The organism is Nocardia sp. CA-084685 (assembly GCF_050955785.1).
Taxonomy (GTDB): domain Bacteria; phylum Actinomycetota; class Actinomycetes; order Mycobacteriales; family Mycobacteriaceae; genus Nocardia.
The window spans coordinates 2,522,988-2,580,658 of the sequence record NZ_CP192094.1 but is presented as its reverse complement, the minus strand read 5'-3'; the positions used below and the strand labels follow the sequence as shown (position 1 = coordinate 2,580,658).

The following is a 57,671-nucleotide window of genomic DNA, read 5'->3' as shown; positions in this document are numbered from 1 at the left end:
TTGGTAATTCAGCATGCTGGGTTGGGACCGACGGCCAGGACGCCTCGGGCGGCCACATCGCGGTGACGTCTGCGCGGGTTGCCGCACAGATCGAGCAAACGAGCAAATGTGGCGAATATTTAGTTAACAAACGTTCGGTTTAACGGTTCGCTGAACGAGGTCGGCGAAGACAGCTGGGCACCACGTCGCTGGCGCCCAGACCGGCAGCGATGCGCAGACCTTCGCCGTGGAAATCACCTTGGTGGTACAACTCTGCGTCAGGCTCCAGCAGTCGCACACCGGCACTGCTCGGGCCCCCAGCTGTACACACCACCTGAACCCCACATGCACACGCCCCGACGCCCACCTGAACACACCGGATCTTCCGATCCGGGCACGCGACGCGACCGCTGGTGGGAAGCTCGAAGGAGCGCAGGTGTCGACCCCGAAAGCGAGACACATGGTCGAGAAAGCGAGTGCGTCCGCAGGGACCAACGGTAAGGCTGTGACGGCGCAGCGGCCGGAGGACATCCGGAATGTGGTGCTGGTCGGGCACAGTGGGTCGGGTAAGACCACGTTGGTGGAGGCGTTGGCGCTCACGGCAGGCGCGGTGAATCGCGCTGGCCGGGTGGAGGACGGGACGTCGCTATCGGATTACGACGAGATCGAACACCGCCAGCACCGATCGGTGCAGTTGTCGGTGGTGCCGATGGTGTGGCACGGGATCAAGATCAATCTGCTCGACACCCCCGGATACGCCGATTTCGTCGGTGAGCTGCGCGCGGGTCTGCGTGCGGCGGATGCGGCCCTGTTCGTCATTTCCGCGGCGGAAGGGGCCGAGGCCGTGAGCGGCGCGACCCGTGCGCTGTGGGAGGAGTGCGCGGCGGTCGGGATGCCGCGGGCCATCGTGATCACGCACCTCGATACCGCGCGCGCCGAATTCGACGAGCTGACCGAGACCTGCCGGCTGGTACTCGGCGGCGGTTCCTCGGAAAACATTCTGCCGCTGCATCTTCCGGTGTACGGGCCGAAAAGTCCGGACGGTCATCGCCCGGTGACCGGATTGGTCGAACTGCTGCCGCACTGCATCGCGGACTACTCCTCCGGGGAGGAGGTCCAATGCGAGCCGGCCGACGATCAGCTGCCGCTGCTCGAGGAGGCGCGCAACCGGCTGATCGAGGGCATCATCGCCGAGAGCGAAGACGAGACACTGATGGAGCGCTATCTCGGCGGCGAGGAGATCGAGCTGGCGGCACTGGTCGAGGACCTCGAACGCGCGGTCGCTCGAGGCAGCTTCCATCCCGTGCTGTTCGGCGCGCCCGCTCCCGAGGGGGCCAAACAGGGCCTGGGCACCATAGAGCTGTTGGAGCTGATCACCGGCGGATTTCCAACACCGTCGGAACATGCGGTCTCGGCGGTCACCACCTCCGACGGCGCGGCGCCGACTCCGCTGCACTGCGATCCGGATGGCGCGTTGGCGGCCGAGGTGATCCGCACGGCCTCGGATCCGTATGTCGGGCGCGTCTCGCTGGTCCGCGTTTTCTCCGGCACCCTGCGACCCGACGACACCGTGCATGTCTGCGGCCACGGCTTGGAGGACCGCGGCCACGAAAGCCACGATGTGGACGAGCGCATCGGCGCCGTCACGGCACCGTTCGGCAAACAGCAGCGTCCGCTCGGCCAGGCCATCGCCGGGGACATCGCCTATGTCACGAAGCTGAGCCACGCGGAAACCGGCGACACTCTCTCCGGTACCGCCACCCCGCTGCTGATCGAACCATGGCAGATGCCCGATCCCCTACTGCCCATTGCCATTCAGGCGCGCAGCAAGCCGGATGAGGATAAGCTGTCGAGCGGTCTGGCCCGGCTGGCGGCCGAGGACCCCGCGATCCGGCTGGAACAGAATCCCGATACCCATCAGATCGTGCTGTGGTGTCTGGGTGAGGCACACCGCGATGTCGCGCTGGAGCGATTGCGCACCAGGTTCGGCGTGCAGGTCGACGTGATCGACCACAAGGTCGCCTTGCGAGAAACGTTCGCGGGCAAGGCGACCGGTAAGGGTAGGCACGTCAAACAGTCGGGTGGGCACGGGCAGTACGCGGTCTGCGAGATCGAGGTGGAACCGCTGCCGGGCGGATCCGGTATCGAATTCGTCGACCGGGTCGTCGGCGGGGTCGTACCGCGGCAATTCATTCCCTCGGTGGAGAAGGGTGTGCGCGCCCAGGCCGCGCGCGGTGTGGCGGCCGGGTATCCGCTGGTCGACATGCGTGTGACGCTCTTCGACGGCAAGGCACATTCCGTCGACTCCTCCGATGCCGCATTCCAGACCGCGGGCGCGCTCGCATTGCGCGAGGCCGCGGCGGCGGCGGGTATCGACCTGCTCGAACCGGTCGCCGACGTATGGGTGGTGGTCACCGACGATTACGTCGGTCCGGTGCTCAGCGACCTGTCCGGACGTCGCGGACGCGTCCTCGGTACCGAACCACACGGCACCGGCCGCACCCGCATCCACGCCGAGGTCCCCGAACTCGAACTCACCCGTTACGCAATAGATCTGCGCTCGCTCTCCCATGGCGCGGGCGATTTCACACGCTCGTATATCCGGCACGAGCCGATGCCGAAGGCATTGGCTGGCTCGGTCCGCGAGCAGGCCAAGAAGTCGGGCTGATACCCAGCGCCACAGGATGTTTCGCTAGCGTCGAAGGAGCCGGGTGAGCAGTCCAGAGCGTTTTGTCGTCGACACCGAGCATTTCGGCAAGATAGTGATCACGCGTACCGATGAAAGAGTGGTCACCGCACCGGTATTCGATGATGCCACCGTGGTGACGATCGAGCGCATCGGTCCGCGCACCCGTCAGCGTGTTCCGATCGGTACGCGCAATGCGAAGCGGTTGCGGGCAAAGATCAATGACCGCCCCATCAGGTTGACTGTCGGGCGCGGACACTTCTACCACCGGTGGACCTATCGCGCGGCCGCCGAGGTAGACGGCAAGTTTTTGCGGTTGATGCCGAAGAATCTGCATTCGAGCACCTTGATGCTGGGGCAGAAGGGGCAGGGCGATCATGTGCTCGGCGAATTCATGCTCACCGGAACGCACCAGATCGACGTCGTCTGGACACTGCCTGTCACATCGCGCGACCACAAGGTAGCCGTTCGGCAGCCGACTCTGGAGGACGCACTTATCGCATATGCCTTGGTTACGGCATTCGGCACCGGAGGGGTCTCACTATTGGACCTGGCCGAGATGGTGCTGCCGATCTAGTTCTGCTGTCGCACATGGTATGCCGTGTTCGCACCGGCTATAGAGCCGGTTGCCGAAGGGGCGGATTTTGGCCCGTGCCACCGATCAACTGTCTGGACGGACTACTGCCAGGTGATCATGCTCGCCGGTAGGTAATTTGGGCCCCGCTGTGACGTCACGATCGCGTGCTGGGCGTATTCGGCCACAGACTCCATATAGTGAGTGCGATCGCGAAAGCGCGTGCGGCAACTAGTGGATTCGGCCGCGGACGCCAAGCTGAGCTGAATGCGCTCGGGCCCACTCCGCCGGAAAGGAGTGGGCCCGAAACGTTCTCGCTAGCTCACCAGGTTCTTCCGAAGTTGTACGAGGGTGCTGCCGTCGAGACCCAAGCCCTGTGTCAGGAACTTCCCGAAATCGCCATAGGTCTGCTCCATCGCGGCGATCGCGGTGTCCAAGTACTCGTCACGAACCTCCTGCAGCGGAATGAGCAGATCGGGATTCTGCATCAGCCCCGCCTGCGCGACCTGCTCACGCAACTTGGCATCCGCCGCGGCCCGGTACTGATTGGACAGCAGATAATCTTGCCGCGCAGTAGATTCCGGCACGCCGACCGCCCGCAACACCACATACGTCAGCCAGCCGGTGCGATCCTTGCCGGACGTGCAGTGATACAGCGTCGCCCGATCGGTCGCCGCCAAATCCCGAATCGTCTGCCCGAACTTGGCTCGCGAATCATCGGTGAAGAAGCTGCGATACACGTTGGCCATGATCTCCTCGGCCTTCCCGTTCCCGAGCAGTTCCTCCTGCTTCACCGGATCCCGGGACTGAATGGCCGCCAGCATCTGCTGGAACAACCCGGTGTCATCGATGGGTCGCGCCACCTTCTGCACCCCCGCAGGCACCTTGTCGGCCCCGGCAAACTGCACCTCCGCAGGTGTCCGCAAATCAATAACGGCTTTGAGGTTCATGGTCCCGAGCCTCTGCACATCGGAATCCGTCAACTTCTCCAACGAATCCGCCCGAATAGCCTTACCCGACTTGACCGTTGCCCCGTCATAAGTCCGATACCCCCCGATATCTCTAACATTGACCGCCCCCTGCAAATCGATTTTCCCGCCGACCGCCGCAACACTCGGCTCAGCGATCGCCGAAGGCTGCACCCCCGTCGCAGTCAACGCCAAAGCCGCCGCCGCAGCACCTATAAGTGAAAGAAGTGAAATCCTCATGGCGCGGGACAGTAGAACCACTCGACACTCGGGTGCGCCAATTCGTCCCGAACCAGCCGCCGTAACCCCACTCACCGGTATCCCCGTGCCGCTCAACGGGATTCAGACTATCAATTCGGCGCTGAAGTGCGTATTAACCCGAGAACGGTTGCGCCAGTATCGAAGCAGTATATGCCTACTCGAAATTACCTGCGCGGCAAGCAGGTTGCAACAACCGACTACGTCGCGATGCGACACTGCACCGGTGCGCCGCTTTAAGCAGGGCTTCGAGCCGAAAGTTCCCGAGAAACGACGGAGCCCCATCCTTCGAAACGGATGGGGCTCCGTGCGTTACAGCGCAGGAGCGAAGCCTGCGGAGCGACCGAAGGGCCTACACGTCGAAGTAGAGCTCGAATTCATACGGGTGCGGACGCAGGTTCACCGGCGCGATTTCGTTTTCGCGCTTGAGGGTGATCCAGGTCTCGATGAGGTCGGGGGTGAAGACGTTGCCTTCGGTCAGGTAGTCGTGGTCCTGCTCGAGGCGGTCGATGACCGAGGCGAGGCTGGTGGGGGCCTGCGGGATGCCCTTGGCCTCCTCCGGGGGGAGCTCGTAGAGGTCCTTGTCGACCGGGGCCTTCGGCTCGATCTTCTTCTTGATGCCGTCCAGGCCGGCCATCATCATGGCGGCGAAGGCTAGGTACGGGTTACCCGAGGAGTCGGGCGCGCGGAACTCGATGCGCTTGGCCTTCGGGTTGTTGCCGGTGACCGGGATGCGGACCGCGGCGGAGCGGTTGCGCTGCGAGTACACCAGGTTGATCGGGGCCTCGTAGCCCGGGACCAGGCGGTGGTAGGAGTTCACTGTCGGGTTGGTGAACGCCAGCAGCGACGGGGCGTGGTGCAGGATGCCGCCGATGTAGTGGCGCGCCAGGTCGGACAGGCCCGCGTAGCCGGCCTCGTCGTGGAACAGCGGCTTGCCGTCCTTCCACAGCGACTGGTGCACGTGCATACCCGAGCCATTGTCACCGAACAGCGGCTTCGGCATGAAGGTGACGGTCTTGCCCTCGGCCCACGCGGTGTTCTTCACGATGTACTTGAACAGCTGCAGGTCGTCGGCCGCGCCGAGCAGGGTGCCGAACTTGTAGTTGATCTCGGCCTGACCGGCGGTGCCGACCTCGTGGTGGCCGCGCTCGAGCTCGAAGCCCGCGTTCTGCAGGTTGGTCGAGATCTTGTCGCGCAGGTCGACGTAGTGGTCGTACGGCGCGACCGGGAAGTAACCACCCTTGTTGCGGACCTTGTAGCCGCGGTTGGGGGTGCCGTCCGGGTTGAACTCCGCACCGGTGTTCCAGGAGCCCGAGATCGACTCGATCTCGTAGAAGGCGCCGTTCATGCCCGAGTCGTAGCGGATGGAGTCGAAGATGTAGAACTCGGCCTCGGCACCGAAGTAGGCGGTGTCGGCGATACCGGTCGAGCGCAGGTACTCCTCCGCCTTGCGCGCGACGTTACGCGGGTCGCGGCTGTAGGCCTCCCGGGTGAACGGGTCGTGCACGAAGAAGTTGAGGTTCAGCGTCTTGGCCTGACGGAACGGATCCAGCCGGGCCGTGCTGAAGTCAGGGAGCAGCAGCATGTCCGACTCGTCGATGGACTGGAAGCCACGGACGGAGGAGCCGTCGAACGCTAGCCCTTCTTCAGCGAGGTCAGCGGTGAAAGCCTTCGCGGGGATCGAAAAGTGCTGCTGCACACCCGGAAGATCGCTGAAGCGGATGTCGACGTATTCGACTTCCTCTTCCTTGATGTGCTGAATGACCTCGTCGGCCGTGCTGAACGTCACTTGTTCTCCTTACGGATCGGTTCCCAGCCAGTGTCGATTGCATGGGTTCGTCGCGTCCAGACGGTATGGACGCGGTGTTTCCCAGTAATCAAGGCTGTGTTTCGCCAGTGTTACACGTGCGGCTGGTCGGATGTTTAATGCCACCCTGGCTCGAACAGCATGGTAATCCTGCTGTCTTTACCAACGGCCGCCGAGGTCACCTTGGGTTAATGCGGTGTCCTACGACCGGTCGTAGAGGCCTATTCTGAGGGTTATGGCACGCATCAGCGGATCCTGGCTCTCCGGACCTTCGGCGGACCCGGGCGATCCGGCAACCCCGGAGTTCCCCGGTCAGCACCTGGGTCTGCCTCGCTCTGGCGCCGGGTCGCTGGTCGGCATGGCGCGGCGCATCGTCGCGCTCGTGGTGGACTGGTTCATCTCCCTCGGTGTGACCGCGATCATCGTGCGGCCGAACCCGGACAAGATCATCGCCGGGATGGATATCCCGGCCGGGAAGCCGCGTCCGTCGAATTTCGAGGCGATTGTGAGTGCTCTCACGACGCCCAACTTGCTGGTGTGGTTCGTGATCGGCGTCGTGGCGGTGTCGCTGTTCGGGTACACGCCGGGGCAGTACTTCCTGCGCCTGCGCGTCATCCGCGTCGATGCGCCGGTGGGCGTCGGTTTCGTGCGTGCGCTGGCCCGCCAGGTCCTGCTGGTCTTCGTGGTTCCAGCGCTGTTCACCGACGCCGACGGGCGCGGCATGCACGACAGAGCCACCGGCACCGCGGTCGTCCGCTCGCGCTAGTGCCTCGAGGCGGGCGTCGCAACAGTACGCTCCGGCGGTGTCTCTGAATCCGGTCATGCTCGCGGTCCGCCTGTTCCTCGAAATCGCCGCCATCTCCTCGTTCGCGGTCTGCGGTTGGCGCGCGTTCGATTCGCCATGGCGCTATGTACTGGTCGTCCTGCTGCCGCTCGCCGCCGCCGCGGCTTGGGGGACATTCGCGGTGCCCGACGATCCGAGCCGCAGCGGAAAGGCACCGGTCGCGGTGGACGGCTGGGTTCGTCTGCTCGTCGAGCTCGTGGTGCTGTTCGGTGGCGCGGCGGCATTCTGGATCGCGGGCCTGCCGCGCTGGGCGCTGGTCTTCACCGCTGTGCTCGTCGTCTACCACGCCATCGGCTACGACCGGATAATCTGGTTGCTTGATACCGGGCGAACCGGAACGACCCCTTAGAAATGCGAAGGCCCGCATCCCATGGGATGCGGGCCTCGAAACAGGATCAGCGTCGGCGGATGGTGCGCTGCACTCCGCGCATCTTGGCGCCCGCGGGCATCGGCCCCTTGGGCAGTGCGGGACCGCTGCGCGAACTCAGCGCGGCGAGGCGACCCTCGATGAGGTCGATGCGCTTGGTATCGATATTGCGGGGCAGCTTGGTGAGGTGCTTCTGGAGCTCCTTCAACGGGATCTGGCCCTCGTCGTTGCCGATGATGACGTCGTAGATCGGGGTGTCGCCGATGAGCCGCGCGGTGCGCTTCTTCTCCTGGGCAAGTAGCGATTTCAACCGCTGCGGGGAACCCTCACCGATCAGGATGACGCCCGGCAGACCGATCACCCGGTGCACCGCATCCAGTTGGGTGGTCGCGGCGATGCCATTGCTGACCCGCCATTTGCCCTGCAGGTTGTCCAGCACCCAGGCCGCCGCACCCGCCTGGCCCTCGGCCTTGGCGTAGACATTCCGCTGTACCCGGCGACCGAAGATGATGAACGCGACGAGCACGCCGAGCAGCAGGCCGAGCGGCAGCAGGAACCATTGCAGGCCGAAGATCAGGCCGACCACCAGGAATACGACCGTGATGCCGACGACCGCGCCGATCATCAAAGGAAGCAGCAGCTTGTCTTCCTTGCGCTGCATCTGGAACGCCTGCCAGAGCTGTTGGCGGCGTTCTTTCGACTGCTGCTTGCGGGCCGCCTTCGCCGCGGCCTTCGCTTCCTTGGACGGCGTGCCGCCCTTGCCTACTGCCATATTCACAGAATAGTGCCACGTCGGGCCGGTCTCCCCACCGACTCAGTTCACGCCGCGACGCGCGATCTCGCCCAATGCGGTGAGATCCAGATCACCCGAGGTCTCCGTCCACCCCATGGCGCGCAGGTCCGCGGGCGTGCCGACGCCGAGCGCGTCGTGCAGGCCGACGGCGACCGAGCGGGCGAGTCCGCGCAGCGTATCCAGAGACAGTGGCCAGAGCAGCGTGCGGGTCCAGTTGTCGATTTCGCGACGTGCGACGGGTTCGCGCCAGCCGAGATCGCGCAGCATACGTTCACCGATCGGCGAGATGGGCTGCGCGAGATAGGAATTGCCCGCCAGTTCGACGGTCAGTTTGATGTCGTATTGCACGAATTGGACATATCGATTGCCGGGGGCGGCGATGATCAGCGTTGCGCGGGAAGGTAGTTCGAAAAGGCACTGCGCCAGCGCCCGCCCGAATAGGTCCCAATCCGTGGTCACCGATTCGGTCATGCCTGCGCCTCGCTAATACTCAGCTCCGGCATGACCGCGCAATTCGACTGTATTTACTGTTCACTCGCTGCGCTCGCTCACAATTCCCCCGGGGACCCGCACTGGGCCGATCATACGCCGCGCTGCCTGGGACACCAGCCGAATCGTGTTGGCCGAGCACCACCTTCACCAAGCGATAGCGAAAGCGAATAGCCCGCGGTAGGGCAGGCCCATCGAATCGCCGAGTACCGCTTCCTGCTCCAGGCCCTCGACATCAGTTACCGGTTCGAATTCGTCGAGCGGTTCCTCGCGCCGCGTCTCGCGGAACTGCAGCATATTCCGACAGACCCGGCCGACGACAGTGGTGAGCCAGCCGCCCAGACTCTCGATCTCATCGCTATCGGAACGGCTGAGTCGTAGCCAGGCCTCCTGGACAGCGTCATCGGCCTCGCTGCCGGAGCAGAGCATGCGACCCACCGCCGACACCCCGGACTACGTCGGCTACCGGGTGGCGGGCCAGGACATCGAGAAGCAGCTGGCCATCTGGTCGAGGCCGGTGCCGAGGTGACCCAGTAGCCGACGAATGTCGGCGGTGGGAAGCTGATCGCGACGGTCGAGGATATCGACGGGAATGCCTTCGGCCACAGACAGCCATGAGCGAAGATCGACCCATGCCCTCCGAGACCTATGCCGTGCGCCCCATCGGCCGGGTGCGCTCGCCACTGACCGATCCCGCGGCTGCGCCGAAACAAGGCGACGAAGGCGCACCGCACGCCGAGATCGTGCTCGATCCCGAGGTCACCGCGGGCACGGCGGGCTTGCGGCCCGGCGATGAGGTGTTGGTGTTCACCTGGTTGCACCGGGCGGATCGGCAGGTGCTCACGGTGCATCCGCGCGGCGATCGCACCCGCCCGGTGGCGGGGGTGTTCGCGACGCGCGCTCCACATCGACCGAATCCGATCGGGCTGCATCGGGTCACGATCGCCGATATCGCTGGGTCGGTGCTCACGGTGCACGGTTTGGAAGCGATCGACGGTACCCCGGTGCTGGATCTGAAGCCGGTTCTCGGTCCGACCGCCGAGCGCTGAGTGGCACCCCCGGTTCCCGGGGCTGGACTATCGACCAGCAGCAGTCGATAGTTCTCGAGTGACTGTGCTGTTGCGTGCTGTGGCCGGGGTTTTGCTGATGCTCGCAGTGCTGGCGCCCGTGACGGCGGCGGACCCGATCGGGGTGCCGTTCCAGTGGTCACAGAGCTTCATCACCGCGCCGGACGGCACCCGGCTGCACGCCGATATTCTGCGCCCGCAGGGCATTTCCGCGGATACGCGCACGCCGGTGGTAATGACCGTCAGCCCGTATCGCTCACATACCGCATACCTGAGCGTGCCGCGGCTCGAGGGTGGGCCGTCCACCGACGACCTGCATGTCGCGATGTTCCTGAAGGCGGGCTATAGCTACGTCATCGTGGATCTGCGCGGCTACGGCGGCTCGTCGGGATGTCCGGACTTCGGTGGGCCCGGCGAACGTTCGGATGTGACCACCGCGGTGGAATGGGCCGCGGGCCAGCCGTGGTCGACCGGTCGGGTGGGCATGATCGGCACCTCGTACGAGGCCTGGACCGGGATGATGGGCTTGGCCGCCAAGCCCGCGGGTCTGGCCGCCGTCGCGGCGTTCGGACCGGATGTCGATCCCTACGCGTATATGTACATGCAGGGTGTCGCCTGGAAGTTCTCCGGAAAGCCGGTCACCGAGAGCGGCATCCGCCCGGCCGAAATGACAGGTTTCGAACACCTGCTCATCGCATCCACACCGGGCCGCCCCGACGACTCCCCCGAATACCAGGCCAATGCCGTCCAGATACCGGCCGGATGCTATCAACAATTCGCGGCGAATACCACCAACCATGACGCCACGACTCCGTTCTGGCGTGCGCGCGATCTCGTGGACGATTTACGCGGCAATACCATTCCGTTGTTCGTCGGCCAGGGCTTTCTCGATTACAACACCCGGGCGTATCGCATCTTCGATGTCTGGAATGCGCTCGGACCCGGCGATCATCGTGCCTGGTTCGGCCAATGGGGCCACAGTGATTGCGACAGCAAATGCGGTGCACCGGATTTCGCTACCCAACTGCTCGCCTTCTTCGATAAGCATGTCGCCGCTCGCGATATCGAAGTGCCCGGCCCGCGCATCACGGTCGGCCAATTCGACGGCGGCTGGCGCTCCGAAACCGCATGGCCGCCCGCTGACTCGCGCCGCATTCCGATCGATCTGCGCACCGGCACCTACACCGATCGCGGCCCACTGCCCGGACCCGACCGTGAGATCTGGTCCATTTCCGAACCGCTGAGCACCACCCAGCACATCTCCGGAATTCCGACGGCAACGCTGCGCCTATCCGGTCCACCGACCGCTACGGTCGCGGTCGAACTGTTCGATATCGCCCCCGACGGACGAGGCACCATCATCACCCGCGGCATCGCGCCGGTCGCCGACACCGCCGATGTCAGACTGTTGGCGCAGGACTGGCCGATCATCGCCGGGCACCGTCTCGGCGTCCGGATCACCGATGTCGTCGACGATGTGTGGTCACATGCCGCCGCCAATGCCCAGGTCACCGTCCTCGCGGCCCGCCTGGACCTGCCCCTGCTGAGCACCCCGCGCACCCCCGACCGCACCGGCGGCACCAGCGAGGCCTGGGCGAAGTGGCGCGACCAGAAGGTCCGCGCACTCGGGCCCGAGGTGTTGAACAATGCAGTGATGCCCATGAATTTGCCCAATGAGACCCGATGACAGGTAAAGCCGCACAGACCCACACCACCCCGGTTGTCGTCGATACGCACGTCGCCGAACGCCTCGCGCAGGCCTTGCGCTGCGCGACGGTCTCCTATGAGCAATCGGATATGACGGAGCCCACAGAACCCAGCGACGCGGAATTCCTCCGGCTGGGCACGCACCTGGAACAGGCGTTTCCACTGGTCCACGCCGAACTGGAAGTGGAGCGGTTCGGGCACAGCAGGCTGTATCGCTGGCGGGGCGTCGAACCGGATCGAGTGTCGGCGATTCTGCTCGCCCACCAGGATGTGGTGCCGGTCGATGATCTGCAGCGGTGGACCCATCCGCCGTTCGCGGGCGTCATCGATGACGAATTCGTCTGGGGCCGTGGGGCAATCGATGACAAGAGTCGATTGATCGCGATTCTGGAGGCGGTCGAATCCGCACTCGCCGCCGGAATTCGCCCGCGGCACACCATCTATCTTGCCTTCGGGCACGACGAGGAGGTGTTCGGGGATAACGGTGCCGTGCGAATGGCGCAACGGCTGCGCGAATCCGGTGTGCACGCCGATCTGCTGCTCGATGAGGGCGGGGTCATTCTGAACGATCTCGCCGACGGTATCGACCGGCCGGTGGCCTCGATCATGGTAGGCGAGAAAGGCTATGCAACCGTTCGCCTTTCGGTGTCGGCGGTGGGCGGACATTCGTCCATGCCCGGCAAACAGACCGCGGTCGGACAGATCGCCCGCGCGGTCGGTCGAATCCAAGATCATCCGATGCCGCTGCGGTTGACGCCGGTGGTATCGGACATGGTCACCAGGCTGCGCCACGTCATGCCCGACTATCGTCGCCGCCTGCTCCGATTCGCCGCACTGGCCACACCCCTGATCACCCGGATACTGGCGGCGCGTCCGCAAACCGAGTCGCTGGTGCGCACCACGACCGCGCCGACGGTCATCCGCGGCGGAGTCAAACCCAATGTGCTGCCACAGCAGGCCGAGGCCCTGGTGAATTTCCGCATTCTGCCCGGCGATTCGGTCGCATCGGTGCTCGAACACTGCCGCAAGGTGGTGCGTGACGCGGACGTGCGGATCGAACTCGTCGGCATGACGTCGGAGCCCTCTCCCGGCAAGCCGCCCGGCCCGGCATTCGACATGATCGCGCGCCTGGCCGCGTCCGTCGTCCCGGGCATCGCGGTGACCACCGGCATCGTCCCCGGCGCGACCGATTCCCGGCACTACGACGACCTCGCCGTCACCCGCTGCAACTTCGCCCCCATCCTGCTGAGCAAGGCCGATGTGGAAACGATCCATGGAACCGACGAGCGCATCTCGCTGGTGAACTACGCTCGGCTCATCGAGTTCAATCGGCGGCTGATCGATCAGCTCGCGGCGCCGCCACATACCCAAGGAGCCGATGCATGACAACCGATCCGCAGGCCGGCGAATCCGCCGAGCCGACCCCGCGCACCGAGGGCGAATTCGACGGCATCGGCAGCCGAATCGCGTGGCGCGCATGGCTTCCCGATACCACGGCGCACGCGGTGGTCGTGCTCGTGCACGGCGTGGCCGAACATTCCGGCCGCTACGCCCATGTCGGGAAGCGCCTGGCGGACAACGGTTTCGCGGTCTACGCGCTGGATCACCTCGGCCACGGCAAGTCAGCGGGCAATAACGCGAATATCGGTTCGATGGCGGGCTCGGCCGACAATGTCGCGGAAATGCTGAAGATCGCCAGCCGTGAACATCCGGATGTGCCGCGGTTCCTGCTCGCGCATTCGATGGGCAGCCTGATCACGTTGTATCTGGCGGTCCGGGCGCCGATCGACGTCGACGGAATCGTATTGTCGGCACCGCCGGTGGATATCGCCGTCGGCAATCCCCTGCAGCGTCTCCTGGGCCCGCTGTTGTCCCGGTTCGCGCCGAATGTCGGTGTGCTGAAACTGGATTCGTCGATGATCAGCCGCGATCCCGAGGTGGTCCGTGCCTACGACAGCGATCCGCTGGTCTTCCGCGGCAAGCTCCCGGCCCGCACCGGTATGGAGATGCTGAACGCCACCGAGTTCGTCAAGAGCCATCTGGACAAGCTCACCGTGCCGCTGCTGGTGTTGCACGGCACCGCCGACGCCATCGCCGCACCGTCGAGCACCGATCTGATCGAGCGGGGCGCGGGCTCGAAGGATCTCACCGTGATCCGCTACGAGGGCCTCTACCACGAGGTTTTCAATGAACCCGAACAGGACAAGGTGCTCTCCGATGTTCTGGAGTGGCTGCAGGCCCACGTAACGCAAAGCTAGCGGTAGGTCGTCAGACAGGTCTGCTCGCCGTCGAGGACGCCGGTGCGGAATGCCTCCAGCCGTTGGAAGCCGCTCGGCACCACCTTGCCGTCCACATCGCTGGCGACCAGACCGTCGGCGAGCAGTCCGGAGACCGCCTCGTCGAGGTCGTTCGCCGACAGTCGCGGATCGCTGCCCGGCTCGCTCAGCTTGGTCGTGACGACGCCGGTGAGGCATGCGGTGCGCAGTCCGGCGGTCTCGGCTCCGCTGATCGAGAGCTTGCGTTCCTGTTGCACCGCAAGGACATAGCGGGAGATGAAGACCGCGAAGGCGTTGTAATCACCGTCCACCACCGCCGAGAGCGGTTCATCGTCGCCCTTCATCGTCCCGCCGCGTTTGGCGAGTTCGGGCACATCAATGCCGATCTTGTTCGAACTCGGACAGTACGAGACCGGCTCGGTGGCCGTCACCTTCGAGCAGTTCTCGATGATCCCGTTGTAGTCGTACTGTGGCGCCTGCCGCAGTGGGAAGATCTTCGCCAGCGCCTGGCTCAGGCTGGTCAGCGACGGCACGTCGACCGGAAGCTGAGCGTCCTGTTCGCCGTCCTCGTATGTCGTCGGCAGGGTGCCCCGACGCTGTTCGATCTCCTTCTTATTGATCTTCTTGCAGCCCTGGGCGCCGTCGGCGTAGCCGATCTGCACCGCGGTTACCCGCTCGAAGGCGGAACCGTGCACATTCTTCGGGTTATCCGGATCGGTATCGCGCACGGCAATGGTGGCACCGAGGACGGCATTGAGTCCGTCGGTCATATTCAGCGTGAAATGCGCCGAATTACCCTCGGCCACATGACGCAGGAAGACACCGGCCAGGCAGTCGGCCTGCTGCTCCTTCACCAGTGTCCCGGTGAAGAATCCGGCGATCTTGGCCTGACCCTGGATGGAGTGACCGTATTCGTGGGCCAGCACCATCACGATCGCCATATCGCTGTACTTCTCCTGCAGCAGCGGCAGCAGCACACCGCGATCCCAGCCGATGCTGTGGTCCACGCTGCAGTAGGCGGCATTGACCAGGTGATAGGTGCTGGACTTGCAGAACTTGACCGCTTGTTCCTTGGACGCCTTGGCATCCCAGGAGATATAGCGGCTCACCGGTTTGAAGGTGCCGGGAAAGTTCTTGCCGTACTCGGTCTTCCAGAAATCTTCCAGGTCGGCGATGGTGTTGAGGGCGAGTTTGTCGACCGCCCCACCGTCACCGTTCTCCGCGGTGATCGGTGCGTCCGGGACCCCCTTGCGCGGGCCGCTCGCTCCATTGTTGGAGACCGCGCCGGTCAGCTCCCAGGGATTGTCCGCGGTCACCGCGTTCGCCCCCTGCTGGCCTGTCTTGCTATCGCAGCCCACCAGCGCCGCACCGACCAACAGCATTACCGCGACCACCCCGAACCGCAGCTGTCCAGTCCTCATCAGGTCTTCCTCCCCGAACTCACAGTGGGGCCGTCCTCGTCGAACCCCGACCCGAGGGGTGCGTTCCCGCCCACCCCATCAAGCGATCACATGGTAATCGCAGAGGGCCCCGCGCGCGTATACGTCTGAGCGGGACGGGCATGGTTGCCGCGGGTCCGGCTGACAATGGCCGCACCTCACACCCACAGGCAATCTGCCCCGCGCGCACAGCTACGCGGTAAGTGCTGTTGTGTTCAATACCTCAGGCGCTCAACTGCACTCGCGCGAGCACTGCTCGGTGATCCGAGCCCGGGATGGTCAGCGATCGCATATCGGCGGCCGTGCCGTCGGCGACCAGAATGTGGTCGATGCCGATCACCGGACCCCACCGACGGTCGGCGGGGTAGGTGAGCAGCGGCCCGGCGCCCGCCTGGTCCGCCGCCGCGACGAACCGTCCGCGCAGCAGATCACGGAACGCCGAATGATCACGGGTGGCATTGAAATCCGCCCCGACGATCGCGGGACCATCTTGCGCGTCCAGTATTTCGCGAATCGTGCCCAGCTCCGAACTCCACACCGGGAAGTCGACCGAAGGCGGCACCGGATGAAATGCGAACACCGCGACCGGTCCCCGCTGTGGATGCTCCATGGTGGCGGACAGATTGTTCATCCAGAAGCCATCGTATTTCTTGGTGTCCCGCAACGGATATCGGCTGTAGATCCCGGTACCGCCGGCAGCCCGACCGGCCTGAAGGAACTGATACGGCAGCGAGTCCTCGATTCCAGCCGCCGCGAGCCGCTGCGCCACCTCCGGTGTCAGCTCATCGACGGTGAGCACCTCCACCTGATACTCCCGCACCGCCCGAACCACGGCCGCCGCATCCGCCTCCCCGAGCAACAGATTCGACTGCATAACCGAAATCTCCGGCCCACTCGCCGCCCGCCCCTCGGGCACGAACATCGGCAGCTGCATCCACGACACCGCCGCGACGAGCACTGCCGCGACCACCGCACTGCGCCATCCCCGCGCGATCAGGAAAAGCACCAACCCCACCACTGCGCCCAGCATCAGATACGACGCCCCCGACGCCGCCAGCACCAGTACCTGCCGCCGCCAAGCCCCGAAATGCAGCACAATCCCGAGTAGTCCCGCGACAGACGCACACCACCCGCCCCCCAGCACCACCCGGTCCACCCATTTCCGCATTCCCCGACCCTAATGGGCAACAACGGAGGACTTGCGCCGCGATTGTGTGCATTCCGTGTAGGCGCAAACCATCCGAGGTCCCCCGTAGACTGTCGGGGAAGGAAGTCGAGGTGGTCGCGGTGTATGTCGAGGAATTCACGGCGACGGGTGCGCTTACTGCCGACGCGGCCGATGATCTTGCCGACACGGCGGGCCGCTTCACCTCCCGGATCACCGTGACATGCAATGGGAACACCGTGCTGACACCGGTGCTGCCGTGGTGTTGGGACGAGCTGCGGGTGCGCGCGGGGAGCACGGTATGGGTCACCGTCGAGCGAGGGTACCGCCCGCCCGACGATGAGGACCGCATTGCGCTGCGGGAATTCGTGCGCCGCTTCCAGGTGCTGACCGCGGTCGCGCCGGCGCGGCTTCAGCTCAGTGGCGGTGCATCCGCTCGACGAGCACGTCGGCATCCGTGGTAAGCGAACCACCGGCGAAACCCAGTGTGGCCAAGGAACGTTCGGCTGCGGCCGGGTGCCCCGCGCCACAGGCATCGGTCACCACAATCGGGAGATAGCCCAGGTCAAGGCTGTGCCGGACGGTGGGTTCGATACCGACCTCCATGGCGATGCCCGCGATGGCGTAAGTGTCGATGCCCAAGTCGCGCAACGCGAAATCGAGCGGTGTGGCCGCGAAGGCGGACATGGTGATCTTATCGATGACCACCTCGTCCGGACCGGGCGTCAGCTCGGGGACGAGCTGATATTGGGGCGAACCCTGTGGGAAGCTGGAATTCACCTCGTTCGGGTTGTCGACCCGTTGCCATTCCATGGCCGTGCGCAGTTGTGAAACACCGGCCGCCGCGGGCGGCAGTGACATGTGCCTGGTGTAGAAGACGCGAAAACCGTTCTCCCGCGCCGCATCCCGCAGCCGCACACAGGCCTCGACGACCTTGTCGCCGTCGGGCAGCTGCCGCACGATGCCGACCTGCATGTCGTAGATCACAAGCGCCATCCTGGTCGGATCGCAGGCATCCGCGAGGGTCCGCGGAATGCTCAGACCGTAGGCGTATTGCATCAGACAGACCCCACCTTCGTCCGGTCGTAGGGCTCGGCGACATCGACGGAGGGATCCATCAGCGCTTCCAGCGGCAGCGGCGCCTGCACGGGGACGTAGGTCCACTCGAGGTGACCGGCCTTGGTCAGCGGGAAATCGTCGACATATCGCTTGGCCTCCTCGACGCTGTCGACCTCGAATACGATCACCACGCCCGGCTCGTCGGCGCGCGCGTAGTTCTCGCGCACGATGCCCGCTTTCCACAGCCGCCACACATTGGCGACCTCTTCGGGGAGATAAGGGGTGATGGTCTCCATCGTCACGCCGGGCTTGAAGCTGTCGAAAACGATGACTTTCATGGGAAATCGAACTCCATGTCTGCAGAATGTGGTGCGGCCGCGCCGCGTACGAGTTCCATGTAAGTCCGATGATTACAGTGTTACAAGAACGCACTTTTTGGTGAGTACCGGAGGCGAGCAATGCCGGAGAAGCGCTACTACTGCGCGGTGGAGGTGACCGTCGATCTGATCGACGGCAAATGGAAGCCGGTCATCCTGGCCCATCTCAAGGAGGGCGTGCGCCGCTACGGCGAATTGCGTCGCCTGATGCCGAGCACCAGCGAAAAAATGCTCGTCCAGCAGCTGCGCGACCTGGAGTCCGACGGCCTCATCCGCCGCACCACCTTCGATACCGTTCCGCCCCAGGTCGAATACGACCTGACCGAGGAAGGCTGGAGCCTGGTCCCGGTATTGACAGCCCTCTACGAATGGGGCCGCAAGCGCGCCGACCGGGCGGGCATCACCTTGCCCTGACCGCACCCTCGCCGACGGTAGTCCTCGGCGGTCCGAATAACGGCCACCATTCGACCACCCGCCCCGGCTCAACCGCCGAAGACGCGCTCGACTACCGCTTTCGCCCGCCGAGTGATGCGCATGTAATTGTCCAGGAACTCGCTGCCATCATCGTTCGGCCATCCCGCGACCCGCGCGACGGCCGATAGTAGACGGCCCGGGCCGGGTAGTTGATCGGCTGGCTTGCCGCGCACGAGCACCAGTGCGTTGCGCGCCCTGGTCGCCGTGATCCAGGCTTCGCGTAGCAGCGAAACATCTTCGACGGCAAGTAATTTGGTCTGCTCGATGACATCGAGGCATTCCAGCGTCGAGGTGTTGTGCAGTGCGCGCACATCGTCGGCGTAGCGCAGCTGCATCAGCTGTACGGTCCATTCGATATCGGCGAGGCCACCGCGCCCGAGTTTGGTGTGAGTCGCCGGATTCGCACCGCGCGGCAGACGTTCGGCATCGATCCTGGCCTTGATCCGGCGGATCTCGCGCACCGCCTCCGCCGAGACCCCACCCTCCGGATAGCGCACCTTATCGATGGTGCGCAGGAACCGGACACCGAGGTCCTGGTCCCCGGCGACCTGATGCGCGCGCAGCAGGGCCTGCACCTCCCACGGCTGTGCCCACTGCTCGTAGTAGGCGGCATAGGCGGCCAGCGTGCGCACCAGGGCACCATTGCGCCCCTCCGGGCGCAGGCCCGCATCGACCTGCAGCGGCGGATCCGTACTCGGCGCGCCGAGCATCCGCTGCACCTTCTCCGCGATGCCGATCGCCCATTTCACGGCCTTGGTCTCGTCCTCGCCGGGACGCGGATCGCAGACGAACAGCACATCGGCATCGGAGCCGTAGCCGAGTTCCAAACCGCCGAGTCGCCCCATACCGATCACCGCGAAATCGGCCGGCGCCGGTGTCCCGAGTTCAGCTTCACTGGCCCGAATCACCGCGCGCAGTGCGGCTTCCAGCACCGCAACCCACACCGAGGACAGTGCCCGGCAGACTTGCGGCACGTCCAGCATGCCGAGCAGATCGGCCGAGGCCACCCGCGCCAATTCATGGCGGCGCAGCGAACGGGCAGCGGCCACAGCACGTTTCGGATCGTCGTAGCGCGCCGCTGCGGTAAGGATCCCGCGCGCAACGTCTTCCGGCTGCGGACTGAGCAATAGCGGTCCGCCGGGGCCGTCGGCATACATCCGAATCGTGTCCGGTGCGTTGATCAGCAGATCAGGCAGATACTCCGAGGAGCCGAGCACGATCATCAAGCGTTGCGCGATCGCGCCCTCGTCGCGCAATTCGCGCAGGAACCAGATCTGATCGTCCAAGCCCTCCGAGACCCGCCGGTAGGCGAGCAGTCCGGCATCGGGATTCGGGGTGTCGCCAAGCCATTCGAGCAACGTCGGCAACAGCAGTGCCTGAATCCGGCCCTTGCGCGATACGCCGCCGGTGAGCGCTTTGAGGTGTCCCAGTGCGTTCTCCGGCGCCGCATAGCCGAGCGCGGCCAGCTGGCGGATCGCCGCGTCCGGACTGAGCCGCAGCGCGTCGGGATCCATCTTGACCACCGATTCGAGCAATGGCCGATAGAAGAGTTTGGCGTGTAAGCGCCGCACCCGCACCGCATTTCGGCGAATCTCGGTGCTCAGCACGCCGACCGCGTCCTGGCGTCCGTCCGGACGGATATGGGCCGCGCGCGCCAGCCAGCGCATACCCTCTTCGTCATCGGCGGCGGGCAAGGTGTGCGTGCGCTTGAGCCGCTGCAACTGCAGCCGGTGTTCGAGCAGGCGCAGGAATTCGTAAGAGGCAGTGAGGTTCGCGGCATCGTCGCGGCCGACATACCCGCCTGCGGCCAATGCCGTCAGCGCCTCGACTGTGCCCTGCACATGCAGCGCCTCGTCCACCCGGCCGTGCACCAACTGCAATAGCTGCACGGCGAATTCGACATCGCGCAGGCTGCCGTGGCCGAGTTTGAGTTCACGCTCGCGCAGATCGGCGGGCACCATGTCCTCCACCCGGCGCCGCATCGCCTGTACATCGGCCACGAAGTCGGGGCGCTCGGAGGCGGTCCACACCATCGGCATCAGCGCGTCGCGGTACTGCTCCCCCAGCGCCAGATCACCGGTCATCGGCCGCGCCTTGAGCAGCGCCTGGAACTCCCAGGTCCTGGCCCAGCGCTTGTAGTAGGCGATATGCGAGTCCAAGGTGCGCACCAGCGCACCCGCCTTGCCCTCGGGCCGCAGTGCCGCATCCACCTCGAAGAAGGCCGCGCTGCCCACGCTCATCATCTCCGCGGCCAACCGGGTGGCAGTGGCATCGGCCGGTTCGGCCACGAAGACGACATCGACATCGCTGACGTAGTTGAGTTCGCAAGCACCGCTCTTGCCCATGGCCACCACGGCCAGCCGCACCGGCACCGGCGCGTCCTTGCAGACTCGGGCCACCGCCACCGCGAGCGCAGCGGTCAACGCGGCATCGGCGAGATCGGTGAGGTGGCGACCGACCACCTGGTACGGCAGCACGGGCTCGTTCTCGACGGTGGCCGCCAGATCCAGCGCGGCCAAGAGCATGAGTTGATCGCGATATCGCTTGCGCAGCAGCGCGATCGCCTCGGGACCGGATGCCTCGGCCCGGTACAGCACCGCATCCGCGTGCGCACACTCGGCCGGTACGGCCCGCACCGCCGCCAACAGGTCGGCGATCAGCTCCTCGCGCGCGGGTAGCTTGTCCCGCAGCAGAATTCGCCATGCGGCCGGATCGGCGACCAGGTGATCGGCGAACGCACTCGACGATCCGATGAGTGCGAAAAGCCTACCGCGCAAAGCGGTATCGATCCGCAGCGTCGAATCGAGTTCGGGCCAGTCGCCGCCGAGCGCGGCCCGCAAGCGCGTCAGAGTCAGCAGTGCGAGATCAGCGTCGGGTGCGCGCGACAGCGCCCACAGCACCGGAATGCTGTCGATATTGTCCCAAGCCAACTCTCGTAACGAGGCGGCGGCGGTCGGCTCGAGTAAGCCGAGCCGACCGACACCAGGGACAGCTGAACGAGCAGACGGCGGCCGGACCATATGTCCAACTTAGATGCCCGAGCATCTCTTTCCACCCGGCCGGGTGGAAAGAGTCGTAAACGTAGCCGACCGCGATCGGTTTAGCCGACTACAGGCCGAGGTACTCCTTCAGCTCGTATGGGGTGACCTGGCTGCGGTAGTCCGCCCATTCCCGGCGCTTATTGCGCAGGAAGAAGTCGAAAACGTGCTCACCGAGCGTCTCGGCGACCAGCTCCGAGCGCTCCATCGCCTGCAGCGCCTCATCGAGGGTGCCGGGCAACTCGCGGAAGCCCATGGCGCGCCGCTCGGCGACCGTCAGCGACCACACGTCGTCCTCGGCCTCCGGCGGCAGCGTGTAGCCCTTCTCGATGCCGCGCAGACCGGCCGCGAGCAGCACGGCGAAGGTCAGGTAGGGGTTGCAGGCCGAATCTGGGCTGCGGATCTCGACGCGGCGCGAGGAAGACTTGTTCGGCGTGTACATCGGCACCCGCACCAACGCGGATCGGTTCGACCGGCCCCATGAGGCTGCCGTCGGCGCTTCGCCGCCGTGGATGAGCCGCTTGTAGGAGTTCACCCACTGGTTGGTGATCGCACTGATCTCCGGTGCGTGCTCGAGGATGCCCGCGATGAACGCCCGTGCGGTAACCGATAGGTTTTGCGGATCGTCGGCATCGTGGAAAGCGTTCGCCTCGCCCTCGAACAGGCTCATGTGCGTGTGCATGGCCGAGCCGGGGTACTGGGCGAACGGCTTGGGCATGAAGGTCGCGCGCACGCCCTCATCGATGGCCACTTCCTTGATCAGGTAGCGGAAGGTCATCACGTTGTCGGCCATGGACAGTGCGTCGGCGTAGCGCAGGTCGATCTCCTGCTGGCCCGGGGCGCCTTCGTGGTGGCTGAACTCGACCGAGATGCCCATCGACTCGAGCGCGTCGATGGCGTGGCGACGGAAGTTGGGGGCCGAATCGTGCACGGCCTGATCGAAGAAGCCGCCGGAATCGGCCGGGGTCGGCATGGAGCCGTCCTGCGGGCCGTTCTCCAGCAGGAAGAATTCGATCTCTGGGTGCACATAGCAGCTGAACCCGACGTCACCCGCCTTGTTGAGCTGACGCCGCAGCACATGGCGCGGGTCGGCCCAGGAGGGCGAACCGTCGGGCATGGTGATATCGCAGAACATGCGCGCGGAGTGCTGGTGACCCTTGCTGGTCGACCATGGCAGCACCTGGAAGGTCGAGGGATCCGGCCGCGCCACCATATCGGCCTCCGACACCCGGGCGAAGCCCTCGATGGCCGAACCATCGAAGCCGATGCCCTCTTCGAAGGCGCCCTCTAGCTCCGCCGGAGCGATGGCAACGGACTTCAGATAGCCCAACACATCGGTGAACCAGAGACGCACGAAGCGGATATCCCGTTCTTCGAGCGTCCGCAGCACGAATTCCTTCTGGCGATCCATGTCGCCGAGCGTAAGCACCTGGCGTTAAATCCGTGTTACATACACGCTTAGGGATTGCAATCCCATCATTCGGAATGAATCGCACGGGGTGCAAGATCGCCTTGTGAGCGAGCGAACCGCAGGCAAAATGCGCCCAGCGCAAGCGCCAGCCGGATGCATTCGTGAGGGCGCTCAGCAGGTCAGAGCGGACTCCGGGATCTTCAGATCGGTGAGGTAGGAGATCACCGCGCCGTCGAGGCACTGATCACCGGCGACCAGTGCCGCGGTGTGTCGGGTGCCCCGGTAGGTGATCAGTGCGGCGCCGAGCTGGTTGGCCAGATCGACACCGGCCTGATACGGCGTCGCGGGATCCTCGGTGGTCGACACCACCACCGTCTTCGGCAGACCCGGTGCCGAGATCTTGTGCGGTGTGCTCGTGTTCGGCACGGGCCAGACGGCGCACAGTTCCAGCGGTGCGGTACCGGTGCCGCGGCCGTCGTCCAGGAACGGCGCCGCCTTGCGGTATTCGGTGTCCTGGCGGCCCGTCACCGCACGATCGTTGATCGGCGGATCGTCGACGCAGCGGATGGCGTTGAAGGCCTCCTGGGTGTTGTCGTAGCTGCCGTCGTCGCTGCGACCGTCGTACAGATCCGCGAGCTTCAACAGCGTGTCGCCACGTCCGTCGCGCAATTCGGTCAGGCCGAGGGTGAGCACCTTCCAGAAATCGTCGGAGTAGAGCGCCTGCTGCACGCCGGTGATGGCATCGCCGTAGCTGAGTCCGCGCGTATCGGTGGTCGCGGCCGGTCTGGTCTCGAGCGGATTCACCAGCGCGCGGAACTTCGCGACGGCTTGGGCCGGATCGGTGCCGAGCGGGCAGTCCGCCTGCTTGGCACAATCCGCGGCGTAGGCCTCGAAGGCCTGCTGGAAGCCCGCGGCCTGCTGCAGCGATTCCTGGATCGGATCCTGGGATGAGTCCACCGCGCCGTCGAGCACCAGAGCGCGCACATTGTTCGGGTACTTCTCCGCGTAGGCCGAGCCGAGCTTGGTGCCGTAGGAGTAGCCGAGGTAGCTGAGTTTCGGATCGCCGAGTACGGCGCGAATCACGTCCATGTCCTGTACCACCTCGCGGGTGCCGACATGGGCCAGGAATTCGGTGCCGGTGCGCTCGACGCAGTGGCCGACGAACTCACGGTTCTCATCCTCGGCCTTGGCAATGCCGTCGGGGGTGTTGTCGGTCGGCGGTTCGGCACGTTCGGCGTCGTTCTGCTGCGGGGTCAGGCAGGCGACGGTCGGGATCGAGGAGCCGACACCGCGCGGATCGAATCCGACCCGGTCGAAACGCTCGGCCAGCGGCGTCTTGCCCGCGATGCCCACCATCGACAAACCCGATACGCCCGGACCGCCCGGATTGAGCAGCAATGAGCCGATCCGCTTACCACTGGCCGGAATTCGGGCCAGCGCGATCTGCGCGGTCGCGCCGTCGGGCTTGCTGTAGTCCACGGGCACGGTGATCCGGGCGCATTCGGTACTCGGCGCGAGGCGGTCGTCCGGGGAGCCGAAGCCGTCGCAGGAACCCCAATTCGCGGTCTGGCTGTAGAACTTCTCGAGGCCCGCAGGCGAGGTGGGTAACGCGGTGCCCGGTTCGTCCTCGGCTGCGGTACATCCGGCCGCCACCACCGCTGACGCCACCGCGACCAGCACCCAACGCGACCCATTCCGCACCACAGACATGGGAAAGATCCTGGCATGCCCGCCGCACCTGTCCCAATCTCCGGCCGGGCATGGGCGCCGGCAACCTCGATCACCGGCCTCTCGGGTGGGGAGGCTGTGACCAATTGCACCGCTTATCGCCTTAAACAGGCGAGACACGGGGTGCACACTGGATTCGTCACACAAACCCGGGGACCCGGACGGGCCTCGAGGCGACAATCACGAAAGGGACGATGATGTCCGTATCCGAATCGGAAACCCCTGCCTACGGCACTGCCCCGGCGGTTGCCAAGCCGACAAAGCGCAAGACGCGGGTACCTCATCTGCAGCAGATGAAGGCCGATGGCGAGAAGTGGTCGATGTTGACCGCCTACGACTATTCCTCCGCTCGCATTTTCGAAGAAGCCGGAATTCCGGTCCTCCTGGTGGGTGATTCCGCCGCCAACGTCGTCTACGGCTACGACACCACCGTGCCTATCACCGTCGACGAACTCGTTCCGCTGGTGCGCGGTGTGGTCCGTGGTGCACCGCACGCACTGGTGGTGGCCGATCTACCGTTCGGCACCTACGAGTCCTCGCCGCAGCAGGCGCTGGCCACCGCGACCCGGTTCATGAAGGAGGGCGGTGCGCATGCGGTCAAGCTGGAGGGCGGTGAGCGCGTCGCCGAGCAGATCGCGCTGATCACCTCGGCCGGTATTCCGGTGATGGCGCATATCGGCTTCACCCCGCAGAGTGTCAATACCCTCGGTGGTTTCCGGGTGCAGGGCCGTGGCGACGGTGCCGAGCAACTCATCGCCGATGCCATCGCGGTCCAGGAGGCCGGTGCATTCTCCGTGGTGATGGAGATGGTGCCCGCCGAACTGGCCGGTCAGGTGACCCGAAAGCTGACCATTCCGACCGTCGGTATCGGCGCCGGCGCGGAATGCGATGCTCAGGTGCTGGTCTGGCAGGACATGGCAGGCTACACCAGCGGCAAGACCGCCAAGTTCGTCAAGCGATTCGGCCGCGTCGGTGATGAATTGCGTTCGGCCGCAGTCGCTTACGCCGACGAGGTGCGGCGCGGGACGTTCCCCGCCTCCGAGCACAGCTTCTGAGTCGACGATGAACGGTCGAGCAGTGCACGCGCCAGCGGCGCTGCTCGGCCAACCCGTGCGGCCGATGCTCGACTGGGCCACCGGAGTTCTCGCCGATCGCGGCGTGAAAATCGTTGGTGCGCCTGAGGAAATGCGACGGCGATCGTGGTCGTTGATCGTGCGCATCCCGACCGATGCGGGTCCGATGTGGTTGAAGGCCAACGCTCGCGCCGGTGCGCACGAGGGTCCACTGCTGCAGGCCTTGGCCCGGTTGCGGCCCGGTAGTGTGCTCGAACCGCTTGCGGTGCAGCCGGAGCGCGGCTGGATACTCAATCCCGACGGCGGTACCACCGCACGGGATTCCGCGGCGGCGTGGACCGAATTGGTCCACCGCTACGCCGAGCTCCAGCTGGCGATGGGCGATCACATCGATGAACTGCGCGCCACCGGTACGCCGTATCTGCCGCCGTCCCAACTGATCACGGTGTATCAGCATTTCGAGCCCCGCGTTCCCGGCCTCGGCGCGGCGATCACCGACGCCGCAGCGGCGCTCGCCGACTTCGGCAGACTCAGCATCGAACACAATGATCTGCACCCGGGTAACGTGTTCATCGATTCGGACATGCTGTTCGACTGGGGTGATGCGGTGGTCACCCATCCGTTGCTGTCCTGGCGGGTACTGCGAGGTGCGCACCGCACCGAGTACCTGGAACGGTGGCGGCGATCCGATGCCGTTACCGACGCCGAAATCGCGCTCGCCGACCGGCTGGCACCGCTGGTCGCCCTGCATCCTTGGCGCACCATCGACGCATCACCACCGAGGTTCGCGCGCTTCCTGCATGGCTTGCTCGACGAGCTGCGCGCGGGCTTTCGCCAGGTTTGATCGGCGGCGCCTAGCAAACTAGCGCGGGCCACGGGGGGCAAATAATGGCAGACTCGAAGCCGACAATGCCGACACGAGCAGAGGTACCGATGCCGCAAACCCGTTGGATTTCACGCAGCACGCTGGTGGTAGCGGGTATTTTCGCAGCCGTGGCGCTCACCGCCTGCGGGAACGACTCGAGCCCGGCGCCCACCGGCAGCTCGAGTTCGACCACCGGATCGGCCACGGCCACCAGCGCGGGCAAGACCACCAGCGCACCGACGACGACCCTGGAGATCTCCGACGCCTCGGCCACTCAGCTGTGCGACATGATCCACCCGGAGCTGTCGAACTGGCGGGTGCAGGGTCCGACACTGGGCCGGATCGGGCTCAATGCACTGGTGCACGAATGGGCGCTGCGCAATGGCGGGATCAATGGACATGTGCTCGCCGATAAGGCGATGATCGACCGGATCACCACCAAGAGCTGCGCCGATGTGCACCAGCAGGCGATCGAGGCGTTGGGACTGCCCGATTTGGCTTCGGGGATCGCCTTCTGATGCGAACTCTCTACCCCGCGATCGAGCCGTACCAAACGGGCATGCTCGATGTCGGCGCGGGCCATGCCGTGTACTGGGAGGTCAGCGGCAATCCCGACGGTAAGCCCGTGGTGTTCCTGCACGGTGGCCCCGGCGGCGGCACCGAGCCGTTCCACCGGCAGTTCTTCGATCCGGCCGCCTACAAGATCGTGCTGTTGGATCAGCGCGGTTGCGGACGGTCCACCCCTCATATCGCGGACGGGGCGAGTCTGGAGACCAATACCACCGCACATCTGATCGCCGATATCGAGGCGCTGCGTATTCATCTGGACCTCGACCGCTGGCAGGTATTCGGTGGTTCCTGGGGTTCGACGCTCGCGCTCGCCTATGCGCAACACCATCCGGAGCGGGTCACCGAACTGGTGCTGCGCGGGATCTTCCTATTGCGGCGCAAGGAAATCGACTGGTACTACAACGGCGCCGCAGGCTACATCTACCCCGACGAGTGGGAGAAGTTCCTGGCTCCGGTGCCGCAGGACGAGCGCGACAGCGATCTGGTGCAGGTGTATCACCGGCTGCTGCACTCCCCCGACCAGCAGGTCGCCGAAGCGGCCGCGATCGCCTGGTCCACCTGGGAGAGCGCGACGAGTTCGCTACTGCCACACCCGGATCGGGTAAAGGAAAGCGCCCAGCCGCGGTTCGCGCTGGCCTTCGCACGGATCGAGAATCACTACTTCGTCAATGGCGGATTCCTCGATGAGGGACAGCTGCTGCGCGATATCGACAAGATCGCGCATATCCCCGCCGTCATCGTGCAGGGACGCCACGATGTCGTTTGCCCCGCCACCAGCGCATGGGAACTGCATCGCGCCTGGCCGGGTTCGGTACTGCACATCGTCGATGATGCCGGTCATGCCGCGGGCGAACCCGGAATCACCCACCATCTCGTCGAGGCGACCGACGGATTCGCGAAGGTGAGCTGATCATGGTCACGGCCGGAACCGCCATTGTCGCGGCACTGCGCGACGACGTCGACCGGCTGCTGGTCGCCGAACCGGACGTCCGTGCCGACGTCTGGGATTCGGTGCACCAGATGCGGGTCGCGACGCGCAGACTGCGCAGTGTGCTGCGCTCCTACCGCGCGCTCTTCGAGGCCACACCGATCGCCGAGATGCAGCGCGAGTTGAAGTGGCTGGCCGATCTGCTCGGTGCGGCGCGCGACGCCGAGGTGCGGGCGCAACGGTTCACAGCACTGCTGGCCGCGCATGCGCCTCAGGATGAATTCGCCCGACTCGCAATGGAAACGGCCGTTCCAAGGACCGCAGGCAACAGCTACGTACCCGGTACCACCGAGTACGTGCGCACCGAACTGGTCGATGCGGAACGCGAACGGTACCGAACCGCGCATGCGGAGGTCCTCGCCGCCCTCGACCACCACCGCTATCACGCACTGCGGCATCGTCTTTCGGCCTGGCGCACCGGCCCGCCGCTCGATGCGGAGAAATCGAAACAGCCCGCCGCCGAAGTCTTCGAGCGCACCTTGGGTAAGGACCGCAAGCGCTTACGGCGATTGGTCTACGCCGAACCCGCCGTCTCGCCCGCCGAGCGCGTCGAACTGCTGCACGATATCCGCAAGGGCGCCAAGCGCCTGCGCTACTCCTGCGAGGGCGCGATCGACGTACTCGGCGATACCGCAAAGGATCTCGGCACCGAGGCGAAACGCCTCCAAACCGTACTCGGCGATCACCGCGACGCCGTCGAATCCCGCGAAGCCATCCTGGCCCGCGCCGCCGAAACCCACGCCACCGGCGTCAACGCCACAATCTATGAACTATTGGCCGACGCCGAAGAAATCGCCGCGGGCGAAGCGCTGGCCAAATATCCCGCCGCCGCCGCGTTCGTATCGGGTTGACCTGCCCCGCCGCTCGCCCACCCGCCAGCCATGGGCCGAGCCCAACAGCGCATCGGCAGAACGAGCGACGATGGAACCAGGCGGCCGAACGCACCAGCACGAGAAGTGCATCCGGCCACGGTCATTCCAGCTAGGGCCGCAGCACCGACACCAGGAACTCGGTCTGGTCGTACACCGCCTGCTCGAAGACATCGTCGAAGTAGACATCGAAATGCCCTACCGGATAACGCTTGACGATCGCGTGCTTGGTGCGTTCGGCCGCGCGTAGGGTCGGCTTCGGCGGTGCGATGGTGTCGTTATCGGCGATCGCGTAGAAGACCGGCATCTTCAATGCCTTGGCCCGGCGGCCGGGGGAATCGAACAGTGTCGAGAATGCCACGCGGGCAGCGACTTTCGGTTCGTAGGTCTCGCTCTCATCGGCGAGCCTGCCGTAACCCTCCGGCGCATCCGGCGCGCTCATCAGCGCCGCTGAACGCTTGCGACCGGCCAACCGCACACGAACAGGCTTGCGCCGGATCGGACCGACGAGCAGATCGGTGGCCGCGATGGTGGCCACCTTGGTCAGGCTGGTCGGCCCCTTCGCCATGGCCGAGGCCCAGCCGCTGGTGAACGGTACCTGAGCGACCACAGCCGCGATGTAGTCGTCGTCGGGCGCGACCGACAGCACATGGCCGCCGCCGAAAGAGGTACCCCACAGTGCAATTCGGGTCGCGTCGAAGCCGCGCAGCGTGCGCGCGTAAGCGATGGCCGAGCGCCAGTCCGCACGCTGCCGAGCGATATGCAGCAGCTGACGCGGCGCACCTTGACTGGCTCCGAAATGCCGGTAATCGAATACCAACACACCCATCCCGGCGGCGGCGAAACGCCGGGCGTACCTATCCAGACCCATCTCCCGGTTTGCGCCGAGTCCGTGCCCCATGACAACGAGTGGGCGGGGCTTGGGGATGCCAGCGGGGGGATATAGCCAGGCAGCGCAGTGCTCGCTACCCGAGGGAAAACTGACCTCGACACGTTCCATGGCACCTCACCGTACTGTTTCGGTCCGAACTATTACCCCCCGACCGGTCACCAGGTCAGGCCAGTCAACAACGTACCCGTTGATCGAAGTAGGCTAAACGCTGCGGACGAGTTGGCCGGGCGGCCGCGGTGATGGGAACGGGTACGTGAGTGCCGCCGCCCGTCGCCGAGGAAAGTCCGGACTCCACAGAGCAGGGCGGTTGCTAACGGCAACCCGGGGCGACCCGCGGGAAAGTGCCACAGAAAACAGACCGCCCACGATCCCTCGGGATCGTGCGGTGAGGGTGAAACGGTGCGGTAAGAGCGCACCAGCGCCCCGGGTGACCGGGGCGGCTAGGTAAACCCCGCCCGGAGCAAGGTCGAAGGTCGCACCGTTCGCGGTGCGGCTGCGCAGGTGTTCGAGGGCTGCTCGCCCGAGCCTGCGGGTGGACCGCTCGAGGCACCCGGCAACGGTGTGTCCAGATGGATGGCCGTCACCCGGTGTGAACCGGGGACAGGATCCGGCTTACAGGCCAACTCGTCCGCCCTGCAATCCGGTGCCATGATGGAAGTGGACCGCTGAGCCGGAATTCGGTGCGGTCAGGCACTTCGTACGGGGTGTAGCCATGGATATTCTTGGTGTTATCGGGGCGATTATCGGGGTGGGAGCAATCGCGGGCGGGGTGCTTACCGCGATGAGCGCACGCATTGTCGCCCAATATGAGAAAGGGCTGGTGTTCCGGTTCGGCCGCGTGGTCGGAACCCGAGATCCCGGACTCCGCATGCTGATTCCATTCATCGACCGGATGCGCAAGGTCTCCACACAGATCGTCACCATGCCGGTGCCCGCGCAGGACGGCATCACCCGCGACAACGTGACGGTGCGCGTCGACGCGGTGGTCTACTTCCGGGTGATCGATCCGGTGTGCGCGGTGGTTGAAGTACAGAACTATCTGTTCGCGGTGGGGCAGGTGGCGCAGACATCCTTGCGTTCGATCATCGGAAAGAGTGATCTGGACAGCCTGTTGTCCAATCGCGAGGAGTTGAACAAGGGGCTGGAGATCATGATCGATAGCCCAGCGCTCAGCTGGGGTATCCATATCGATCGGGTGGAGATCAAGGATGTGTCGATACCGGATTCACTGAAGCGCTCGATGTCGCGGCAGGCCGAGGCGGAACGGGAACGGCGGGCACGCGTGATCTCCGCCGAGGGTGAATTGCAGGCCTCGAAGAAGTTGGCGCTGGCGGGCGCGCAAATGTCGGAATCCCCCGCGTCACTGCAGCTGCGATTGCTGGAGACCGTGGTTCAGGTTGCGGCGGAAAAGAATTCGACATTGGTGCTGCCGTTCCCGGTGGAATTGCTGCGATTCCTGGAACGGGGCACGCCCACTGGGGAAACCACCACTGAGGCCACGACCCCATCCGAAGCCACACCGGAGATCACCCCGCCCGAGCCGACACCGGCGCTCGGTCAGGGAAACACGCCCGCGGCAGAACAAGATGGAACGCGCCCGTAACACAACGGGCGTATACCGATACGGGTACGGCAGCGATCGTACGCCGTACGACCGCATCGGTAGCACAACGTAAGGAAACCGGGCCGATGTCCATACTGATTCCCGTGATCGCGATCGTCGTCATGATCACCGTGGGGTATGTATTGAAATACCTGCCCAATTACCTGCCGTGGCTGAAGGATTGAGCTTTCGGCTCAGCAGAGCATTTTCGCCATCTGATAGATCGCCTGGGCCTCTTCCTTGGAGGCCTCCGCGGCGGCGCCCTTTGTGCGCTTGACGACGTTCGGAACGACCTCGTCCTCGCTCTTGCCGTCCTTGATGTCCTTGCAGGTCTCGACCAGGATATCGCGGATCTTGGCGTCGTCTTTGCCCTCGGCGAGCTTGGGGAAGGCGCTGCGGTAGCTGACGACGAACGTCCCCGCCTTGACATTGTCCAACGTCTCGCCGCCCGCGGCCTTGGCCGCCGAAGTCGTCGCCGAAGCCGGCGCGGCCGAAGAGTCATTGTTATCGCCGCAACCGGCAAGGAGCAGGGCTGACACGGTAAAGCAGGCCGCGATTGCGGCGGTAGTTCTGGTCACGCAGCGGGATGCTAGCGGCACTTGGGAAACGTCGCCTCCCGTCTGGTTAACGGAAGGCGACGAAGACCGCATCGTTGACGGTGAGGTCAGAGCGGGTTGACCATGAAAACCTGAGCCCAATACGCCGCCTGCTCGGGACCGAGTAGAGGCATCAGGTAATCGAAAAGAATCGTTGACATCAGTGGATAACTCCCAATTGTCGACGTACGGGTCACTTGCGAATGTGCGGGAAAAGCTCGACCCCGCCACGCCGGGGAACCCTAGCAGCCGAGCCGTGACGCCGCCGGGTTCGGCGTGTCCGGCATGGCGATTCGGTTGGAACTGGCCTAGAACGTGAGCGACGTCATAGAGTAGGCGCCGTTGGTAAGACCCGTTGCCGGTCCGCCACGAATCACATTCTTCGATCACGGAAGCAGGTCACAACTCTATGCGGATTGTTCGTTCACTGGTCGCCGGTGCGCTCATCGCCGGGGCCGCATCGGTTTTCGCCATGCTGGGCACCGGGTCCGCCTCGGCGGTCGCGGTCACCCCGCTGGCGGGTGGGGTCCAGGTCGACCTCAACTCGGCCGACACCACCTGGGTGCACCAGAATCACATCGGGCAGGCCATCGCCGGTCTGCCGCATCCGTCGGCCGCATCGTTCGGCCAGGCGCTGGACGCGGCGGCGGACGTTTCCGCCGGTGTCCCGGGTGGACGGGTGACCTTTACCGTGTACGGCCCGCTCAATGAATTGAACGGCACCATGCTGGCACTGCAGTAGCGACCGACTGCGACAGCGTGGAACTCCACCAGCGGATCGTGTCGGCACCGGTCGATTTCGGCGCCATTCGATCCGAATTCGGATTGGCCTCGGCGTATCCCGCCGAGGCCACCGCGGCGGCCCGCGACGCGATCGACGCGTTCGCGGGCGCACGCGCCGATCGCACCGATATTCCATTCGTCACCATCGACCCGCCCGGCGCCATGGATCTGGACCAGGCGGTGCATATCGAACACGCCTCTTCCGGTTTCACCGTCCATTACGCGATCGCCGATGTCGGAGCGGTAATCGATCCCGCGGGCCCGCTGGCCCGAGAAGCGGGCGTGCGCGGCCAAACCTTCTATCTCCCCGACGGCACCGTGCCGCTGCACCCGCCGATCCTGTCGGAGAATTCCGCGAGCCTGCTGCCCGACCAGGACAGGCCCGCCGCGCTCTGGACCATCGAATGCGATGAGAACGCCGAGCCGCAACGATTCTCGGTGGTCCGGGCCACCGTACGCTCGCGGGCCCGACTCGACTACGCCAGCGTCCAAGCCGACGCCGACGCGAACCGCCTGCACCCCTCGATCGCGGCCCTGCCGGAATTCGGCACGCGGCGCATCGAGGCCGGGCTCGCCCGCGGGGCGATCGGGCTGCGCCTGCCCGCTCAGAGCGTCATCCGTGACGACAAGGCCGTCGGCCACTGGCGTCTGGTGGTGGAACCGCGCACCGCCGCTGACGACTGGAATGAGCAGATTTCCTTGCTGACCGGTATATGCGCCGCGCAAATCATGTTGCACGGCGGTGGATCCGACGGTGTGCCCAGTGTCGGTGAGCGGATCGCATTGCTGCGGACCATGCCGCCGCCCACTGAATCGGCGATCGATTCGATGCGCCGGACTGCTGCGGCGTTGGGCGTTGACTGGCCAGCGGATCAGTCTGTCGGACGGTTGTTGGCCGGGCTCGATCCGAATGCGCCTGCGACGTTGGTACTAATGTCCGAGGCGACAGGGCTGCTGCGTGGTGCGGGATATACGGTGCTCGATGGGGCTGTCGCAGGCGGGAATGGTGCTGGCGCGGTTGCTCGGTCTGCCGGTGGTGCTCCACCGGTAAGCGGTGTGCGATCGACGGGCGGTGGCTGGTCGGCGAGCGGTGTGGAGCTGGCGGCTGATTCGCGGTCTGCAGGAGATTCGGAGTCGCGGGGTGTCGTGGGTGCACCAGGCAGGGCGGGTTCCGTCGGCGGCGGCGGCACCTCAGGCGGCAAGGGCTCGGCGGGCATTCGAGGTGCGGTCGGTAGCGCGGGCTCGGTGGGCGGGGGGCGAACCAGTGCCAGGCCAGCGAGTAACCCCCAAACCGGGAACAACCTGCAGCACAGCGCAATCGGCGCGCCGTACGCACACGTCACCGCACCGCTGCGTCGCCTCGCCGACCGTTTCGCCATCGAGATCTGCCTCGCGCGTTGCGCCGGAACCGAAGTCCCGCAATGGGTTCGCGATGGCCTGGTCCCCACCGCAGAATCGATGAAGCGCAGCGACAGCCTCGCGGGCAAGGTCGAACGCGCCTGCATCGACCTCACCGAATCCACCCTGCTGGCCGAACGCAGCGGCGCGATCTTCGAAGCCGTAGTCGTACGCGAAGCCAACGGCACCCGCCCCGCCGAGGTCTTCATCGCCGACCCACCAGTCGTAGGCCCCTGCATCGGCGCACCTCCGGAAGGCGCTCAGGTCCAGGTGCGCCTGGTCGCCGCCGACCCCACCACCCGCAAGATCAGCTTCGGTTACCCCGTCTGACGCCCGGCACCTTCACCCTCACCGGCCGACCGATCACCGAGCCTGACACGCTGGCTCAGCTCGACCTTGCAACCAACGAGACAGCGATTGAAGTTCCGAAGATCAGGAGGACGTTCTACGGTGCTCTACCTTCCGCATGAGCCACCGGACTGGGTCGCCCTATTCCGCGATTGCAAAGCCGAAGCGTTCCACCTCGAAGTTCGGGACGCCTACGCCGTGCCGACCGAGTCGGACCGGTTTCGCCGGTTCCTCGAAGGTCAGCCCGCATTGCCGGTGCACTGAATGTCGAAGCGGGCGAAGACATTCGGTACTTGCCTCGGCAAATTGTCAGAGACGTGCCCGCCGATGATTTCTGGCTGTTGGATGACGAACGGGTGGTGTTCAACCTCGTTGACGAGAACGGGCGTGCGGTCGAGGCAGCGGCTCTGACCACGGACCCGCGGATTGTCGAACAGTGCCGAGAGGTGAAAGAGCGCTTGTGGCAGCTGGCTACGCCGTACACCGAGTACGCGGTAGACATCCGGAGGTGAGCAACGGCGTTAATGAGGCCCGGCAGGCGCTCGGGCAGCGGCTTCGGGAGATCCGACGCAGGTCGGGAATCTCAGGCCGTGAGCTTGCGCGCTTGTCTGGCTGGCACGAAACAAAGGTCTCCAAGATCGAGTACGGCAGGGTCAAGCCCTCCGACGCGGATATTCGTGCCTACTGCGCTCATACCGGCGCACGTGACCAACTCGACGATCTGTTAGCCACAGTCCACAACATAGATGCCGCGTACATGGAGTACCGGCGGCAGCACGCCGCAGGGCTCAAACGGGGACAGCAGAAGTCGGTCAGACTCGCTGAGCGCTCGAAACTGATGAGGATCTATCAGCCGGTGGTCATTCCCGGCATTCTTCAGACTGCTGAGTACGCCGAAGCCGTATTACGGCATTCGGTCGATTTCTACCGACTTCCCGACGACATAGATGAAGCCGTATCGAAGCGGCTCGAACGTCAGCAATACCTGTACAGAGGCGAACGGCGCTTCCACATCCTTATTGCAGAGCAAGCTCTGTATACCTCAGTCGGCACCGACGCCGTAATGATCGGGCAGCTAGACCGGCTCATGGCCGTGATCGGCCTTTCCCGGGTTCGGCTTGGAATCATTCCGGCGCAAGCTGGCCCGCCCATGCAAACGACGAACTTCGTAATATTCGATTCGCGCATGGTCACGGTCGAAGGCATCACAGCCGAGCTGACGATTACACAACCGCGAGAGGTTGCGATCTACAGCCGGGCGTTCGATACGCTAGCCAGTCAGTCCGTGACCGGCGACGCTGCACGGAGCGTAATCCGCAAGGCACTCGAGGCCCGGCACGGCAACAGCGATCAGAAGCCCCAACGGCCACGCTGAGCCCGTCTCGAGCCCATCCCCCATCCCTTACCCACATCCACCGTTGTGTGCGCATTTGGCGTGCGCTACAAACTCGCGGGTCTGTGCTGAACTCATTAGCCTGGACCCACGATCTCCTCCACAGGAGGCTCGAGTGCGGTCGATATGGCGGATTGGCCTGGCCTGCGCGGTCGCCATAGTTGCGACCGGGTGCGGTGGCGCCGTGCGGTCCGACGCACTACCGCTACGTCAGGTCGGGCAGCTCGATTTGCCTGATGCCGCAGGGCGATTCGATTACATGAGTCTCGATGCCGGGTCCGGTCTGCTGTGGCTGGCGCATATGGGTGCGGGTGCGGTTGTCGAGGTCGATATTCGTTCGCATCGGGTGGTGCGGACCATTTCGGATCTGCCGGATGTGCACGGTGTGCTGGCGATCCCACAGCGGCGGCGGACCTACGCGACCGCGACGGGACGCAACCAGCTCGCGGCCATCGATTCGGAGACCGGTGCAATCGTGTGGACCACGCCGACCGGCGACTATCCGGACGGACTCGCCTACGATTCACGACGCGCCGCCGTGTGGACCACCGATCAACGCGCCGGGACCGAGACAGTCGTCGACGCCGATACCGGAACCGTCCGTGGCACAGTGTCATTGGGAGGAGAGGTCGGCAATGTGGTCTACGACGCCGATGCCGATCGCATGGTTGTCGCGGTGCAGGGCAAGGGAGATCTCGCGGTCATCGATCCGGCGACGCTGGCGGTGACCGATCGGATTCCGGTCCCTGGCTGCGCCGGACCGCACGGCCAGGCCCTCGATGCGGCCGATCAGCTGATGTTCGTGGGTTGTGGCGTCTGGTCACGGTCGATCTCACCCATCGGAATGTGGTCGACGAGAACAGCGTCGGCGAAACTCCCGATGTGCTGGTCTATGACGCCTCGGCCCAGCGGTTGTATGTGGCCGCCGAGAGCGGTTGGGTGAATCTGCTCGAGCAGCGTGCGGGGCATACGACCGCGGTGGGGTCGAGGCATCTCGCTGCCGGCGCGCACACGGTTGCCGTCGATCCGCAGAGCCATCACAGCTTCTTCCCGCTTCCGAAGGGACCGGTGCTGCTGGAGTTCGAGCCGTCGAAGTAGGTCGCGGTAGAGTTCATGGCGGAAGTGGGGTGCGTGGGATGACCGATCCATTGGCACTGGAGATTCGCCGGCAGCAGGTGTTTCGTCGGCTGCGGGAATTGCGTGGGGAGCTGGCCGGGCTCGATGCCGATTACGGTTCGTTGCAGGCCTCGGGGATATTGGTCGATACCGAGGGGATCGGGGCGCTCACCACTCCGGCTTACTGTATTGCCGGGGCGCGGGAAGTCTTCGAGGAGACCATGATCGAGCTCGATGCCGCCGCGGACGCGCTCGAGCGCGCCGGGGTTTACACCACGCGGCTGCGCCCGGTCGTCCTCGAATAGTCCGCGCTGCGCGAAACCTGTCGGTGCCCGCGGCTACAGTCGCCTGCCATGAACCTCGCGACCGCGACCGTCGCCGCTATCGTCGATGGGATCACGCCGCTGGATGCGCTCGAGCGGCAGCATATCGAGGACACACGGGCCTGGCTGGCCTCGACCGATGATGTATTCCGTCGCATTAAACCCGACACTCCCCCGCGGCATCTGGTCTCGTATGTGGTGCTGGTCGACCCGCGAGCGCGCAGCGTCCTGCTCGGCCAGCATCTCCTCGCTGGACTGTGGCTGCCGACCGGCGGTCATATCTCACCGGGAGAACATCCGCTGGCCGCCGCCGGACGCGAGGCCGCGGAGGAGTTGGGCATCGATCCCGAATTCACCGTCATCGGAACCGAACCGCTGTTCCTCAGCGTCACCACGACGGTAGGTACCCATGCCGGACACCAGGATGTCAGCCTCTGGTACGTCATCCACGGCGACCGCACCCGCGAATACACCTTGGACCCGGGCGAATTCGGTGCGGCACGCTGGTGGGATATCGACACCTTCGACCGGACCGACGCCGATCCACATTTCGCGCGCTTCCTCACCAAACTCGAACCGATACTCCCCGAGAGGATTCCGGACCTTTGAGCGACTACCGATCACCCTCTTCCGGTCCCACATACTCGATTCCGGTGACGATATCGGGCAGGATTCTGGTCACTCGATCACCGGCACCGACCGTGCGAGCGGGCAAGAACTGCTGGTAGTGCACGATTTCTTTGTGGTCGCGCACGGTGTCGGCGATACCGGTCACGATCACACACCAGCCGAGGGAGGTTCGGTGGTCGATAGCGTCCACCTCGTAGGCCACGACTTGACGATCGAGCGAACCGGTCGTCGCGGCGTCGGCGTAGATGACCAGATGCTCCTCGACCATCGCGTGGCTGACCGGGCGAATCGCGGGGAGGGCGTAGCGCGAGAACGCGACACGCCCGAATCCGATCGTGCCCAGCAGGTGCAGTGCGGTATCGACCGACAGTTCGCGTGACTCCCGCACACCTTCTACCGCCATACCCCATTGTCCACCAGTTCGCGGCGCGAAGCAGCCTGTATCGATCACCTCACCCCGGCCAGGCGGTGAACATGTTGCCTACCAAGCAATTACACTGTACGAAGGATAAACAGGTATCGGTTTTCCGAAGGAGCCGTTCGTACCCGCTGAAATCGGGCGCAGTCGAATGGCCACGTCTCCGGGGTCCCGAAACGTGGCCACCAATACGAATCAACGACTCAGGAGGAATTTCGATGCCCGACGATGTGCGGTCGAGCTCCCGGACCGGAGCCCGCGGCGGCAGCAGCCGAAGCACGTGGCGCAGTAGGCCGCGCCGATCATTCGGCCCCGCCAAGGAGCTATCCGGAAACGCCACCGCGTTCGCCGACTCGAGCGATCGGCTGGTGCGCCGTCTCTTCGACACCGGGCTGCGGCTACACAAACTCCGCATGGTTTTCGATCGGCCGGATCCGAGCGCCGCCGAATTGCGAACGGCCAGTGATGCGATCGCCGCGATGCTCGACGATCTGGATGGGCTGATCCGCGAAACCGGACTTGCCATGCTGGATCTCGCCCACGAACGAGACACCGAGACAACCGAATCGCTGCCCAACCAAGCGATACACGACGGACGACTGACGAATCGCCGCGGACGACTGCGCTGAGCCGACGACTCAGCGCATTTGACGTCCTCCCCGTCCTGAACGACGGAGATTTCGTCCGCTAGGCGGCAGTTGGTTCCAGCTTCGCGGACCGGCTAGCGCCGAGGTCTCCACAGGCGGTCACCGCACCTCCTGCGGCAAGAATGTTCTCGGCGGCGTTCACGTCCGCGTTCTCGCTGTACCCACACGTGGTGCGCTGGAAGTGCGCTTGGCTCTCACGGCTCCTCGCAGGTTTGCGCGAAGCCGCGGTGTCGGTGCACGATCACCGAATGAGGGTGCGGCGGTTGGGTGAGGGCGAGTGGACGGTCGCCCGGAGATCCGGCTGGATGCTCTGGCGGGATCGCCACCGGGGACGTTCGCTTCGAGGTTCGAAGTGGCGTCGCGGTGGGATGAGCCGCAGTGGCGGCAGTGGCGGACGCACTCCCCGCATGGCACCGATAGTTCAGATCCCGGCCCGCCGCACCCCACTCAGCTCCAGCGCCGCGAGCACCGCCACCCACACAGCACCGATCAACAGGAACGCGACTCCGAGCCCGGTCAACTCGAGCAGACCCGAGAATGCCAACACGACCAGCGCGAGCGCCGAGACCACATTGACCCCGATAACAGCAATCGCGTGACTCGGCACGAGATCTGGGTACCCGGCAATGAGCAGCAGTGCGAGTCCGCCACCGACCATCGCGACGCCGAACGGGATGGACCACGTGGTCGGCAGCCCCAACGGCCCGCGCAGCGCCGCCGCCCCGGCCAGCATGACAATGCCGAACACCCCGGTGCCCCAGCCGTCTAGACGCAACACGGTACGCAGGTAGTCGGTGTCGGCGCGCGCGACGAGTGTGCTCATCTTCTCTCCTCTTGTCGAACCGGCAGCCCGATCGGCTCCCGAAACCGACCATGCCGGACGTGAGGTGAAGGTCTCAATAACCTCGGAGGTCATGGCCGAGCACATATCGCGCTGATTAGCCTGCCGGAGTGGCGGTAAATCAGCAGAAATCACGGGTCGGCGCGCTGCTGCGCGACTGGCGGCAGCGACGCAGACTCAGCCAGCTCGATCTGGCGCTGGCCGCGGACAGCTCCTCGCGCCACATCTCCTATATGGAGACCGGCCGGGCCAAACCCAGCCGAGCCATGATTCTGCGACTCTGCGACGCGCTGGAGGTGCCGCTGCGTGAGCGCAATACCCTGCTGCTGGCCGCCGACTACGCACCCGCCTATCGGGAGAGCAGTCTCGACGACGCGAGCCTGGCCTCGGTCCGCTCCGCACTCGATATCATGCTGACCGCGCACGAGCCCTATCCGGCGGTCGTGGTGGATCGCCTGTGGAATGTGGTCACCGGCAATGACGCCATGAGCCTGTTCATGGCCGATATCCCGGAAACGCTGATGCTGCCGCAACCGAATGTCTACCGGCTGGTGCTGCACCCCGACGGCCTCGCGGCCCGCCTCGCCAACCTGACCCAGGTGCGAGAGTTGTTCCTGGAGCGACTGTATCGCCAGGTCAACGCCACCGGCGACGCCGAACTCCGGACACTCTACGACGAAGTCGCCGCCTATCGCCCACCGCCGGATTTCACCGATGCACCCGATGACGCTGCGGCACACCCCAATCCGTTCGAGGTCCCGCTGCGCATCCGAACTCCGTTCGGCGAACTACGCATGTTCAGCACCATGGCCACCTTCGGCGCACCCGCCGATGTCACGCTGTCCGAACTAGCGATCGAATTGTTCTACCCACTCGACGAATTCACCGCGACAGCACTGCGCGGACGCGCGGCGGATCAGATGACCTGGAATCCGCTACCGACCCCGCCGGTGGCGTCCACGGCCTGAAGTATCTTATCGATCGGGGCGAAGAATGCCGGTGAGTGAATGGGTATCGCCGGGAAGATGCACGGAATATTGAACCCGACGCCGTTGATTCCGGTCAGCCGCCCCTGATTCATGCCGACCAGCCGATCACCGACGGTAACCGGGCCACCGGAATCGCCCGGCTTGGAACAGGATTGGTTGATCGTCGTGCCCTCCAGCGAACCCCAGACCACACCGCAGTCGAATCGGCTGCTGCGCCCGCTCGTGCACACCGGTTCACCGGGCGCTGGTGCCGCACCGATTCCCGCGATGGTGGTCGGGCCGACATCGCGCACGGGCGTGACCTTGTTCGAATCGAATTGCAGCACAGCGAAATCGAGGCCTTCGCCGTCATCGGAGTATGCCACCGTGCCGATCACACCGGCATCCAGGAAGCGCTCGGCGCCGAATCGCGAGCCGGTCGGGGCGCAGTGCCCCGCGGTCAGTCCGACCAGCTGTCCGGCATTGTCGTAGCCGATCGCGGTCAGCGAGCACGCGGAGTTGTTATCGAAGACCAGGCCGGAACCGCCGCCGACCACAGCATTTCCGGCCGCCTGCGCGGTTCCGGCCCCCACGAGTCCCACAGCGGCCGAGCACAGCGCGATCATTCCCAACTTCACGGCAACCACTCTCCTTCTCGAAAACCCCTGGCCGACATCGGAATCGACTCAGACGTCGGCCAATCGCACACACGATGGAGAGCCGCCCCGATAGCTGCGGCCACCCCGGAACTCTAGTTCAAGATTCCGGTTAACCGCACCCATCGGGGCCAAACCATCAGGCGTCGAGCATTTCGACACCGAACTCCCGGTCCGGATCCGGATCGGCCGCCGCGAGCGCCGAATCCAACTGCACCGCAACCTCGCGAACATGCGGTTCGGTCATCATGTGGAGGTGGTCGCCGGGCACCGGGACCAGCGTGAAGCGCCGGGCGGCGTACTGCTCCCAACCGTTGTTCGCGCTGTCGAACATGCTGCCGACGGCCTGATGCGCGAAATCCACACCCGGCGGCAGGCCCTCCTGGGCGCGCAGCAGGGTGATATCGCGGTCATAGGGTTCGAGCCGGTATTCCAGCAATGCCGTGTAGTTGGCGTAGAACACCTCGAAGAGCCGCCGGATCGCCTGCGGTGAACTGTCGGCGGGCAGAATGCCGGAGCGGATCGACTCGGCCAGCATCACATCGAAGAGCTCCTCGGATCCGTGCACGTCGGGTTCGAAATCGACCAGTGCGGCCTTGTTTCCGCGGGCATACCACAGCAATTCGAGGAAGAACCAGCGAATGAGCTGTTCCTCGGCGATGGGTTCGCGAGCCTGCTGACGCAATGCCATGGTGTCCAGCAGCGTCACACTGGCTACCTCCCGCTCGGGCAGTTGCCGTGCCATCTCCAGCGCGACATTGCCCCCGAAGGACCAACCAGCCAGGTGGTAGGGCCCCTCCGGATGTACGCGACGCACCGCCGCCAGGTAGGACTCGGCCATCCCGACGATCGTCTTCTCCGGTGCGCTGCCCGCGTCCGCGCCTGCGGCCTGCAGGGCGTAGACCGCGCGATCCGGATCGAGATAACGGGCAAGCGCCAAGTAGCACAGCACATTTCCGCCGATCGGATGCACCAAGAACAGCGGCGGCTTATGACCGCCGACGGTGATCGGCACCAATGGATCGAAGGTGCGCCTGGTATTGCCGGACCGGATCAGCGCCGCGAGTTGGGCGGCGGTCGGCGCGCCGATGAATAGATCCAGCGGCACGTCGACACCGAAGCGCCGCGACAATCCCATCACCACGCGCATAGCACCGATAGAAGTGCCGCCCGCGGCGAAGAAATCCTCGTCGAGACCGATCGAGCGTAGCCCCGCGTACTCGGCGAGTAGTTCGACCGCGCAGTGCTCGTATTCGTCGGCCAGTTCCCGTTGTGCGGTGACCGATTCCGGTGCGGAGTCGACAATCGATCGCAATGCGCCATCGTCACGCTTACCGCTGGGCGTACGGGGCAGTTCGCCGAGGAAGACGAAGCGCGACGGCACCATGTGCGCGGGCAGTACGCCGCGCAGATCGTGGCGCAGCGCGGCCAGATCGGTCTGCTCGGCGGCGCCGACCAGGAAGGCGATCAGCGCACCGTCGATGCCGCCGAATCCCCGTGCCACCACGGCCGCTTCGGTGATGGCCGGGTACTTCTCGACCAGTCCGAGGATGCACAACTCCACCTCGGCGGGCTCCACCCGGAAGCCGCGAATCTTGACCTGACTGTCACTGCGGCCGAGGCACACGAGATCCCCGGAGGCCAGCCGCACGCCTAGATCGCCCGTGCGGTAGAGGATTGCGCCACCGTGGGTGGCCACGAACCGCTGTGCGGTCAGCGCCGCCTGGTCCTGGTAGCCGCGGGCGAGAGAACGGCCGCCGAGATAGATCTCACCGATCACACCGTCGGCCACCGGGCGCAGGGCACTGTCGAGCAATTCGACGGTATCGCCGTCGACCGGGCGGCCGATGGGTGGCAGCGCTGGGTAGTCGTCGGGTGAGCCGGCGAGGGTGAATACGGTCGCGACGTGGGATTCCGTCGGGCCGTATTGGTTTTCCAGCAACAGCCCCGGCACCACTTTGCACAGCGCGCGGATCTCGTCGGTGATGCGCAATTGCTCCCCCGAGGACGCGAGCACTTTCAGGTCGACCGGGAACTTTCGCCGGGCGACCACGGCCTCCGCAAAGGCCTGCAGTGCGACATAGGGCAGAAACAGCCGCTCGATACGTTCGGCGACAACGGTATTCAGCAATTCATCGACATTCGAACGCAGATCGGCCGAACTCACCCGCAGCGTGGACCCCGCCGCCAGGGTCGTGAAGATCTCCTGGAACGACACATCGAAGCTCAACGGCGCCAACTGCAATGTGCTGGCCAAGTTCATGCCCGATGGGCTGCGGTTCTGCCAGTCCACCAGCGTGGTAAGGCCGCGGTGCGCCATGGCGACGCCCTTGGGTTCGCCGGTGGAGCCGGAGGTGAACAGCACGTAGGCGAGTGCGTCGGGCGAGATGTGATCCGGGACCGCGAAATCCATGTCGCTGTTGGTTGTCGGATCGAAGACCTCCGCCGTGTCCAGCACCAGTCGAACATTGTCGACGATCTCGGCATAGGCGGCATCGGCGATCACGCGGTGCGGGCGGGCACGGTCGATCATGAGATTCAGCCGGGCCCTCGGGTAGCTGACATCGAGCGGCACGCAGGCCGCACCCATTCGCATGAGTGCCAGCACCAGCAGCACCAATTCCGGGCGACGGCTCATCAGGATGCCGATCCGGTCACCTGGTCTGATCCCCACGCCATTCAGCCACCGGGCGAGTCGTTCGCTGCGCTCGATCAGGTCGTCGTAGGTGAGGCTGGATTCGTCGCCCTGCACGGCGATGGTGTGCGGATTGAGCGCGGCGGCATCGGCGACCAGCGTGCCGACATCACGCGCGGTCGCCGGACCGGTGCCGCGATCGATCGCCGCATCCGGATCCGCGACGATCGCCGCCAGTATGCGCAGCTGAGTCACCGCGACGGTCTCGCATTGATCCTTGGTCAGCGTGTGGTCACCGTTGACACGCATCCACATCCGGTTGTCGCGCGGGTCATGGGCCACAGTTACCAACAGCTGGAAATTGGTGTCCTCGCGAACATCGAAGTCGCGCAGGCTGACTCGGTCCGTACCGAGAATCGGTGCGAAGAGGTGGTAGTTGATGAAGTTGAAGGCCGTCTCGAAGGCGGGCCCGCCGTCGGCCAGAATGGACCGCAGCGGATAGCGCCGGTGCGGGTAGGCGTCGCGGTCCCTTCGCGCTATCTGCTCGACAGCCGCGCGCCAAGTGGTGGCGGTGTCGTCCAGCCGTATCGGCAGCGTGTTCAGGAACAGGCCCGCAATACTTTCCGCGCCCGCCCGATCCGGTCGGCCGTGGCTCACCACACCGGTGGTGATATCGGCGCGTCCGGTCACCGTGCGCAGGGTCAGGCAGTGCGCCGCCAGGTAGACCGCCTTCTCGGGCAGCTGGTGCCGAGCGGCGAATGCGGTGACCCGCTCTGCGAGCCGACGCGGCACCACGGCGGCGACCTGCGGTTCCTCCGCACCCGCACCCTCGTGGACCCCCAGGGCGGTAAGCGCGGTCGGCTCGGCTCCGGCCAGTGCGGCGCGCCAGTACGCACGGGCCGAATCATCGTGCACCGCGGCGATCTCGGACTGGGCGTACTCGGCCAGGACGGTAGCCGTATGCGGCGTGTCGTCGATACCGATTTGGATCAGTCCCAGCGTGTTCAGGTAGTCGACCAGCAATTCGAGCACCGAGGTCGCGACACTCCATCCGTCGAGAATCGCGTGGTGGAAGCTGAGCACCAGATCGATCGTCTGGAGCGCACTTTCGGACGGCCGCAGGAACACCCGGATCGCATGCAGCGGGGCGCGGGCGAGGTCGTACCGCGCGTGCCTGCGCTGCTGGGTGTAGTCCTCGACCTCCTGATCGGCCAGCACCGGATCGAGATCGGAGACATCGACGATCTCCAGCTCATATTCGATCGCCCTGTGCACCACCTGCAGCGGGACCGAATACTTGCTCAGCTCGAACGAGGACCGCAGCGCGGGCTGACGACGCACCAGCCGGTCGAGTGCGGCATGGAATTGCTCAGCATCCCAAGGCATTTCGAACTGGTAGCGGAAGACGTCCTTGTAGGTCACCGAATCCGTGCGCTCGATGCTGTGGAAGAGCATGCCGAGCTGCAACGCGGTGGCCGGGAAGGCATCCTCGGCCCGATGCAGTGCGGCGCGGTCGATCAGCGGCACCGTTGCCAATCGATCGGCGATGCGAATCCGGTTGCCGTCCGGGCCATCCGAGACGATCTGGGCCAATTCGGCAATGGTCGGATGCTCATAGAAGGCATCCACATCGAAGAACAGTCCGGCGCGTTCAGCGGCGGTGCGTACCGATAGCGCGAGTATGGAATCGCCGCCGTGGGTAAAGAAGTTGTCGTGTACACCGATGGAGTCGATGCCGAGCACGGTCCGCCAGACCTGTCCCAGTTCGGCCTCGACCGGTGTCCGCGGCTCGATCGGCACACCAGCGAAGTCCGCATGCTCCGAAACCGCCGCCACCCGTGCCAGCGCTTTGCGGTCGGTCTTACCGTTGGGGGTCAATGGAATACGATCGACGCGCAGCAGCCGGGTGGGAATCATATAGCGCGGCAGGAGCATCGCGATCTGTTCGGCGATCTCGTCACCGGTCACGTCATCGCCGACGAAGTATCCGACCAGATGCAGTCCATGCGTCTCGGACTGCTCGTCGACGACGACCGCCGCGCGCACACCCGCGCAGCCGAGGATCGCGTTCTGCACCTCGCCGAGCGTGATCCGGTTACCGCGGATCTTGACCTGATCGTCGAAGCGGCCCAGGTATTCCAGGGTGCCATCGGCCAGCCAGCGCGCAAGGTCACCGGTGCGGTAGCGACGACGGCCCGGCACGGTCAGATCGTCGACGAATGCGGCCGCGGTCAGGTCGGGGCGACCGCGGTAGCCGCGCGCGACACCGACTCCGGCGATATTGAGTTCACCGGGTACGCCGATGGGCATGCGGCGCCCGGATTCGTCGAGCACCAGCAGGTCGATATTGTCGATCGGACGGCCGATGGGCACCGGATCGAGCGAATCCCGCTGACTCTCTCGAGCGACCCGCGGGCGGTCGCTAGCCGGTGGGCAGTCGAAATTCGAAACGTCAACGGTAGCCTCGGTGGGTCCGTACAGGTTTACCAACTGCGGTGGCCGCTGCGTGACCGCGGCGAAGGCAGCATGGAAACGGCGAACGAGCGCGGGCGGCAGTGCCTCACCACTGCAGAACACTCGGCGCAGGCTGGCAATGCGCGCCACGATCGTCCGATCCGCCTCGAGTTCGTCCACGAAGGCCGCCAACATGGACGGCACGAAGTGCGTGACGGTCACCGCATTCGCCTCGATGGCCTCGGCGATGCGGCGCGGATCACGCTCACCGCCGACCTCGAGCAGCGCGACCTTGGCTCCGGCGATGGCCCACCAGAACAACTCCCACACCGAAACATCGAAGGTAACAGGCGTTTTCTGCAGGATGACATCATCGGCGAAAAGTGGGTAGCGGCGCTGCATCCAGATCAGCCGGTTGACCACCGAGCAATGCTCGACCATCACCCCCTTGGGCACACCGGTCGAGCCAGAGGTGTAGATGAGATAGCTCAAATCATGTGGGTGCGAGACGTTTTCGACAGCACCGGTGAGCGTGTCGGCCACTGTGACGCGAGTGACGCCGAGGTCCCGGTAGAGCTGCGTATGCTCAGCTCCGGCGACCACGAACCGTGCTTCGCAGTCCGCGAGAATCGTTTCGACGCGCGCCGCCGGATAATCCGGATCGAGCGGCACGTAAGCGCATCCGGCACGCAGGATGCCCAGCACCGCGATGAGCATGTCGGTCGACCGGGGCAGCACGACCGGAATGCACGTGTTCCCAGTTGCGCCGAACTCGTGCAGCCGCGCGGCGAAACCGTCCACCAGACCGGCCAACTCGGCGTAGGTCAGTTCACGGGAATCCGCGGACACTACCGCAACGCGGTCCGGATGGTCGGCGGCCTTTTCGGTGAACAGCCGATCAATGGTGGTGTAGGGGAATTCGATGCGCGGCCCCGCCTCGAAGGCCGCCACTTCGGCATGAGCCTGCTCCGAAAGCAGCGGCAGCGCACCGACCGGGGTCTCCGGATGGTCCAGCGATGCGGTGACCATTTCGCCGATGCTGCGCAGCGCCGATTCGATCGGAAAGTTCGCGTCGAAAATGTCGTTGTCGTAGAACAACTGGAGGCTGATCGAGCCGTCGCGACCGTTTTCCGCCGTGACGATAGTGAGTGCGTTGGTCACCGAACCCGGATTGTGCACCGTCCATTTCGAGATCAGCTCGTGGACGTAATCGGCATCCGGCAGCTTCGTGTGCGAAAAGGCGACATCGTAGAGCGGCGGCGCGGCCGGATCCGGATTCAGCGCACGGGTCAACTCGCCGTACGGGAAGCGCTGATGCTTCTTGAGCTTTCGAATCTGCTGGGTCACCTGATCGGCGATCTGCCTGAGCGGCACGTCGCGATCGACGCGCACCGGCAGCGGGACGACATTGGCGCGATGACCCTGCGTGCGATAGGTCTGCGCGGAATGCCGGTTCAGCATCGGGACGCCGATCACCACCTGATCGGCGCGGTGGATCGTCGCGAGATATGTCGCCACCGCGGCGGTCAGATACGCGAAGACGGTGACACCGGTCGCACGGACACGATCGAGGTACTCGCCCGGAATCATCCTGCTGTAGTGGCCGCGGGCGATTCTCGGCGAGCTGGTCCGGTTGGGGAACAGCGCTGGCTCGACGCCGTCGAGCACGGCGAGCAGACCGTCACGGTCCGCTGTGTACTGCTCGGAGGCCCGGTACGTCTCGTCGTCCTCGGCGATCAGACGGTAGGTGGCCGCCGAACGGTCGGTGTGCTCATTGGCCGGTTCAGGGACCGCAAGCTGTTCGAGCGGAACATCTTTCATCTTGTAGCTGGTATCGAGCGTGGCGATGACCGGATTCATGCCATAGCCATCGGCCAGCGCGTGATGGAACGACATGAACAGGAAGAACCGGTCCGGCCGATCCACCACCGCGGCCAGCCGAGCGGGCCGATCCGGCCGCTCCGGCGCGCCGACCTCGCGCCACAGCCATTCCTGGGTGGCGGCCTCCGGATCCGGTGCACCGGTCAGGTCGACGACCTCGACCGGCGGAATCTCATTCGAAATCCATTGGCGGAATTCGCCCTTTTCGAAGACGAACCGCAAACGCAAAGCGTCATCGCTCATCAGGGCCCGCTGCCAGCACGCGCGCAGCCGCGCGATATCCAACGGCTCATCGATGCGCAGGCTATAGGTCTGCTGCGCAACGGGTTCCGGTGCCAGTCGGAACGCCAAACCGAGTACATCGCGCTGATATGCGCTGACCGGCCACGCTTCGATTGGTCTTTCGGGGTTTGCGCTGGTTTCCGACGTCACAGTCACTCCTATCGCGACAGTCGCGGCACAGACCGTGCGCAAACTGTCCAGGACCCAAACCTGATGACGCCGAAACGCAGAGCTGTTACCACTTGTATCCAGTTTTCAGATAGCGCGAATTACCGGCATCGACATCGATGCCGGATTTCGCCCTCGTATTCGGGTGCGAGCCGGTCAGATCACCGACAGCAATGCGCGCATACTCTCATCGGCGAGACGCTCGGCGCGCTCACGAGAAACCGCGGGCTCGACATAGCCGAGGTTGAACGACAATTCCCCATGCGTGGCATTGGCGGTGGCCATAATAAAGCCGCTCACCGACATGCCCGAGACGAATTGCGCGCCCGAGAGCTGCCACGCACCGATCTTGTCCGGGAACGCGTAGCGCCCCAGATAAGTCATACACAGGTGACCTGGACCTCGGGTGTCCATCAGCTTGACCGTGGATGCACTGGCAGCCACCGATTTCGGTGCGGCGACCTTCAGCAGGCTCAGTGCCGCGAGATGGTCGCGACGGTCCATTCGTGCGCCGTACTCGCGCTCGATCTCCCCGGCTATCTGCCAGAGCGAGGACCACGGCGCGTACTTCGCCGGGGTCGCGATCATGCCCTGGTAGGTGCCGACCTCGGTGTCGGCGACCGCACCGTCGAGGTGGCCACGGAAGTTCACCGAACTTCCTACGGTGTACCAGGTTTCGGTGTAGACGCCCGACTCGCGTGCCGCCGCGATGAGCAGCGCCGCCGAGAGCGCGGCCTGCAGGCCGACGCCCTGGCGCTGGCAACCTGCGGTCAATGCGTCGCGTTGATCGGCGTCCAGACTGCGGTGCACGACCCGGCTACGTCGCCGCGACGGCGTGGCGAGTTCGGTCGGCTCGAGTCGGCGCGACCGCTTCAGCTGCGACTTCTGGTCGCGCAGCAGCGATCCGATGGTGCGTCCGAAGCCCTTGGCACCCTGGAACTTCGCCGGGAAAAGCTCCTCTGGACCTGGTCGAACCGGGGCGGGCTCGAGATCAGTGCCATCGCCCGCGGCGACCTGCAGTACCTGCTTGGCCACCGACATAGCGCTCTCACCGTCGGCGATCGCGTAGTGCATGGTGACGATCAGATCGCTGGTCTCACCGGTCGCATCCGTGATGAGCACGGCCCGCGCGAGCGGACCGGAGTGCCAGTCGAAGGGTTCGCGCAACTGGACATCGTCGACCTCGGTCAGCCAAGCATCCGGATCGTCGGATTCGATCACGCGCAGCGGAATCGGCGTCGGCACCGGCACGAAACGCGGTGCGGTGCCGTCGGGTTCGGCCGCCACCGCGACGCGGAGCAGCGGATGTCGATGCTGCACTTCGTCGAGACCGATTCGCACCTGCTCGGCGGCAATCGAGCCGTGCACCCGCACGCGGGCCAGAATATGCAGCGGCGCAAGCTGATCCGCGATCCAGTGCCAGCGCTCCACCGGAGACAGCTGGCGCGGCAGCCGCGCGGTCGGTCCCTCCAGTGGCGGAAACGACATCGGCTTACCCAATTCGCGCAGGAAGAATTCGGTGGGTGCGTGCCGGAAGTAGGTGTCGCGCACCTTCACCAGCTTGGAGTCGGTCGTCTGCTCGATCTTGCCGAGCGACCAGGAACCGTTGACGAACATGGCCGTCCGCTCGGCCCGCACCTGCTCGTAACGACGCAGGCCCGCAACCGGATCCAGCGAGTTCTTCAGCGTGTGAGCGAGTACGACCGCGTCCTCGATTGCCGAGTTGGCGCCCTGGCCGAGGCTGGGCAGCATGGGATGGGCGGCATCACCGAGCAGAGTGACCCGACCGCGTCCCCAGCCGTCCAGCGGCGGACGGTCCTGGCAGGGCACCGCGAGCACATCGGCCCAGTCGGTCTGATCGATGCAGGCGCGCACCTCCGGCGCCCAGTCGGTGTAGAGCCGCTGCAGATCTTCCTTGGTGCCACGCCAGTCGGCGGCCTCATCGCCCGGCATGGACATCGTGCCCCACCAATACACCCGGCCGTGGCCGATGTCGTGGATGCCGAAACGCATTCCGGTGCCCCAATAGTGCGCGGAGTAGCCGCGCGGCACGGCGGGATGATCGAACGGAATGCAGGCCAGCCAGGCGATGAAATCGCCGGGGCGCGGTTCGGCGCGGCCGTGCAATTGGGCGCGCACCACGGAGTGGATGCCGTCGGCGCCGATCAGCAGATCGCCCTCGGCGATGCGACCGTCGGCGAAGTCGACGCGCACATGCTCACCGTCGTCGATGAACCGAGTCGCTTGTGCGCCAACATGAGTCGGGGTATCGCCGATCGCGCGCAGCAAGACCGCATGCAGATCCTTGCGATGCAGGGCGACACTCGGTGCGCCGAGCCGCTCGTCCTGGCGGTGCACCGGAAGTACTCGGATGGGGGTGCCGTCCGGGTTGTTGAAGCGGAAGGTCTCGACCCTGCCGCCACACTCGAACAGCTCCTCCTCGATGCCGAGGCCGATGGCGCGCAGTGCCTTGATTCCGTTGGCCTGCACCGAAAGTCCGAATCCTTGGCCACGCAGCTCGGGTGCGGCCTCATAGAGTTCGACCGCGAAGCCCGCCTGTCGCAATGCGGCGGCCGTGGTGAGCCCTCCGATCCCCGCACCGAGCACGACAACCTTGATCGGACTACTCATTCGAACCTGCGCTTCCATCGAATCACTCGACCGCACAGAACTACTTCATCGTTCGAAGCGACCACCGAGCAACGCTGCCCGCCGGTTCTCATCCCCCCGAGCAGCACTGTTCGAAGACCTTGGTTATCCCCGACCAGACAGGCGGGGCGGGATGCCTGTGCCTGACCGAACCGAAGCCTACCGCTATAACCGTGTCTGAAACGTTACCGTGTGAGATTCAACCCAAAGGACCGTTTCGACAAGCCGAATCCATTGTGATGCGCCATAATTCACGGTTCACAGAAAAACGCACGGGTTGGTCCGACGACCGAGTTCCTCAGAGGTAGGACGTGTCGTTGACCAACCGAACCGACGAACCACCGTCCGGGTAGAACTCCGCGATCGAGAGCGACGCCAGGTCCAAATGCAGGCGGTACAGCAGCTCTGGACCGACGCCGAGCGCCAGTTGCAGCAGGGTCTTGATCGGGGTCACGTGGCTGACCACCACGACGTTCTGGCCGGGATACAGCGCCAGCAGATCGCGCCGAGCCGCCTCGACTCGTTCGCGCACCTGGTCGAAACTCTCACCGTTCGGCGCGGGAGTAGAGGGATCGCCGAGCCAGCGGGCGTGGAGCTGCGGATCTCGTTGTGCCGCTTCCTGGAAGGTGAGGCCCTCCCAATCGCCGAAGTCGGTTTCGGTGAGGCCGTCGAGGACGCGCACCGGAATACCGAGTGCGGTGGCGGCGGCTTCGGCGGTCTCGCGGGCTCGGCCGAGCGGGGAGGTGACCACCGCGGCGATACCCCCCTTCGCGGCGAGCATTTTCGCGGCGCGGGCGGCCTGTTCACGGCCGAGAGCGGTGAGGGCCGGGTTGCCGCGGCCGGAATAGCGGCGCTCTATCGAGAGTGCGGTTTGACCGTGGCGCAGCAGTAGCAAGCGGGTCGGGCGGCCGGTCGCGCCGGTCCATGCGGGCGAGCTTTCGGCGGCGGTCGGCGTATCACGTTCGGCAGCCTGGATATTCGATGCGCGTACCTCGTCGATCCAACTCGGCAGCTGCTCTTCGACGCCGCGCGCGGCGGTCTGCTCGTCGGTCCAGCCGAGCAGCTGTTCTTCGGCCTCGCGCACCTCCTCCGCCAGGGTCGCGGCGGCTGATCCCGCATCGAGTAGCTGCCGCTCGGCGGCGTGCACCTCGCCGATCAGCGTGGCGTCATCCATGGCCTCGTTCGCGAGCCGGTCGGCATGTGAGTTCTGGGCGCGCGGAATCCAGGTGAAGGTCACCCTGTCGAATCCGGCGACCAGCCTGCGGGCCCGGTCGGCCAGCGGAATCATGGACGCGTGCTTGACCTTCCAGCGTCCGGACATCTGCTCGACAACCAGCTTGGAATCCATGCGCACCGACACCACGCGCGCGCCCAACTCCGCCGCCGCCTCCAAACCCGCGATGAGCCCGCGGTATTCGGCGACATTATTGGTGGTGATGCCGACGTATTCCCTGCGTTCGGCGAGGATGCGAACGTGATCGGCGCTGAAGACGACCGCGCCGTAACCAGCCGGGCCCGGATTGCCCCGGGAACCGCCATCGGCCTCGACGATCACCTCGCGCTCGGTCATTGTTCCTCTCGTCCTCTTCGACAGCCAACCGTCCGTCGCTGGGAGCGGACCGACCCGAGTACAGATACCCGCGCCGGAAACCTCACAAACCCGACTCCTTGGTGCGCACCAGGATCGCACCGCATTCCGGACACCGCACGATCACATCCGGTGCGGCCTTGGCGATGCGTGCGATCTCACCGCGGTCGAGTTCGATCCGGCACGCGCCGCAGCGCCGGGCCTGCAGCAGCGCGGCGCCGGTGCCGTGCTGGGTGCGCTGGCGGTCGTAGATGCTCAGCAGTTCGTCCGGGAACAGCGCGACCAGATGCTTGCGGTCGGACTCGCAACGCCCCTGCGCCACATCGAGATCGGCCAGCGCCTCATCGCGCAGGCGTTGCGCGTCGGCCAACTCCTGCTCGGTCTTGCTGAGCCGCGCACCCGCGTGATCGTGGTCGGATGCCGACGCCTCGCGACGCTCCATCACCTCGAGCAGCTCGTCCTCGAGGACCGAACGGCGCCGCTCCAGGCTGCCCAGCTCGTGCTGAATCTCGGAAAGCTGCTTGGCACCCACCGAACCGGCGGTCAACATGGCGCGGTCGCGCTCCTCGCGCTTGCGCACCGCATCGACCTCGCCCTCCAGCTTGCGAATATCGCGGTCCAGATCGTCGAGCATGATCTCGACCGCCACCGCCGCATCCTTGTGCGCATTCCGCTCGACCTCGAGCCGTGCCACCTCCTGCTGCTCGGGCAGCACGGTGCGCCGATGCGCGATCCGCGTCAGTTCGGCGTCGACGGCGGCGAGCTGGAGCAGCTTGGCCTGGACAGGCGGTTCGACATTCAACGCGGACAAACTCCTGGACGCTGGGGACGGATGGGGGCACGCGAGGTCGCGATGCCAGTCTTCAACCGTACCCCGAATGACGGGTGATTCGGTCCGAGGGGAGTGGTCGGTGCGTCATACATCGGAAGATCCGATGTCTTGTCCGGCCTCGGCGTCAACTACCCGGTGCGCGGGTTTTGATGGCGTCGCGGGAGATGAAGACGTCGTAGGTGCCCGGGGTGGCGATTACGGCGTTGCCATAGGCGGAGCGGACGAAGGGGTCGGTCCACCATTTGTGGTTGCGCATATCGTTGAAGAAATCCTGGTCGTCGCCGTTGACGAAGATCTGGTTCTGGGTGGTGGCGACGCCGTCGAGACGCTGGCCGTAGAGGCGGGTGACCTTGTAGCCGGAGTGGAAGCCGAGGGCGTTCACCCAGGGCTCCAACTCGACGATATTGGCCTGCAGCACCCATAGGTCACCCTCGACCTGATATTTCTCGTGCTTGTCGGGATGGTGATCGTCGCCGTAGAGGGTGAGGTCGACCTCGAGCCGGTGGTCTTGGCCCGCAACCTGATTCACCACCACATGCGCGGCCTTGACCTCCCCACTCAGGCCAAGGAATGTCTGGACGAGCGTGATCACCCACAGCAGCAGTACCGCGACGATCAGCAGAGCGAGTCCACCCGCCCCGCGCCCGAGCAAAACCCGCAATCCGACCTTGCGCACCATGACGAGCGCCGATATCAGCAACGCGACCGCGACCAGGATGATCAGCACCAGGCCGATCTGCACGATCCCGAAGTCCACCGGGAAATTCATGCGGTAGTTGTACCCCGAGCGGGCGCGTCAACTCACCTGTTCCACATACCAACTCCGACAACACGCCCCGAACACGCCGTCGCACGGGATGGTTCGTTATCGGGTCACGCCGGTGGCGCTGAGCGTCCAGGGGTCGGTGCGCAGGGTACAGATGCGGGTCGCCAAGTCGGGCAGGGCGGTTCCGACCACTGTTTGCGCCTGTGCGCACCATGGGAATTCGGTGGCCCAGTGGGCGGCATCGATCACCGCGGGACCGCCGCGGCGCAGATGTTCGTCGACCGGGTGGTGGCGCAGGTCGGAGGTGACGTAGGCGTCGACGCCAAGGCGCGCCGCGGTATTCAGATAGGAGTCGCCCGCGCCGCCGCATACCGCGACGGTCCGGATCATACGGTCCGGGTCACCGGCCGCGCGGACGCCCCAGGTGGTCGCGGGCAATGCGGCGGCGACCCGAGAGGTGAACTCGCGCAGGGACTCCGGTTCGGGGAGGGTGCCGACCCGGCCGATGCCGAGTCCCGATGGCAGCGCGGCGCGCTCGGTGACGTGATATGCCGGATCTTCGTAGGGATGGGCCGACCGCAGCGCCGCCAGCACGGCCGTGCGCGCCGAGGGTGGTGCGAGCACTTCGAGGCGGTCCTCGTCGACTCGCCGCAATTCCCCGATCGCGCCGATCGCCGGATTCGCCCCCGCCACCGGACGAAACTGGCCCACTCCTGGCACCCGTAAAGCACAGTCACGGTAGGTGCCGCTACCACCGGCACCGGCCGCGAACAGCGCCGCCAATACCGCATCCGTATGCGAACGCGGCACCTGCACCACCCAATTGTCCACGGCGGCTCGCGGTTTCGAATCCAACGGCCCGGTGACGGTGAGTCCGAGCGCATCGGCCAGCGCATCGGAAACTCCCGGATCAGCGGAGTCCGCATTGGTATGCGCCGCGAACAACGCGCAACCGGACCGGATGAGCCGATGCAACAGAGCGCCTTTGGGTGTGTCTGCCGCGACTGTGTCGACGCCGCGCAAAAGCAACGGATGGTGCACCACCAAAGCTTGTGCCCGCCAATCGATCGCCTCATCCACCACGGCGGCAGTGGCATCCACGGCGAACAGCACCCGAGTCACCTCATCGTCCGGATCACCGCACACCAGCCCCACCGAATCCCAGGACTCCGCCAACTTCGGCGGATAAGCCGCGTCGAGCACCTCGATGAGATCCGCCAGCGTCGTCATCCGCCTACCTCCGTCTCCAGATTTCCGCCCACACCAAGATCACCTGCCACCACTCGACGGTCCGAGGACGAGCGCCGTCCCACCACGCCGCCCGACCTTCCGAAGACCGCCGCGCTGCCCGCCGTCGGTGCCGCGCGGCAACTCCGGATCGACCCGCCACCGCATCGAATCCTGCATACCCGACGATCGGGTTCGCTGGCGCCACGCCCCCACGAGGCCGACATCACGAGGCTGGGCCGACATCAAACTCCCGCCGCACGGATTCCGGCTACCAACCGATCGACCTCGGCGCGACCGCGGACGGCAACGCGCACATAATCCGGTCCGAGTCCCGGGAAAGTGTCCGCACGGCGGACCGCGATGCCCTGGTTCGACAGGTGCTTTCGCAGGAGTTCACCGTCCGGCACGCGCAGCAGCAGGAATGGTCCGGCGGCGGGGGCGTGGACGTGTATGCCCAGCGCGGTCAGGCGTTCGATCATCGAATCGCGTTCGGCGGCGATCGTCTGTGCTCGCTGTTGTGCCGCGGCGACCGCGTCCGGTTCGGCGGTCGCGGCGATCGCTTCCAGTTGCAGCGTGCCGAGCGGCCAGTGGGCGCGGCCGTGATTCAGGCGGGCGAGCAGCTCGGGTGCGCCGAGGAAATAACCACAGCGCAGACCCGCCAAGGCCCAGGTTTTGGTGAGGCTACGCAGTACGAGGATGTCCGGTGCGGGCGTGGCGGCGAGGGACTGTGGTTCGCCGGGAATCGCATCGGCAAAGGCCTCGTCGACCACGATGATGCGACCCGGTCGGCGCAGTGCCCGGATGATGTCGGCGGGGTGCAGGACCGAGGTCGGGTTGGTCGGGTTGCCGAGGACCACCAGGTCGGAGGCGGTGGGGACGAGCGCCGGGTCGAGGGTGTAGGGCGGTTCGAGTACGACGCGGGTCACGGGGATATCGGCCTCGCGCAGCGCCAGCTCGGGTTCGGTGAACGAGGGGTGCAGCACCGCGGCCAGTCGCGGCGCGAGCCGGGGCAACATTGCGAAACCCTCGGCCGCGCCCGCCAGCAGCAGCACTTCATCGGTGCCGCGACCGTGGCGGGCCGCCACCGCGATGCGTGCGGCGAGTTCGTCGGACGCGCTCGGATATCTGCCGAGGTCGTCGAGGCGTGCGGCCAGCCGGTTCCGCAACCAGGGTGGCGGGGCACTGCCCTGTACGTTCACCGCGAAATCGAGCATGCCGGGGCGCGCGTCGACATCACCGTGATGACGCAGTTTCGCGTGATCGACGCTCTCGGCTGACACGAGAAAACACCCTACGTGGCGGTCCATCGGGACGACCGGCCAGAATGGCTGTCGTGGGTGAGTTGCACGTGTCGTTCGTCTGTACCGGCAACATTTGCCGATCGCCGATGGCGGAGAAGATGTTCGCGGTACATCTGTACCGCGAGGGACTCGCCGACCGCGTGCGGGTCAGCAGCGCAGGCACCGACGGCTGGCATGCCGGACAGGACGCCGACGCCCGCACCAACGCCACCCTGCGCCGCCACGGCTATCCGACCGGCCACATCGCCGCGAAATTCGGCAATCAACACCGCGGCGCGGACCTGCTGATCGCCCTCGACTCCGGCCACGAACGCCGCCTCGCCACGCTCGGCATCCCATCGGAGCGCCGCCGCCTACTGCGCAGCTTCGACCCGGCCGCCGACACCCTCGACGTCCCCGACC

Annotated in this window: 50 protein-coding genes, 1 other RNA gene and 2 pseudogenes (1 of these 53 only partly in view); 28 read left to right on the top strand and 25 right to left on the bottom strand. The window is 65.4% G+C overall.

The features are described from left to right. Window positions 1-139 precede the first annotated feature (139 nt). Window positions 140-310: a DUF2399 domain-containing protein gene (locus ACQP2U_RS11630; RefSeq protein ID WP_433714678.1), complete on the bottom strand. Its 171-nt coding sequence runs from the start codon at window positions 308-310 to the stop codon at window positions 140-142. A gap of 129 nt (window positions 311-439) precedes the next feature. Here ACQP2U_RS11630 and ACQP2U_RS11625 point away from each other — a divergent pair, with 129 nt between their 5' ends. Both ACQP2U_RS11625 and ACQP2U_RS11620 read left to right on the top strand, forming a co-directional pair. Beyond that, window positions 440-2,647, top strand: coding sequence for an elongation factor G-like protein EF-G2 (locus ACQP2U_RS11625; RefSeq protein WP_433716428.1), 2,208 nt, complete (start codon window positions 440-442; stop codon window positions 2,645-2,647). Window positions 2,648-2,690: 43 nt separating this feature from the next. After that, window positions 2,691-3,242 (top strand): hypothetical protein, encoded by a 552-nt coding sequence (locus ACQP2U_RS11620; protein WP_433714677.1) that lies wholly within the window; start codon window positions 2,691-2,693, stop codon window positions 3,240-3,242. Window positions 3,243-3,556: 314 nt separating this feature from the next. On the opposite strand, the gene ACQP2U_RS11615 is transcribed toward ACQP2U_RS11620, so the two are convergent. Both ACQP2U_RS11615 and glnA (ACQP2U_RS11610) read right to left on the bottom strand, forming a co-directional pair. Next, window positions 3,557-4,447 (bottom strand): tyrosine-protein phosphatase, encoded by an 891-nt coding sequence (locus ACQP2U_RS11615; RefSeq protein ID WP_433714676.1) that lies wholly within the window; start codon window positions 4,445-4,447, stop codon window positions 3,557-3,559. 370 nt (window positions 4,448-4,817) lie between these two features. Further along, complete coding sequence (gene glnA, locus ACQP2U_RS11610; RefSeq protein ID WP_433714675.1) at window positions 4,818-6,254, bottom strand: type I glutamate--ammonia ligase; 1,437 nt, start codon at window positions 6,252-6,254, stop codon at window positions 4,818-4,820. Between the two features lie 253 nt (window positions 6,255-6,507). On the opposite strand from glnA (ACQP2U_RS11610), the gene ACQP2U_RS11605 reads away from it, so the two are divergent. Together ACQP2U_RS11605 and ACQP2U_RS11600 are read left to right on the top strand one after the other, a co-directional pair. Further along, complete coding sequence (locus tag ACQP2U_RS11605) at window positions 6,508-7,038, top strand: RDD family protein (RefSeq protein WP_433714674.1); 531 nt, start codon at window positions 6,508-6,510, stop codon at window positions 7,036-7,038. A gap of 37 nt (window positions 7,039-7,075) precedes the next feature. Continuing rightward, window positions 7,076-7,465: a YrdB family protein gene (locus ACQP2U_RS11600; protein ID WP_433714673.1), complete on the top strand. Its 390-nt coding sequence runs from the start codon at window positions 7,076-7,078 to the stop codon at window positions 7,463-7,465. Between the two features lie 46 nt (window positions 7,466-7,511). Here ACQP2U_RS11600 and ACQP2U_RS11595 read toward each other — a convergent pair whose 3' ends face one another. The 3 genes and pseudogenes from ACQP2U_RS11595 to ACQP2U_RS11585 form a co-directional block, all read right to left on the bottom strand. Then, window positions 7,512-8,255, bottom strand: coding sequence for a DUF4191 domain-containing protein (locus tag ACQP2U_RS11595; RefSeq protein ID WP_397037865.1), 744 nt, complete (start codon window positions 8,253-8,255; stop codon window positions 7,512-7,514). A gap of 42 nt (window positions 8,256-8,297) precedes the next feature. Beyond that, on the bottom strand, window positions 8,298-8,747 hold the full coding sequence (locus ACQP2U_RS11590; protein WP_433714672.1) for a TY-Chap domain-containing protein: 450 nt from the start codon (window positions 8,745-8,747) through the stop codon (window positions 8,298-8,300). A gap of 204 nt (window positions 8,748-8,951) precedes the next feature. Beyond that, window positions 8,952-9,194 (bottom strand): annotated as a pseudogene (locus ACQP2U_RS11585) (sigma factor); the annotation flags it as partial. A 203-nt stretch (window positions 9,195-9,397) separates the two neighbouring features. Between ACQP2U_RS11585 and tsaA the strand changes: the two are divergent. Genes tsaA through ACQP2U_RS11565 form a run of 4 tightly spaced genes read left to right on the top strand, consistent with a single transcriptional unit; the run spans window position 9,398 to window position 13,797 of the window. Beyond that, window positions 9,398-9,814 (top strand): tRNA (N6-threonylcarbamoyladenosine(37)-N6)-methyltransferase TrmO, encoded by a 417-nt coding sequence (tsaA, locus tag ACQP2U_RS11580; RefSeq protein WP_433714671.1) that lies wholly within the window; start codon window positions 9,398-9,400, stop codon window positions 9,812-9,814. 58 nt (window positions 9,815-9,872) lie between these two features. Beyond that, complete coding sequence (locus tag ACQP2U_RS11575) at window positions 9,873-11,519, top strand: CocE/NonD family hydrolase (RefSeq protein WP_433714670.1); 1,647 nt, start codon at window positions 9,873-9,875, stop codon at window positions 11,517-11,519. After that, complete coding sequence (locus ACQP2U_RS11570) at window positions 11,516-12,925, top strand: M20/M25/M40 family metallo-hydrolase (protein ID WP_433714669.1); 1,410 nt, start codon at window positions 11,516-11,518, stop codon at window positions 12,923-12,925. Before ACQP2U_RS11575 ends, ACQP2U_RS11570 begins: the two co-directional genes overlap by 4 nt. Beyond that, window positions 12,922-13,797: an alpha/beta hydrolase gene (locus ACQP2U_RS11565; RefSeq protein WP_433714668.1), complete on the top strand. Its 876-nt coding sequence runs from the start codon at window positions 12,922-12,924 to the stop codon at window positions 13,795-13,797. Before ACQP2U_RS11570 ends, ACQP2U_RS11565 begins: the two co-directional genes overlap by 4 nt. Here the strand turns inward: ACQP2U_RS11565 and ACQP2U_RS11560 are convergent. Further along, complete coding sequence (locus ACQP2U_RS11560; protein WP_433714667.1) at window positions 13,794-15,236, bottom strand: metallopeptidase; 1,443 nt, start codon at window positions 15,234-15,236, stop codon at window positions 13,794-13,796. The genes ACQP2U_RS11565 and ACQP2U_RS11560 overlap by 4 nt on opposite strands. 241 nt (window positions 15,237-15,477) lie before the next feature. Then, on the bottom strand, window positions 15,478-16,422 hold the full coding sequence (locus ACQP2U_RS11555; RefSeq protein WP_433714666.1) for an endonuclease/exonuclease/phosphatase family protein: 945 nt from the start codon (window positions 16,420-16,422) through the stop codon (window positions 15,478-15,480). Window positions 16,423-16,532: 110 nt separating this feature from the next. On the opposite strand from ACQP2U_RS11555, the gene ACQP2U_RS11550 reads away from it, so the two are divergent. Next, on the top strand, window positions 16,533-16,883 hold the full coding sequence (locus ACQP2U_RS11550) for a hypothetical protein (RefSeq protein ID WP_433714665.1): 351 nt from the start codon (window positions 16,533-16,535) through the stop codon (window positions 16,881-16,883). Here ACQP2U_RS11550 and ACQP2U_RS11545 read toward each other — a convergent pair. Both ACQP2U_RS11545 and ACQP2U_RS11540 read right to left on the bottom strand, forming a co-directional pair. Continuing rightward, window positions 16,837-17,478 carry a cysteine hydrolase family protein gene (locus ACQP2U_RS11545; RefSeq protein ID WP_433714664.1) on the bottom strand — a complete coding sequence of 214 codons (642 nt, stop codon included), beginning with the start codon at window positions 17,476-17,478 and terminating at the stop codon, window positions 16,837-16,839. The genes ACQP2U_RS11550 and ACQP2U_RS11545 overlap by 47 nt on opposite strands. Then, window positions 17,478-17,816, bottom strand: a complete 339-nt coding sequence (locus ACQP2U_RS11540; RefSeq protein WP_397037882.1) for a hypothetical protein — start codon at window positions 17,814-17,816, stop codon at window positions 17,478-17,480. The genes ACQP2U_RS11545 and ACQP2U_RS11540 overlap by 1 nt, the downstream gene beginning before the upstream one ends. A gap of 120 nt (window positions 17,817-17,936) precedes the next feature. Here ACQP2U_RS11540 and ACQP2U_RS11535 point away from each other — a divergent pair, with 120 nt between their 5' ends. Next, a complete protein-coding gene (locus ACQP2U_RS11535; RefSeq protein WP_397037883.1) occupies window positions 17,937-18,269 on the top strand; it encodes a winged helix-turn-helix transcriptional regulator in 333 nt (110 codons plus the stop codon). 68 nt (window positions 18,270-18,337) lie between these two features. Here ACQP2U_RS11535 and ACQP2U_RS11530 read toward each other — a convergent pair whose 3' ends face one another. From ACQP2U_RS11530 to ACQP2U_RS11520, 3 genes are all read right to left on the bottom strand, one after another. Next, window positions 18,338-21,349 carry a bifunctional [glutamine synthetase] adenylyltransferase/[glutamine synthetase]-adenylyl-L-tyrosine phosphorylase gene (locus tag ACQP2U_RS11530; protein WP_433714663.1) on the bottom strand — a complete coding sequence of 1,004 codons (3,012 nt, stop codon included), beginning with the start codon at window positions 21,347-21,349 and terminating at the stop codon, window positions 18,338-18,340. A gap of 88 nt (window positions 21,350-21,437) precedes the next feature. Next, window positions 21,438-22,778, bottom strand: coding sequence for a type I glutamate--ammonia ligase (glnA, locus tag ACQP2U_RS11525; protein WP_397037887.1), 1,341 nt, complete (start codon window positions 22,776-22,778; stop codon window positions 21,438-21,440). A 171-nt stretch (window positions 22,779-22,949) separates the two neighbouring features. Then, window positions 22,950-24,488, bottom strand: coding sequence for an alpha/beta hydrolase (locus tag ACQP2U_RS11520; protein WP_433714662.1), 1,539 nt, complete (start codon window positions 24,486-24,488; stop codon window positions 22,950-22,952). A 215-nt stretch (window positions 24,489-24,703) separates the two neighbouring features. Here ACQP2U_RS11520 and panB point away from each other — a divergent pair, with 215 nt between their 5' ends. The 5 genes from panB (at window position 24,704) to ACQP2U_RS11495 (ending at window position 28,853) form a co-directional block, all read left to right on the top strand. Then, window positions 24,704-25,561, top strand: a complete 858-nt coding sequence (gene panB, locus ACQP2U_RS11515) for a 3-methyl-2-oxobutanoate hydroxymethyltransferase (RefSeq protein ID WP_433716427.1) — start codon at window positions 24,704-24,706, stop codon at window positions 25,559-25,561. A gap of 7 nt (window positions 25,562-25,568) precedes the next feature. Continuing rightward, window positions 25,569-26,423, top strand: coding sequence for a phosphotransferase (locus ACQP2U_RS11510; RefSeq protein ID WP_433714661.1), 855 nt, complete (start codon window positions 25,569-25,571; stop codon window positions 26,421-26,423). 89 nt (window positions 26,424-26,512) lie between these two features. After that, complete coding sequence (locus ACQP2U_RS11505; RefSeq protein ID WP_433714660.1) at window positions 26,513-26,962, top strand: hypothetical protein; 450 nt, start codon at window positions 26,513-26,515, stop codon at window positions 26,960-26,962. Next, a complete protein-coding gene (pip, locus tag ACQP2U_RS11500) occupies window positions 26,962-27,924 on the top strand; it encodes a prolyl aminopeptidase (RefSeq protein ID WP_433714659.1) in 963 nt (320 codons plus the stop codon). The genes ACQP2U_RS11505 and pip overlap by 1 nt, the downstream gene beginning before the upstream one ends. Before the next feature lie 2 nt (window positions 27,925-27,926). Continuing rightward, window positions 27,927-28,853, top strand: coding sequence for a CHAD domain-containing protein (locus tag ACQP2U_RS11495; RefSeq protein ID WP_433714658.1), 927 nt, complete (start codon window positions 27,927-27,929; stop codon window positions 28,851-28,853). 130 nt (window positions 28,854-28,983) lie between these two features. On the opposite strand, the gene ACQP2U_RS11490 is transcribed toward ACQP2U_RS11495, so the two are convergent. Next, on the bottom strand, window positions 28,984-29,871 hold the full coding sequence (locus ACQP2U_RS11490; protein WP_433714657.1) for an alpha/beta hydrolase: 888 nt from the start codon (window positions 29,869-29,871) through the stop codon (window positions 28,984-28,986). A gap of 107 nt (window positions 29,872-29,978) precedes the next feature. On the opposite strand from ACQP2U_RS11490, the gene rnpB reads away from it, so the two are divergent. Further along, window positions 29,979-30,394: RNase P RNA component class A (rnpB, locus tag ACQP2U_RS11485), an RNA gene on the top strand. An 81-nt stretch (window positions 30,395-30,475) separates the two neighbouring features. Next, window positions 30,476-31,366, top strand: coding sequence for a slipin family protein (locus tag ACQP2U_RS11480; protein ID WP_433714656.1), 891 nt, complete (start codon window positions 30,476-30,478; stop codon window positions 31,364-31,366). A 194-nt stretch (window positions 31,367-31,560) separates the two neighbouring features. Here ACQP2U_RS11480 and ACQP2U_RS11475 read toward each other — a convergent pair whose 3' ends face one another. Beyond that, window positions 31,561-31,944, bottom strand: coding sequence for a hypothetical protein (locus ACQP2U_RS11475; RefSeq protein WP_433714655.1), 384 nt, complete (start codon window positions 31,942-31,944; stop codon window positions 31,561-31,563). 427 nt (window positions 31,945-32,371) lie between these two features. On the opposite strand from ACQP2U_RS11475, the gene ACQP2U_RS11470 reads away from it, so the two are divergent. From ACQP2U_RS11470 to ACQP2U_RS11435, 8 genes and pseudogenes are all read left to right on the top strand, one after another. After that, entirely contained in the window at window positions 32,372-32,704 is a 333-nt protein-coding gene (locus tag ACQP2U_RS11470; RefSeq protein ID WP_433714654.1) for a hypothetical protein, read from the top strand. Window positions 32,705-32,742: 38 nt separating this feature from the next. Continuing rightward, window positions 32,743-34,473, top strand: coding sequence for an RNB domain-containing ribonuclease (locus ACQP2U_RS11465; protein ID WP_433714653.1), 1,731 nt, complete (start codon window positions 32,743-32,745; stop codon window positions 34,471-34,473). A gap of 120 nt (window positions 34,474-34,593) precedes the next feature. Then, window positions 34,594-35,003 (top strand): annotated as a pseudogene (locus ACQP2U_RS11460) (DUF6879 family protein). Next, entirely contained in the window at window positions 35,000-35,866 is an 867-nt protein-coding gene (locus ACQP2U_RS11455) for a helix-turn-helix domain-containing protein (protein ID WP_433714652.1), read from the top strand. The pseudogene ACQP2U_RS11460 and the gene ACQP2U_RS11455 overlap by 4 nt, the downstream one beginning before the upstream one ends. A gap of 202 nt (window positions 35,867-36,068) precedes the next feature. Continuing rightward, complete coding sequence (locus ACQP2U_RS11450; RefSeq protein WP_433714651.1) at window positions 36,069-36,827, top strand: YncE family protein; 759 nt, start codon at window positions 36,069-36,071, stop codon at window positions 36,825-36,827. Beyond that, window positions 36,767-36,982: a hypothetical protein gene (locus tag ACQP2U_RS11445; RefSeq protein WP_433714650.1), complete on the top strand. Its 216-nt coding sequence runs from the start codon at window positions 36,767-36,769 to the stop codon at window positions 36,980-36,982. The genes ACQP2U_RS11450 and ACQP2U_RS11445 overlap by 61 nt, the downstream gene beginning before the upstream one ends. Window positions 36,983-37,020: 38 nt before the next feature. Continuing rightward, window positions 37,021-37,305, top strand: coding sequence for a hypothetical protein (locus ACQP2U_RS11440; protein WP_433714649.1), 285 nt, complete (start codon window positions 37,021-37,023; stop codon window positions 37,303-37,305). A gap of 48 nt (window positions 37,306-37,353) precedes the next feature. Then, a complete protein-coding gene (locus tag ACQP2U_RS11435) occupies window positions 37,354-37,932 on the top strand; it encodes an NUDIX domain-containing protein (RefSeq protein WP_433714648.1) in 579 nt (192 codons plus the stop codon). Window positions 37,933-37,936: 4 nt separating this feature from the next. On the opposite strand, the gene ACQP2U_RS11430 is transcribed toward ACQP2U_RS11435, so the two are convergent. Continuing rightward, entirely contained in the window at window positions 37,937-38,356 is a 420-nt protein-coding gene (locus ACQP2U_RS11430) for a pyridoxamine 5'-phosphate oxidase family protein (protein ID WP_397037923.1), read from the bottom strand. Between the two features lie 233 nt (window positions 38,357-38,589). Here ACQP2U_RS11430 and ACQP2U_RS11425 point away from each other — a divergent pair, with 233 nt between their 5' ends. Beyond that, window positions 38,590-39,000: a hypothetical protein gene (locus ACQP2U_RS11425; RefSeq protein WP_433714647.1), complete on the top strand. Its 411-nt coding sequence runs from the start codon at window positions 38,590-38,592 to the stop codon at window positions 38,998-39,000. 439 nt (window positions 39,001-39,439) lie between these two features. Here the strand turns inward: ACQP2U_RS11425 and ACQP2U_RS11420 are convergent, their stop codons facing one another. Then, the gene (locus ACQP2U_RS11420; RefSeq protein ID WP_433714646.1) at window positions 39,440-39,841 is read right to left on the bottom strand and encodes a hypothetical protein; all 402 of its coding nucleotides are present in this window, start codon (window positions 39,839-39,841) and stop codon (window positions 39,440-39,442) included. 128 nt (window positions 39,842-39,969) lie between these two features. Here ACQP2U_RS11420 and ACQP2U_RS11415 point away from each other — a divergent pair, with 128 nt between their 5' ends. Continuing rightward, a complete protein-coding gene (locus tag ACQP2U_RS11415) occupies window positions 39,970-40,827 on the top strand; it encodes a helix-turn-helix domain-containing protein (RefSeq protein ID WP_433714645.1) in 858 nt (285 codons plus the stop codon). Here the strand turns inward: ACQP2U_RS11415 and ACQP2U_RS11410 are convergent. The 8 genes from ACQP2U_RS11410 to cobC form a co-directional block, all read right to left on the bottom strand. After that, on the bottom strand, window positions 40,776-41,465 hold the full coding sequence (locus ACQP2U_RS11410) for a S1 family peptidase (RefSeq protein WP_397037930.1): 690 nt from the start codon (window positions 41,463-41,465) through the stop codon (window positions 40,776-40,778). The two genes, ACQP2U_RS11415 and ACQP2U_RS11410, sit on opposite strands and share 52 nt — an antisense overlap. A 157-nt stretch (window positions 41,466-41,622) precedes the next feature. After that, window positions 41,623-48,885, bottom strand: a complete 7,263-nt coding sequence (locus tag ACQP2U_RS11405; protein WP_433714644.1) for an amino acid adenylation domain-containing protein — start codon at window positions 48,883-48,885, stop codon at window positions 41,623-41,625. 174 nt (window positions 48,886-49,059) lie between these two features. Continuing rightward, window positions 49,060-51,534 carry an FAD-dependent monooxygenase gene (locus ACQP2U_RS11400; protein WP_433714643.1) on the bottom strand — a complete coding sequence of 825 codons (2,475 nt, stop codon included), beginning with the start codon at window positions 51,532-51,534 and terminating at the stop codon, window positions 49,060-49,062. 316 nt (window positions 51,535-51,850) lie between these two features. Further along, complete coding sequence (locus ACQP2U_RS11395; protein WP_433714642.1) at window positions 51,851-53,122, bottom strand: bifunctional RNase H/acid phosphatase; 1,272 nt, start codon at window positions 53,120-53,122, stop codon at window positions 51,851-51,853. An 82-nt stretch (window positions 53,123-53,204) separates the two neighbouring features. Further along, a complete protein-coding gene (locus tag ACQP2U_RS11390) occupies window positions 53,205-53,942 on the bottom strand; it encodes a zinc ribbon domain-containing protein (protein WP_433716426.1) in 738 nt (245 codons plus the stop codon). 154 nt (window positions 53,943-54,096) lie between these two features. Beyond that, complete coding sequence (locus tag ACQP2U_RS11385) at window positions 54,097-54,741, bottom strand: hypothetical protein (protein WP_397037939.1); 645 nt, start codon at window positions 54,739-54,741, stop codon at window positions 54,097-54,099. 96 nt (window positions 54,742-54,837) lie between these two features. Continuing rightward, window positions 54,838-55,968 carry a Nif3-like dinuclear metal center hexameric protein gene (locus ACQP2U_RS11380; protein WP_433714641.1) on the bottom strand — a complete coding sequence of 377 codons (1,131 nt, stop codon included), beginning with the start codon at window positions 55,966-55,968 and terminating at the stop codon, window positions 54,838-54,840. Between the two features lie 242 nt (window positions 55,969-56,210). Beyond that, window positions 56,211-57,248: an Rv2231c family pyridoxal phosphate-dependent protein CobC gene (cobC, locus tag ACQP2U_RS11375; RefSeq protein ID WP_433714640.1), complete on the bottom strand. Its 1,038-nt coding sequence runs from the start codon at window positions 57,246-57,248 to the stop codon at window positions 56,211-56,213. Between the two features lie 44 nt (window positions 57,249-57,292). On the opposite strand from cobC, the gene ACQP2U_RS11370 reads away from it, so the two are divergent. Continuing rightward, window positions 57,293-57,671: the 5' portion of a low molecular weight protein-tyrosine-phosphatase gene (locus ACQP2U_RS11370; RefSeq protein WP_433714639.1), read on the top strand. 164 nt of this gene lie beyond the right edge of the window; 379 of the gene's 543 nt are visible here — the first part of the coding sequence; it begins with the start codon at window positions 57,293-57,295; its stop codon lies beyond the right edge, outside the window.

Bases quoted from the DNA above. Each gene is read 5' to 3' on its own strand.
- ACQP2U_RS11625 (WP_433716428.1), top strand. From the start codon at position 440: ATGGTCGAGAAAGCGAGTGCGTCCGCAGGGACCAACGGTAAGGCTGTG.
- ACQP2U_RS11615 (WP_433714676.1), bottom strand. From the start codon at position 4,447: ATGAGGATTTCACTTCTTTCACTTATAGGTGCTGCGGCGGCGGCTTTG.
- ACQP2U_RS11605 (WP_433714674.1), top strand. From the start codon at position 6,508: ATGGCACGCATCAGCGGATCCTGGCTCTCCGGACCTTCGGCGGACCCG.
- ACQP2U_RS11595 (WP_397037865.1), bottom strand. From the start codon at position 8,255: ATGGCAGTAGGCAAGGGCGGCACGCCGTCCAAGGAAGCGAAGGCCGCG.
- ACQP2U_RS11590 (WP_433714672.1), bottom strand. From the start codon at position 8,747: ATGACCGAATCGGTGACCACGGATTGGGACCTATTCGGGCGGGCGCTG.
- tsaA (WP_433714671.1), top strand. From the start codon at position 9,398: ATGCCCTCCGAGACCTATGCCGTGCGCCCCATCGGCCGGGTGCGCTCG.
- ACQP2U_RS11570 (WP_433714669.1), top strand. From the start codon at position 11,516: ATGACAGGTAAAGCCGCACAGACCCACACCACCCCGGTTGTCGTCGAT.
- ACQP2U_RS11565 (WP_433714668.1), top strand. From the start codon at position 12,922: ATGACAACCGATCCGCAGGCCGGCGAATCCGCCGAGCCGACCCCGCGC.
- ACQP2U_RS11560 (WP_433714667.1), bottom strand. From the start codon at position 15,236: ATGAGGACTGGACAGCTGCGGTTCGGGGTGGTCGCGGTAATGCTGTTG.
- ACQP2U_RS11555 (WP_433714666.1), bottom strand. From the start codon at position 16,422: ATGCGGAAATGGGTGGACCGGGTGGTGCTGGGGGGCGGGTGGTGTGCG.
- ACQP2U_RS11545 (WP_433714664.1), bottom strand. From the start codon at position 17,478: ATGCAATACGCCTACGGTCTGAGCATTCCGCGGACCCTCGCGGATGCC.
- ACQP2U_RS11540 (WP_397037882.1), bottom strand. From the start codon at position 17,816: ATGAAAGTCATCGTTTTCGACAGCTTCAAGCCCGGCGTGACGATGGAG.
- ACQP2U_RS11535 (WP_397037883.1), top strand. From the start codon at position 17,937: ATGCCGGAGAAGCGCTACTACTGCGCGGTGGAGGTGACCGTCGATCTG.
- ACQP2U_RS11530 (WP_433714663.1), bottom strand. From the start codon at position 21,349: ATGGTCCGGCCGCCGTCTGCTCGTTCAGCTGTCCCTGGTGTCGGTCGG.
- glnA (WP_397037887.1), bottom strand. From the start codon at position 22,778: ATGGATCGCCAGAAGGAATTCGTGCTGCGGACGCTCGAAGAACGGGAT.
- ACQP2U_RS11520 (WP_433714662.1), bottom strand. From the start codon at position 24,488: ATGTCTGTGGTGCGGAATGGGTCGCGTTGGGTGCTGGTCGCGGTGGCG.
- panB (WP_433716427.1), top strand. From the start codon at position 24,704: ATGTCCGTATCCGAATCGGAAACCCCTGCCTACGGCACTGCCCCGGCG.
- ACQP2U_RS11510 (WP_433714661.1), top strand. From the start codon at position 25,569: ATGAACGGTCGAGCAGTGCACGCGCCAGCGGCGCTGCTCGGCCAACCC.
- ACQP2U_RS11505 (WP_433714660.1), top strand. From the start codon at position 26,513: ATGCCGCAAACCCGTTGGATTTCACGCAGCACGCTGGTGGTAGCGGGT.
- pip (WP_433714659.1), top strand. From the start codon at position 26,962: ATGCGAACTCTCTACCCCGCGATCGAGCCGTACCAAACGGGCATGCTC.
- ACQP2U_RS11495 (WP_433714658.1), top strand. From the start codon at position 27,927: ATGGTCACGGCCGGAACCGCCATTGTCGCGGCACTGCGCGACGACGTC.
- ACQP2U_RS11490 (WP_433714657.1), bottom strand. From the start codon at position 29,871: ATGGAACGTGTCGAGGTCAGTTTTCCCTCGGGTAGCGAGCACTGCGCT.
- ACQP2U_RS11480 (WP_433714656.1), top strand. From the start codon at position 30,476: ATGGATATTCTTGGTGTTATCGGGGCGATTATCGGGGTGGGAGCAATC.
- ACQP2U_RS11470 (WP_433714654.1), top strand. From the start codon at position 32,372: ATGCGGATTGTTCGTTCACTGGTCGCCGGTGCGCTCATCGCCGGGGCC.
- ACQP2U_RS11440 (WP_433714649.1), top strand. From the start codon at position 37,021: ATGACCGATCCATTGGCACTGGAGATTCGCCGGCAGCAGGTGTTTCGT.
- ACQP2U_RS11435 (WP_433714648.1), top strand. From the start codon at position 37,354: ATGAACCTCGCGACCGCGACCGTCGCCGCTATCGTCGATGGGATCACG.
- ACQP2U_RS11430 (WP_397037923.1), bottom strand. From the start codon at position 38,356: ATGGCGGTAGAAGGTGTGCGGGAGTCACGCGAACTGTCGGTCGATACC.
- ACQP2U_RS11425 (WP_433714647.1), top strand. From the start codon at position 38,590: ATGCCCGACGATGTGCGGTCGAGCTCCCGGACCGGAGCCCGCGGCGGC.
- ACQP2U_RS11420 (WP_433714646.1), bottom strand. From the start codon at position 39,841: ATGAGCACACTCGTCGCGCGCGCCGACACCGACTACCTGCGTACCGTG.
- ACQP2U_RS11400 (WP_433714643.1), bottom strand. From the start codon at position 51,534: ATGAGTAGTCCGATCAAGGTTGTCGTGCTCGGTGCGGGGATCGGAGGG.
- ACQP2U_RS11395 (WP_433714642.1), bottom strand. From the start codon at position 53,122: ATGACCGAGCGCGAGGTGATCGTCGAGGCCGATGGCGGTTCCCGGGGC.
- ACQP2U_RS11385 (WP_397037939.1), bottom strand. From the start codon at position 54,741: ATGAATTTCCCGGTGGACTTCGGGATCGTGCAGATCGGCCTGGTGCTG.
- ACQP2U_RS11380 (WP_433714641.1), bottom strand. From the start codon at position 55,968: ATGACGACGCTGGCGGATCTCATCGAGGTGCTCGACGCGGCTTATCCG.